This window comes from Margalitia sp. FSL K6-0131, from assembly GCF_038008735.1.
Classification (GTDB): domain Bacteria; phylum Bacillota; class Bacilli; order Bacillales; family Bacillaceae_C; genus Margalitia; species Margalitia shackletonii.
The window spans coordinates 5303776-5361446 of the sequence record NZ_JBBOZS010000001.1 but is presented as its reverse complement, the minus strand read 5'-3'; the positions used below and the strand labels follow the sequence as shown (position 1 = coordinate 5361446).

Genomic DNA, 57671 nt, shown 5'->3' with positions numbered 1-57671 from the left:
GGGAATACTTGGAATCGGCGAACCGTTGTTATATGGTGTAACTTTACCGCTTGGTCGACCTTTCATTACTGCTTGTCTTGGTGCCGCAGTCGGTGGTGCATTCCAAGCAGTGGTGAAAACAGCTGCTGGTGGTATTGGGGTATCGGGTATTTCCCTCACGATGCTAATTGTCGATAATAAATACTTGTTGTATATAATAGGATTATTGATTGCATATGCATTTGGATTCTTATTTACTTACCTATTTGGATTCAAAGAAGAAATGGCAGATGAGATTTAAAAACAATGAATGGGGGGAGTAATCCTCCCTTTTTGTCTATGAAAGGAATGGTATAAAATGTTGGGTCTTTCCGTTTATCTCTCTGAACCTATAGATAGTCAAAGAAAGTATATTCTTAAACTATATGAAAAAGGGTTTCGGTCTATTTTTACTTCCTTACATATCCCGGAAGATAACCCTTCTGTTTATAAAGAGAGATTATTAGAACTGGGGAGTATTGCGAAAAGTAAGGGTATGGAACTTATTGCAGATATTTCTCCTAAGTCCATGGATTATTTAGGTTACACATGGGATTCCGCCCATGAGCTTCTTAATTGGGGATTAACGGGTTTACGAGTTGATTATGGTATTAGCGAAAAGGATATTGTTGATTTATCTAAAAAAATGAAGGTAGCTTTAAATGCAAGCACCTTAACAAAGGAATCTTTAGCACGATTAAAATCATTGGATTTAAATATTGATTCTGTTGAAGCGTGGCATAATTATTACCCTCGCCCCGAAACCGGACTCGATCGTTTAGAATTTAGAGAAAAAAACCAATGGCTGAAATTGGAAGGGATAAAAACAATGGCATTTATACCTGGAGATGGAAAGCTTAGAGGACCGCTTTATAAGGGGCTTCCTACTTTAGAGGAACATAGATATCAAACTCCATTTTCAGCCTTTTTGGATTTAAAAGAAAATGAAAATATGGATAAAATATTAGTAGGTGATTTTGAATTAAGTGAAAAATCACTAGAACAGTTTCAGTCATACTGCAACGATGGATATGTGTTGTTACGCGCTAATGCTAATATATCAGATGAAAAAATTCTACATTCCTTAGAATCAGTGCACACAAATCGCTGGGATTCAGCCAGAGATTGTATCAGGTCAATGGAATCCCGTGAATATGGTTTAATTGGCACAGAATCGCTTGAGCCATTCAATACGATCAAACGTGAATTAGGGTCTATAACAATAGATAACGTAAACTACGGGCGTTATAAAGGAGAAATTCAAATAACAAAACGTAGTTTACATGCTGACGAGAAAGTAAATGTTATCGGGAAAATCATATCGGAGGACTTAGTTTTATTGCCTTTTATGAAAGGTGGTACGAAATTTAAGATTCTATGGCAATAATGTATTAGAAATTATTCTTTCATTTTAATGAGAGGATAATTTTTTTTGTTTTTTAATACAACAAAGGAAATAATAAAAATAAACAATGGAAGAAAAATATTGTCCTCCACATATAAACAAAAATAAACTTTTGTGATAAAGTATATATACAAAGCATTATAAGATAAGTAAATGTCCACCTGAAATGGACAGTTGTGTATAAAACGCTTACATTTTCCAATGGAGGGATAACGAATGTCCAGCAATACATTAGATCATTTTTTAACAGAAAATCTTGAGGATTTAAGGGGCAAGGGTCTTTATAATGAAATCGATGTAGTGGAAAGTGCAAATGGTCCGGTTATAAAAATAAAAGGGAAAGAACTGATTAATCTTTCTTCTAATAACTATCTAGGCTTAGCAACGGACGAACGGTTAAAAGAGGTTGCAATCAACGCCATTAAAGAATATGGGGTTGGCGCGGGAGCTGTACGTACGATCAATGGTACATTGGATCTTCATATTAAGTTAGAAGAAACTTTAGCGAAGTTTAAAGGTACCGAGGCTGCGATTGCGTATCAATCAGGGTTTAATTGTAATATGGCAGCTATTTCTGCTGTAATGGATAAAAATGATGCGATTCTTTCTGATGAATTGAATCATGCATCTATTATTGACGGATGCCGTCTTTCCAAAGCTAAAATCATTCGCTTCAACCACTCTGACATGGAGGATTTACGCAAAAAGGCAAAAGAAGCAAAGGAATCCGGCCAATACAATAAAATCATGGTGATTACAGATGGTGTATTTTCTATGGATGGGGATATTGCGAACCTGCCGGGAATCATAGAAATTGCAGAAGAATTTGATTTAATTACGTATGTGGATGACGCTCATGGTTCTGGTGTAACCGGTAAAGGAGCAGGGACTGTTAAGCAATTCGGACTTGCAGACAAGGTTGATTTCCAAATTGGAACGCTATCAAAAGCCATTGGTGTTGTTGGTGGTTATGTAGCAGGGAAGAAAAACTTAATTGATTGGTTAAAGGTTCGTTCACGTCCATTTTTATTTTCAACTGCTTTAACTCCAGCAGATGTTGTGGCTGCAACAAAGGCGGTTGAGCTATTAATGAGCAGCACAGAGCTTAATGACCGTCTATGGGAAAACGGAAACTATTTGAAAAAAGGCTTGAAAGATCTTGGCTTTAATATCGGTGATAGTGAAACTCCAATCACTCCTTGCATTATCGGGGAGGAAAAAGCAACTCAAGAGTTTAGTAAACGACTTTACGAAGAAGGCGTTTATGCGAAATCCATCGTCTTCCCTACCGTTCCACAAGGCACCGGCCGTGTAAGAAACATGCCAACAGCCGCACATACAAAGGAAATGCTGGATAAAGCAATTTCGATATATGAAAAAGTAGGCAAAGAAATGGGCTTGATTTAAAAAATAATCGTACATTTGATCATACAACTAGATGAGCTATAGGTACAGGGGGATTCCATCGTGAAAAAAATACTTGTGACCGGATCATTAGGTCAAATTGGAACTGAATTAGTAACGAAAATGCGCGGTATTTACGGTGCGGATAATGTTATTGCAACAGATATCCGCGATAACGGCAGCGATGTTGTAAAAGCAGGACCGTTCGAAATTCTAGATGTAACAGATGCAGGTAAAATGCATGAGCTGGCAAGTAAATATAAGGTGGACACCATTGTCCATCTGGCTGCCTTATTATCAGCGACAGCCGAGAAAAATCCATTATTAGCTTGGAATTTGAATATGGGTGGACTAGTTAATGCTTTAGAAACGGCAAGAGAATTAAAATGTCAATTTTTCACTCCAAGTTCCATCGGTGCTTTCGGTCCAACGACTCCAAAAGATCAAACACCTCAAGATACTATTCAACGTCCTACAACTATGTATGGGGTGAACAAGGTATCCGGTGAGTTATTATGTGATTACTATTTTTATAAATTTGGTGTAGACACAAGAGGAGTACGCTTTCCAGGATTGATTTCCTATGTGGCAGAACCAGGCGGCGGAACTACTGACTATGCGGTAGAAATCTACTATGAAGCAATTAGAAATGGCCGATATACATCATACATCGGAGAAGGAACAAAAATGGATATGATGTATATGCCGGATGCATTAAATGCCATTATTAACTTAATGGAAGCAGATTCTGCAAAGCTAAAACATCGTAATGCATTTAATATTACAGCAATGAGCTTTGCTCCAGAGGAAATCGCTGCAGAAATTAAAAAGCATATTCCTCATTTTGAAATGAGCTATGATGTCGATCCAGCAAGACAAACCATTGCAGATAGCTGGCCAAATTCCATCGATCCGACTGCCGCAATGGAAGAATGGGGCTTCAAAGCGGAATATGATTTAGAAAAAATGACAGTAGATATGCTGGATAAACTAAAAACGAAATTAAAATAATGATAAAAATGACGTTCAGACGATAGCGAACGTCATTTTTTTTCGAAATAGAAAACTTATTTTCTACTTATATCTTTATGGTAGAATGAAATTCATAGGGTATATAAAAAAGGGACAGGAACTTTTTATGGGGAATCATAGAATAATTAACTTTAACACTTTTTGGGGAATATATCTGTTTATTTTATTTATTGATTTAGGTTGTCAAATAATCTTTTCTATTTTTTACCGAAATACAAATTGGTTTATAGAAGTTACGATATTTTTATTATGTCTTTTGCTAGGAATGGTATTGTTTTTGATATATCGGTACCTTTTTCTTTATAAAAAATATTGCAATCTTGAAGAGGAAGAAGAAAAGTGGTCTATCTTGATGCAGGCTACTCCTGATTTTATTTGTTTTAAAGATGGGGAGTCCAGATGGAGAAAAGTAAATGAGTTTGGTAGGAAGCTATATCATTTAGAGAATATCGATTATTATGGAAAATCAGATTTGGAGCTGGCAGAATTAGTACCTTTTTTCAAGGAAGGCTTTAAAACCTGCTACCTATCGGATGAAGAAGTATGGAATGCTGGAAAATTAACAAGATTAGAAGAATCCTTTGTTGTGCCTTCCGGAGAGCTTAAAAGCTTTGATGTTATCAAAATTCCGCTTTATTATGAAAATGGATCAAGAAAAGGACTATTAACGATCGGCAGAGATATTACTCAGCAAAAAGTAACCGAATCAATATTAATTAAGAGGGAAAAACTCTCAGTAGTCGGGGAGCTTGCCGCAGGGATTGCCCATGAGATTCGCAATCCGTTAACGAGTATAAAGGGACTTACCCAATTAATGCATGAATCTGGAAATGTAACACAAGAATATGCCAAAGTTATGGTATCTGAAATAGACCGAATTAATCAAATTGCTGGTGGACTGCTAGCACTGTCCAAACCGCAAAGCAGGGAAATGACCACCATTATTTTAAATGAGATCCTGCAGTATGCTATTAATATTATGCGTTCGGAAGCTTTATTAAAGGATGTTCAAATTGTCATGGCAGCAAATGACCAATACAAAATTGAAGGAGATCGTAATAGCCTTATTCAAGTATTTATTAATCTCTTAAAAAATGCAATGGATGCAATGCCAAATGGTGGGTTAATTAATATATCATGTCAAAAGGTAATGGACAAAATTCAGGTGATTGTCTCTGATCAAGGAATGGGAATTCCCCCTGAAAGATTGAAGAAAATCGGTGAGCCATTTTTTACCTTAAAAGAGAAAGGTATGGGGCTCGGCCTTACGATTAGCTGTAAAATTATACAGGACCATAAAGGTTCTTTCGAGTTTCGCAGCCAAGAGGGACTAGGAACAGATGTTGTCATTAAACTTCCTTGTGGAATTCTCTAAAATATAAGGGTGACCATTCCATCACTCTTATATTTTTTTGTAAAGTGAAAAAATCGTTTATTTTTTCTAGCAATTTATAAAACCATTTAATATAATCTAATTAACTTCCTTATCTTCATCGTCCCACCTTATCCTTCTAAAAAATATCCTCGAAAGGAGCCATCATATTGTTATCAAAAGCAAAAGACATTCTTCAATCCTACTATGGTTATACTGAATTTAGGAAAGGCCAAGAGACTATTATTGATCAAGTTCTGCACGGAAAGGATACCGTCGCCATTATGCCAACAGGCGGTGGAAAATCCATTTGCTATCAAATTCCCGCGTTAATATTTCCAGGTGTATCAATTGTTATTTCTCCTCTCATTTCCTTGATGAAGGATCAAGTCGACGCCCTAACAAATGCAGGTATTCCCGCCACGTTTATCAACAGCTCTATAACCGGAAGTGAAATGGATGAACGTTTACAAGGGATGGAAGCAGGGAAATATAAACTAGTCTATATTGCTCCGGAAAGATTAGAAGCACCGGCATTTATTGAACTTCTCAATAGAGTAAATGTGTCTTTGCTGGCTATCGATGAGGCCCACTGTATATCGCAATGGGGACATGATTTCCGCCCAAGCTATTTACTTATTAAAAAACTAATCCAGCAAATCTATCCGAAACCAATTATTTTAGCTCTAACTGCTACGGCTACACCGAACGTGAAGGAGGATATTTGTGATTTATTAAATATTCCTTTATCTAACGTTATTTTAACGGGATTCGGAAGAGAGAATTTAGCATTTCAAGTGATTAAAGGGCAGGATCGGGATCTGTTTTTAAAAGAGTATATTCAAAAAAATGAGGACCAGGCAGGTATTGTGTATGCTGCAACACGAAAAGAAGTGGAGCGGTTATACCATCAATTAAATAATCTTGGCATTCGGGTTGGGAAATATCATGCAGGCATGTCAGAGACAGAGCGAAACCGAAATCAAGAGGAATTTATATATGATGATATTACCGTTATGGTTGCAACAAGTGCATTTGGCATGGGGATCAATAAATCGAATGTTAGATACGTGATCCATTATCATATTCCAAAGAATATGGAATCGTATTATCAGGAGGCTGGCCGTGCAGGCCGAGATGGTTCGGAGAGCGAGTGCATTCTTTTATTTGCTCCTCAGGATGTTCATATTCAAAAGTTTTTTATTGACCAATCTGATATGAATATAGAGAGGAAGGAATATGAATATTCCAAGCTGCGCAAGATGATTTCCTATTGTCATACGGAGACCTGCTTCCAGCAATATATTTTGCAATATTTCGGAGAAGTAAACGCTTGTAATTGCGGGAAATGCGGAAATTGCACAGATGATCGTAAGCAAGTAGATGTGACAGAAGATGCGCAAATGGTTCTATCCTGTATAAAGCGAATGAATGAGCGATTTGGAAAAACCTTTATTACAAAGGTTTTAACAGGCTCCAATGATAAGAAAATTAATAGCTTCGGTTTCCATCAGCTTTCCACATACGGCATCATGAGGGAAAAAACGCAAAAAGATGTTAATGAGTTTATTGATTATTTAACAGCGGAAGGATATTTACGGCCAACAGATGGTGCTTATCCGGTTTTAATGATCACAAATAAAGGGATTAATGTTTTAATCGGCGGGGAGAAGGTGTTTAAGAAGGAAAAGATTCAAGTGAAACGGCTGGCTCAAGATAATCCATTGTTTGAGGATTTAAGGCAGTTAAGAAGAGAGATTGCTTCAATTGAAAAAATTCCTCCGTACATTATCTTCTCTGACCAAACCTTGCAGGAGATGAGTATAAGAATGCCTACTACCGACAATGAATTACTGCAAATAAAAGGGGTAGGGGAAAGAAAGCTTGAGCAATATGGCAGTGCCTTTTTAACGGTTATTTTAGCTTATCGCGAACAAAATGGGATTAAGGATAGTTTTAAATTTAATGCGGAAAGTTCAAGGCCAAGTTCTGTTTCTGAGGAAGGAAAGCAAAAGGAGAAAAGTCACCACGCAACATACGCCCTTTTACAGGAAGGGTTAAATATTGAGGAGATCGCGGAAAGACGTGGGATGTCGACGAGGACGATTGAAAGTCATCTTGTTAAATGTTCTGACGAAGGGTTTGCTATTGATTGGGACCAATTTATCCCATCCGAATTTGTATCTATTATTGCGGAAGCCGTTGCAAAGGCCGATACTGATAGACTTACACCAATCAAAGAGCTTCTGCCTGATGAAGTGAGCTTTTTTATGATACGGGCTTTTTTACAGAAAAACCAGTAGATTGTGGGGAAATGAGACAAAGTGTTACGGCTTGTCCATTTCCTCCTTTTGTTTATTGTGGCGTTGCAAGTATTCTTGCGAAGCCCTCCAATGACATTCCTGGGAATATCCGTATTCGGTGAAGAGAATACATTCCTTGGTCACGGAAAGCATCTCCAGGCTCAGTTGTCACAGCCATTTTATACCCTGCTGATTGGGCAAGTTTTAATGTTTCCTCATTATAGACTCCAGCAGGATAACAAAGAAAGATCGTATTTTGATGGAGCATCTTATCCAATAGTTCCTTGGAGCGTTTCATTTCGCTAGTTTGTTGGTCAGCAGATAATTGATTAAGGTTGAGATGATGAATGGTATGGCTTTCAACGGAAAATCCATTTCTTGAAAGCTCCAGCATTTGTTTAGCAGTTAAGTGATTCTTTTTATTGATGGACCTTCCAATCATAAATATGGTAGCCTTCATACCGAATTGTTTAAGAATAGGATATGCTTTGGTATAGTTATCTTCGTAACCATCATCGAAAGTGATTAAGACACAATTTTCGCGAGGTTTTATATCTTTTGTTAAGACCAAATAAGCCTCCTCTGGGGAAAGGGTATAATATCCATTCTCCTTTAACCATTTCATTTGGGAAAAAAATTCATTTTCCGGAACGCACAAGCCATTACCTATGGATATACTATGATACATAAGAATGGGAATATGAACGGTTCCTTTAACAGGAATCCATTTCGAGGTATTTATACTTGCGTTTGTAGGCTTAATATTAAAATGATTAGTCCTTTCAAAATTTGATGGTTTCATTTTGGGACTTTGAGTATTTATTTTCATTGGTTCTTTATTTTTTTCAGCTTGATCGGAAGTATTGTTTCGGCACCCCGCAAATGCAACTGAAAGTAGAAGAATTAGTATAACTACTTTTTTACCCATTATGCTCCATCCTACTTTCTACTAATCTTTTAATCTATATATCCGAAGTTATTTATTTGAAGCAGAATATTCTTCAAAAGAATACCGGTATGAGCTATATAAGATTAGTTTGAATCGAATAAAAGTTTTTATTCGCTAGTAAATATTTACCAATATTTGTTGTTACGGGATATGTACTGTAAGAAGTTTGTTTTTGTATATAGTTTGTATCCCTATGTTGACAAATGGTACAATATTGAAGTTGATGAGGTTCGTGCAACTAGAAAGGATGGTGCTTAATGATTCGATGTATTGCATCAGATATGGACGGCACTTTGCTGAATTCGCTGCAAGAAATTAGTGAATTAAACCGGAAGGCGCTTCTTTATGCAAAAGAGCAGGGAATCGAGGTTGTGATTGCAACGGGGCGTTCTTATGATGAAGCACATACTCTTCTGAAAGATGCGGGAATTAGATGCCCACTAATAGCGGTAAATGGTGCGGAAATCCGAAATGAATCTGGTGAAATTGTTGGCTCAACCGGTTTAAATGGGGAGCAAGCTGCCGCCATAGCCAAGATTTTAAATGTGATTGGGGTTTATTTTGAAATCTACACGAATAAAGGCAAGTTTACCGAGGATTATGATAAAAGCATAAGTGTCATTGTCGATATATACAAAACTGCCAATCCAGAACGCCCAACTGAAGAAATTCGCAAAATGGTAGAGGATCGTTTTACTAAGGGATTCATTCAAACAATTAATGACTATGAAGTCCTTTTTAATAATCCCGGGTACATTTTTTATAAGTTCATCGTTTTTTCAAGTGACGAGGAACTATTGAAAAAGGCAAGTATAGCGTTGCATGAAGTAGAAGGGCTGAAAGTTACATCCTCTGGTCACAATAATTTGGAAGTAAACCATATTAATGCCCAAAAGGGAATTGCCTTAGAAGCATTTGTAAAAGAAAGAGGCATCGATTTAAAGGACACCATGGCAATTGGAGATAACTTAAATGATCTTTCTATGTTAAAAAAAGTCGGATACCCTTTTGCAATGGGGAACGCAGAAGAAGAGGTTAAACAACTTTGCAAATATCAGGCCGATTTAAACATTAATGATGGTGTAGGTAAGGCGGTTGCGCAATTGTTGAATGTAACATTATAAGATTTTGGACGATGTGGGAAAGGTGTTTTCGCATCGTTTTTTTATGTCTTTGTAAGTCTAAAGTCATGATTTACGCTGATTGATTGCATTTTCGCGCCGTTGAATGGAAAATCGCACTGTTCATAGTTGAAGAAAATAAAAAAGAGCTATCCAAAAAGATAACTCGTAAAAAGATCACTTTGGATCCGGACTCAATCCCTTTACAACGAATCGAATCGTTCGTTCCATTTCTTGTTCATCATCCCATTCAGATTCGGGAACTAATAAGGTTCTAGCTAAAATAAAGCCAATGATGGCGGAAGCAGATAGCCGCATGACCGATGTTGGCGGAATATCAATAATTTGCCCCTTTTTTTGATAGCTTTCCACGATGTATTTAAAGCGACCAATTAGTTTATTAAAAACATGCTCGATAAATTGATTTTTTAATTCCGGATGAAATGGAATTTCTTGCAGACAAATTTTAAGTATTGGCATATGTTTCTTGGCGAATTCCATTCTATTAATAATGACAGCTCTTAAAAAGTCCTCAAAATCACCATAATCATTTAACAACACTTTATTGAAGTCCCGAATAAAAAATGGTGCTAATAGTTTTGCCATTGTTGGTGCTACAATGGAAAGCAGCAAATCTTTTTTTGTTTTATAGTGACGGAAGATGGTTCCTTCTGCAACACCAGCCTTCTTAGCAATTTCGCTTGTGGAAGTTGCGGCATACCCTTTTTCAGAAAAGGTTTCCACCGCTGCTTCAAGTATTTTCTTTTGCTTTTCTGTCATATTCTCATGATTTTCCAAAAGAATATCCAGAAAATCGCTTTGTTCAGACATTGTATTCTCTCCAGTCTACTTCATTCCATTTAGAGTTCTTTTTAAAAGAAAGATAAGTTTAATTACAGTCTAGCTTCAACGCCTATCGGCTAGCGGATTTCTCCGTCTTCTGTAGGCAAGGGCAATCGTCCCTCGCCCGTGAAGATTACGAAATCCATACGCCAGTGCTGCAGCGTCTATGCTTTTCTTATATTTTACGATATTTTTTCAATGCCGCAATGTTTACGATAATAAAGAACGCCGAAAAGACGAGTAACATTAAGATATCGAATAGTGTATCTTGAAAATGTGCTCCACGAATCATAATGTCTCTTAACGCATCCGCCGCGTAATATAATGGTGTAATAGGACCAATCCAGCTTAACCAATCTGGAATGGTATCCAGATTGAATAAACCTGAAAAAAAGATTTGTGGGACAACTACAATGGGAATAAATTGCATCATTTGTAGCTCTGTTCTTGCAAAGGCGGAAAGCAGCATACCTAGTGTAAGTGCGGTAAAAGACAAAAGCAAGATTACCAACAAACTAGTTAAAAAGGATCCGACCATCATTAATTTTAGAATATAAACAGCATAAGAGGTTATTAATGCGGATTGAATAATCGTAAATATTCCAAATCCTATGACATAGCCAAATACCATATGGGAAACTTTGATTGGACTCGCCATTAATCTTTCTAACGTTCCGGATGTACGTTCCCGCAAAAAGGAAACCCCGCTAATAAGAAAAACAAAGAAAAAGACAAAAAAACCGAGTAATACAGGTCCAAAATAGTCAAAGGATTTCATATCCTTATTGCCATGTAAATATTCTATTTCTATAGGAGATTGTTTGCTTTGGAAAAGGGACTGTACTTTCTGAATAACGGCTTTATTTACATTAGGATCGCTTCCTTCCAACACGAGAGAAGGAGATGGAGCAATAGTAAGGTAGCCGTCAATTTTACTTTCCTTTAAGGCCTTTCTTGCTGACGATTCATTTTTATAATGATGAAAAGAGCTTCCTAATTTAATCGGAGCCGTTTGTTGTGCTGTTGGTTCAACATACCCAATCTTCGGCTTATAATCTTTCCCGTTAAAAACAGCCCATAGCATGGTTAGCACTAAAATAGGGGCAAGAATCATCAGTGCAAGTGTTCTTTTATCCCGCATGAACTGACGAAGGATACGGATAATAAACGCTTTAATGGTCATGTGCCGCACCCCCTACCGCCAAAAAGATTTCCTCTAATGTATTTACTCTATACATTTCCTTCATTTTCTCCGGAGTATCATTCACAATCAGTTTCCCGCTTTGGATAAGGCCCAATCTGTCGCATTTTTCGGCTTCATCCATTACATGGGTTGTAAGGAAGATGGTCGTTCCTTGTTTAGTAAGTGTTTGAAATTGACCCCAGATGGATTTTCTTAATACAGGGTCAATGCCCACTGTAGGTTCATCTAAGATTAATAGTTTTGGTTCATGTAAAAGCGAGATGGCAAGCGATAATCTTCGCTTCATGCCTCCAGAATATTGGTGGAGTGTCTTATGCAAGTGGTTTTGTAAATCAACCATTTCCATTACTAATTGAATGCGCTCTTTTAGCTTTTTTCCCTTTAATCCGTATAGAGAACCAAAGAATTCGAGATTTTCCTTTGCTGTTAAATCTAGATATAGTGCATCGGATTGCGCCATATATCCAATTATTTTTTTTGCTTCGAATGAGGGTATCTCCAATCCCGCAATACTTATGTTTCCAGAATTAATGGACTCAATACCCATCATCATTTTTACCAGTGTTGTTTTACCGGAGCCAGATGGACCTAATAAGCCAAAAATTTCACCAGTACCAACTGTTAGAGAAACATCCTCTAAAATTTGTTGGTTACCGAAGCTTTTACTCACATTAGTAATGGATACAATAGCACTGTTCATATTTCCCCCTCCTTGAAATGGAAGTGAGTAATCACTCATTGTTAATAGTGTAAAATGATTTTAATCATTTGTAAAGTGAGTAATCACTCACAATAAAAATATATTATTAAACAGCGGTGTAATAAATTCAAAAAATTCGTTCATTACGTGATATATTTTTATTTAGAAAGCGTGGGAGGAGAGAGTCATTTGGAACCAGTAGAGAATAGAGAAAGAAAGTTGAATACTGTTGCCCCTTACCGAAGAAGATTATACGCTTTTTTAATAGATTATTTGGTGATTATTGGATATGGCTTGATTTTAGTTTTACTGTCCTTTGTTTTACGTTCTTTTTTCCAATCGTTGTTTTTAAAAAATTCATTTGTAGCTGAGCTTGCGGGATTTTGTTTCATTACCTTACCTGTTATGCTGTATTTCATTTTCATGGAGGCATCGAGAAAAGGAGGTACTTTAGGGAAGAGGATGCAAAACATCCGGGTTGTGAAACAAGATGGGAAAAGGATTGGATTGGGAAGAGCTGCTTTCCGTTCCATCATTAAATTTCTACCTTGGGAAATTTCCCATTTCTCTATATGGAATATGGTGAGACCGTCTGACTTTCCTGACAGTTTCATAACTTCTATTTTAATTACCGTAAATATCTTGGCATTTCTTTATATTTTCTTTCCATTAACGAACAAACAGAGAAAAAATGTATATGATTGGATTGCGGGTACAACTGTTGTTTCTTATAAAAAATAAAAAAAATAAGTCCGATATTCGAACTTATTCTACCTTGTCATTGTCCCATGGATAAGACCAAAATCTTTCTGTTTGGAGCCACGCTAATGTTTCTGGGTCTTTTTCTGCTACTTTCTTTTCTCTTTCTTCCATCATCCAACCAGTTTGGGAAATATGTGCTTTCATCGCTCCAATTTTTTGATCAATAACGTCACTCACATCATTTGCGATATCCGGTTTTCCAATTTCCTCTTCATGTCCTTTGGAGAAAGCAACACAATGAACTTTTGGACGTGCTTCAATAGGGATTTTTCTAACCGCCCGAATTACTGCTCTTCCTGTAGCATCGTGGTCCGGATGTACAGAATACCCCGGATAGAAAGTGATGATGAGCGAAGGATTTAATTCCTCTATTAAATCAGTAATCATGTTGGTCATTTTTTCGTCATCTTCAAATTCAACGGTTTTATCACGTAATCCCATCATTCGAAGATCTTGAATTCCCATTACTTCTGCGGCGTTTTGTAATTCCCTTCTTCGAATATTCGGAAGGGATTCTCTTGTCGCGAAAGGAGGATTTCCTAAGTTTCTGCCCATTTGTCCCAGGGTTAAGCAGGCATAAGTAACAGGAGTCCCGTTTTTTACATGAGTAGAAATCGTGCCGGAAACACCAAATGCTTCATCATCCGGATGTGGAAATACGACTAAGACTTGACGTTCTTTTTCCATATAAAAAAACTCCTAACTAAAAAATTATATTTCAAACGGGTTTTTGCTAATTTCTAACGCAACTGCGAGTTTACCATCATAACCATGACCGGCAAGCAATAAACGATTTTGTTCATCTACTTCGAAATGGGTAATGCCTTCTGCATAAATCCAACCGATTTCCATTTTTATCCCAACTCGGAAAGGACCATCACCAGTAATTTTTCCATGCTCATATTTCACTTTTGCATTCCGAATATAAGCGCCCGCAGAAAAAAATGATTCATTAAAATGGGAAGCATAGGCTCCATTTGTTGTTTCAAGATGTATGTAAACCTCTTGATTAGCAAATTCATTTATTTTTTCTTGTACTTTTGACATGTTAATTGGCTCCATGGAAAATTCCCCTCCTTTTCATTAAAAAATTAATGATTGTATAAGTTTTATTATTTAATTTATTTATTAACTCTAGTCTTGTCTAGTACCTACGCCTAACGGCAAGCGGATTTCTACGTCTCCCCCTGCGATAAACGGGCATCAGGTGAAATTTGAAATGCTAATCTCATTCATTCGTACGCAGATGGGCAAGGCACTACCACTTTTCTAAGTATGTGAACATTTTACTAAAAATAGTAACAGAATGCTAAAATTTAGCTTCAATAAAAGGCTCTTTTCTTAAACGATGATCCATAATAAATCAATAACCTTATAAAATTCTCTGTTCAGCATAGAATTAAATTTTTTGAAAAAAGATGCGCCGAAACTTACAGCATCTTCTTACACAAAGAGAGAAAAACAATTTATACGAAAACAAAAAAAGCGGGTGTCATTCCACCCGCGGTATATTTTTTACTTTGTCGAAACAAAGCGAGTATAGGCTCCGTGCATAACTGGACCAACGTATTGGTTAAGCTTAAAGCCGTGTTCGATAGCTGCAGTCACAAATTCTTTTGCAGTAGTTACAGCATCTTTAACAGATGCACCTTTTGCAAGCTCTGCCGTAATGGCAGCCGCAAATGTACAGCCTGCACCATGATTATAAGTTGTTTCTAATTTTTCCTTCTCAAGAAGAGTGAATTCTGTTCCATCATAGAATAAGTCTACAGCTTTATCATGATTTAGTTGTTTGCCGCCTTTAATGACAACATTTTTTGCACCCAACTCATGAATTTTAACAGCTGCTTCTTTCATATCATCAATGGTTTTAATAGGACCTGTTTTGGCTAATTGCCATGCTTCAAAAAGATTAGGAGTTACAACAGTAGCACGTGGTAATAACAGATCGCGCATTGCTTCTGTGTTTTCTGGTTGTAATACCTCATCTTCCCCTTTACAAACCATAACAGGGTCAATGACCACTTTATCCAGTTTATGCTCATCAATTTTTTTTGCTGCAAGTTCGATAATGTCAACAGAACCAAGCATACCGGTTTTCATTGCATCGATGCCAACAGACAAAATGGTTTCTAATTGTGGTTCAACGGTTTTTACATCAATAGGAAAAACATTATGATGCCAATCATTTTTAGGATCCATTGTTACAATCGATGTAATGGCAGTCATACCATAAACGCCTAATTCTTGGAATGTTTTCAAATCAGCTTGGAGCCCTGCACCACCGCTTGAATCAGATCCAGCAAGAGTAAAGGTCTTTTTCAATGTCATATTACGATTCCTCCTCCATTTCCAATGATGAAATACTATTTGAATGAATAATATGTACTATCTACATTAGAATAAACCAAAATTTTTTGAAAAACAATGGAAATAGGAAAGGCGGAAGCGCTGGTGAAATTTGAAGTTCCAATTTCACTTGGAGATGGATCAAAAGAGATAAATAATTGGGCAAAAAAAAGAGGGTGTCCTTTTATAAAGGTCACTCTCCACAAGAGGGGGTTTCATCGTCTATCACCATTATGGACAATGATTTAGCAAACTATACATCTAGTAAAAAATTATTTTTATTTTTCGAAAATGACTTTACTTTCTTAAATGAAACGTTTACAATATGCTTGTAAATCAAACATTTTCCAAAGGAGGTATGTATTATGAACGCAAATGTATATATGACGAATCAATTTAATTTCATAATGCAGTCCATGGAAAATATAATGTGTACGAATAAGCGTTAGGCAACATATTATTCATGTTATTTAACCATGGGCTGTCACTTAAAGGCTCATGGTTTTTATATTATTAGGGTGTAATATACCCTTTTTTCAACAAAACCGTGTTCACACGGTTTATTTTTTTTACCTAAGGCTCTTTTCTTAAACTTTATTGCTTTTGTATACGAAATTCTAAGTAACAGCCTTATTTAAGTTAAAAATCAATAAAATTGGTAAGAAAAGATGCCCCGAAACCAAGCCTACTTAGGATTTATAACTAATGACGAAAGCAACAAATATTGTGAAAACAGCCTTATTATAAAAAACGGAGGAATCACATTTGAATTTAAAAACATTAGGTTGGAATGAATTTTTTGAAGAGGAATTTTTGCAGTTTAAGGAACAAGGATATGAGGTTGGCAGAATCGCGCTTGAACATAAAAAAATTTACAGGGTATTAACGGAATATGGAGAGCTTTTAGGTGAAGTTTCTGGAAAAATGCGTTTTAATGCGCTGGATCGTGGAGATTATCCTGCTGTAGGGGATTGGGTTGTAATTTCAGCACGTCCGGATGAACAGAAGGCTACGATTCATGCTGTCCTGCCTCGCAAAAGTAAATTCTCGAGAAAGGTTGCCGGTCAGACAACAGAAGAACAAATTGTAGCATCAAATGTTGATACAATCTTTTTAGTAAATGCTTTAAATGCAGATTTCAATGTGCGACGAATTGAACGCTATATTTTGTCTGCCTGGGAAAGTGGTGCAAATCCCGTTATTATTTTGAGTAAAGCTGATTTATGTGAGGATATAGATGAAAAGATTGCTGAAGTAGAAACCGTGGCATTCGGAATTCCAATTCTTCCGATCAGCGCGGAAAAAAATATTGGGATAGACCAGCTTTCTCCGTATCTTCATGAGGGGCAAACGATTGCTTTACTTGGATCCTCGGGTGTTGGAAAATCGACGTTGACCAATACATTGATCGGTCACCATAAACAACAGGTAAAAGAGGTTCGGGAAGGTGATGATCGTGGGCGTCATACGACAACTCATCGGGAATTAATCGTTCTTGAACATGGTGGTATATTAATCGATACTCCAGGGATGCGAGAATTGCAGCTTTGGGAAGCGGATGAGGGTCTAAGCCAAAGCTTCTCGGATGTAGAATCTTTAGCGGAGCATTGTAAATTTAGAGATTGTAAACATAAAAAGGAACCTGGGTGTGCTATCCAACAAGCGATTTCTGACGGAACTTTGGATATTGACCGATATAATAGCTATGTAAAACTGCAAAAAGAGCTTGCTTATATAGAAAGAAAAGAAAATCAGCGGGCGGCATTAGCGGAAAAAGCAAAATGGAAACAAATCTCTAATGGTCAGAAGAAGATAAAGTATTAATGGATGTATAAAAAAGCTTAGTATGCAGCTAAGCTTTTTTCTCTTTAGGATAACCATTATTAATGGATGACTTTGTGCACAAATACAAGTCTATAACAGAGAAGCGTGAACAATAGAAGAAGTATCGTTCCTAAAACAAAGACCGACACAGGAACACGGGAGCAAAAACGTGTGGCACTAAATTCAGAACTCGGGAAAAGTTAAATGAAAGGAAGGTACTATTCCTCTCACTATAGAAATAAATAATAGTTAATATTGTAAAGGGGAAAATATGATGCTTCACCATATCGAAATATATGTATCGGATCTCAATAAAACAATAAAATTTTGGGATTGGCTTTTAACGAAATTAGATTACCAGGTCTATCAAAAGTGGGACAAGGGGATTAGTTGGAAGGATACGTCCACATATATCGTATTTGTTCAGGCCGATGAAAAGTATCTGGATATCCCATATCATCGCTCGAGGGTTGGGCTAAATCATCTTGCTTTTTGTGCAAAATCAAGGCAACATGTCGATGATATTACATTGGAGCTACAGGAAAGAGGGATAAACATTCTGTATTCGGATCGCCATCCGTTTGCAGGAGGGCCATCCCATTATGCCTTGTATTTTGAGGATCCGGACCGTATTAAGGTGGAATTAGTGGCACCTGTGGAAGGGGAGTAATTTAGATGAAAACCATTATTTTAGCCGGTGGAAAATCCAGCAGAATGGGGAAAAATAAAGCGTTACTTCCTATAGGGGGAAAAAGTATTATTAAGAGAATAGCAGAGGAATTTACTCCTATTTCAGAAGAAATCATTATTATTGCGAATATACCTGAAATATATAATGAACTGGATCTTTCTATATTTCCGGATGTGCCGGAATTTAGGGGTGAGGGTCCTTTGGCAGGTATTTATACAGGTATAGATGTAGCTGATGAAGACTTTTGTTTATTTATAGCCTGTGATATGCCGTTCGTATCTCGAAAAATAGGAGAATATTTAATAAGAGAATTAAAGAATAGCGGAGTGGACGCTGTTATTCCTTCACATCAAGGAAGAGTTCATCCTCTATTTGGAGCCTACCATAAAAGAATTCAGCCCTTCATTAAAGAAAATCTTTTAAATGGAAAGCGAAAAATGTCACATCTTTTAAATGAAGTGAATGCTAAAATTATAGAAAAACAAGATATTCCGGAAGAATTGCAGGTTGAGTGGGAATATTGCTTATGGAATTTGAATACATTGGAAGATTATCAAAAAGCTTTAGAATTTTATCAGAATATCAACAAGCTCTAGAGGTGATAGAATGAATTTTCAAATCACGAAGGATCCAATTGAGATAGAAAAAATAGTGCAAAAAGTGGTACGAAGGGAAGCTGGGGCTATCACTACTTTTATAGGGACTGTCCGGGAACTTACTCACGGCAGACGTACTTTGTATCTTGAATATGAAGCATATGAATCGATGGCACTCAAAAAACTTGAGGAAATTGGAAACGAAATAGCTGAAAAATGGCCAGGGACGAAAACAGCAATCACACATCGTATCGGCAGATTAAAGATTACCGATATTGCTGTGGTCATTGCCGTTTCTACTCCTCATCGAGCAGAAAGCTATGAGGCAAATAGATACGCGATTGAACGAATAAAGGAAATCGTTCCTATTTGGAAAAAAGAACATTGGGATGATGGGGAAGAGTGGGTAGGCAACCAATTAGGAACAAAAAAATATACAGATGGAAAGCCAGGAGAGGATGAACTCCATGATTAAACTGCTACTTTTTGCAAAGCTTCGTGATCAAGCGGGGAAGCAAGAAATAAATGTTGATATAGAAGGTAAATCGGTAAAAGAATTAAAAAGAGTTTTAAAGGAATCTTATTCTTTCGATGAATTAGATAGCATTATGGTCGCAATTAATGAAGAATTCGTAAATGATGAAGAGATTATCCGTAAAGGTGATGTTGTCGCTCTGATCCCGCCAGTCAGCGGGGGTTGAAAGGAAGTACGCTTATGAATCGATATTCACGGCAAACTTTGTTTTCTCCTATTGGAATTGATGGACAGGAAAAGATAAGAAAGAAGCATGTATTAATTGTAGGGATGGGCGCGCTAGGATCTGCTATTGCTGAAACTTTGACCAGAGCGGGTGTTGGAAAATTAACCATCATTGACCGGGATTATGTGGAGGAAAGCAATTTACAACGTCAGCTTTTGTACTCGGAAAGAGATGCACAGGAACGAGTACCGAAGGCAGAAGCGGCAAAAAAAAGACTTAATGAAATTAACCAAGATGTGGATGTCGGGTCCATTGTAGGGGAAGCGGACGCACAGCTATTAGAAAGTGTAGCTCCTGATATGGATTTAATCATGGATGGTACAGACAACTTTGAGACACGTTTTATCATGAATGATATCGCCCATAAGTTTCGCATTCCTTGGATATTTGGTTCATGTGTGGGAAGCTTTGGCTCTGCTTTTACCATCATTCCGGGAGAGACTCCATGTTTGCAATGTTTAATGAAGAAATTGCCGATGAATGGACAAACATGTGATACAGTTGGCATTATAGCGCCTACCGTACAAATGGTTACGGCATATCAAACTGCTGAAGCGTTAAAAATTTTATCGGAAAATAATAATGCGTTGAGAAATACCTATGTAACTTTTGACTTGTGGCAAAATCAGACTCTTTCTATTAAAGCAGATGCAACCAAAAATCCCGATTGTTATACATGTGGACATCATCCAACCTATCCAAACCTTCATTATGAGGTAGCCACAAAAACAGCCGTTTTATGCGGAAGAAATACGGTTCAAATTAGGCCATCTGGCTGTTCGAATATTTCTATAGAGGGTCTTACGATTCAATGGAGAAAAGCTGGATATGAGGTTAGTGGGAATCCTTATCTTGTATCGGTGTTGAAGGGAGATTACAGAATGGTTTTGTTTAAGGATGGAAGGGCCTTAATTCATGGAACAAATGATGTGGCAATGGCGAAGAAAGTGTACCACTCTTTAATAGGATAAGTGTATAGCGGTCCTGCTGAAAGGACCGCTAATTTTTAATACTAACCAGAAAGTATAAGCCTATTATCAAATAAATAATTTTACAAGTTTTTGTCTAGCTCCAGCATCGGATTTCCCTGTCTTCTCCCTGCGGGTAAGGGATATTAGGTTTTAAGAGATAATTTCACAATCTAGTGAACTACCTCAGCTCTATGACTATAAAATTCGTACGTAAAGCTGCGACGCCCCGCGCTTTTCTAATTAAATTATAGTATAAGGAGGTTCATCTAAACGCTCTTCAGAAGCAATGACAACTAATTTCCCTTCGTCGAGCACTTCCTCATATTTTTCCGCCTCCATTTTACTTAATCCAAGTGAATGCATTTTGGAACGGAGCTCATCCCCACGTTTTTTAAACACATTTCCAAAGGAATCTAGAACGCCTTGTTCCTCGATACCGACGCTTCCTGTATGCGTAGCATCTGTTAAATCCTTCGAGCGCCCTTTTTCATGAGCAAAAATATAAACATCTTCTTTTTGGTATCCTTGGTTTTGCAATTCACTCACTAGGTTGGATGCGGCAAGTCCATTTTCTGCAACTTTTACTGTATACATAAAATCTCCTCCTTTGTGAGGTGCTTGTCACCTCGAATTATTATGTATATAACCTGTTTACCATATGGATAAACATATATTTTTTAAAACGACAATTATTAACATGTTTCACGTGAAACATGTCGAATTTAGAGAGAGAAGAGGAAATATGGTAAGATGAGAGTAATATACAGGTAAGGAGATAATGAAAGTGACAATCTCAAATCATTCTCTTTTGAAAAAAATAGAAGAAGAAGTTCTGAAAGCAAAACAACTGCATGATTCCAGCAAGCAAAAACAGCATGTATATACGATCAAGACATTATGTGAATTAATTCTGGAACAGGGAGCCGAAACTGCAGCGGATATTTCTCACCATGTAAATCCTGCACCAACAACTACTCTAACGTATGAAAAATCGCAGCCTTTAAAGACTGATGACGGTTCAAATGGGGATTCTATTTTTGATTTTTAATACGGCTTCTCTTACAATAAATGAAGAATAAATAGAGAGATAAGGAGTGTTAACATGAAAGCCTTTGTTATTATAGGAGCTATTAATGCCTTTTTAGCGGTTGCATTAGGTGCGTTCGGAGCACATGGATTGGAAGGGAAAATTCCGGAGAAATATTTAGAGGTTTGGAAAACAGGTGTTACCTACCAAATGTTCCATGCTCTCGGATTGATTGCAATTGGACTCATTGCGAAACATATTCAATCATCTTCTCTTTTGTCATGGTCTGGATGGTTAATGTTTGTCGGAATCATCCTGTTCTCAGGAAGTCTATACATATTAAGTGTAACGAGAATAAGTATTCTAGGCGCCATAACTCCTTTCGGCGGTGTAGCATTCCTTGTTTCGTGGGTATTGCTGATCATTGCTGCAGCAAAATATTATTAATAAAGGCTCTTTTCTTTGACTATGTTGCTCTAGAAGATGGCAACCTTATAAATGCTCTTAAATGGCTTAGGAATGAGAAAGCACTTAAAGGAAATGGTGACCCGAAACTAAGTCTACATTAGCAACTATTTACGATAAGTAAAAATCTATAACAATCTTAATAAAAACAGCTCTTTCATTAGAAAGGGCTGTTTTTAGTCTAAAAAGCTAACTGCTTACCTTGATAACAAATTCTATACTGTTAGTCCTTTTCTAGCTCCACGCCTCTTGGCAAGCGGATTTCTAATTATCTTGTTGGATAAGTTGCCATCTGCTGAGCCGATCCAAAAGGATATTCGTACTCTACTTCTTCTGTAAATGTAATATAATCTACATACACCATTGGAATAAGATTACGTTCACCTGTTTGCGGATCACTGATAATGACATGGTCCCGGCCTGCTGCCTCTATAATTCCGGTAAATTGCTTCTCTCTTTTATTTTCGAATGTTGCATAAAGATGAATTAATTTTCCTTTGTTCAAACGTAAAATATTTTCGATGTAGGACTGTTCTGCAGGCAGCATTCCTGGTATATTAGGTCCCTGCGTTGTAGGTCCGCTAGCAGTTAAAGGCGGTGTCCCGAATTGCTGTGGCATATTTCCTCCATAATATGGTGGTTGCGATGCTTGCCTATAAGGATAGCCGTATGCATTTGGATTGACATAGGAATTTGACAATATTCTCCCTCCTTGATACACCCTAGTTAGAAATGGATAAGTTATTAATCAATACATAAAGGATTTTAATCCGCAAAGCGAAAAAATAATCATGAATTTTTACAGCACTTTTACTTAGATTATTTTTTTCTGTAAGCTTTACACCTCTCTTCAAGGAAGCCAGACTTGTACGGATGGTGAAAGGATTTATTTGATATTTTCACTATTTCATATGTATGTAAGTGAAGAAGGGGATATGCATGGAAATTTTTTTGTGGATTTTTAAGGAATAAAAGAGCCCCTAAAATGTAGGGGCTAATAATATATTTTTATCTAACTACAGCGCCTATTGGCTAGTGGATTTCTACGTCTTCTTCCAACGATAAATGGTTTCCTTTATCTCGCCTGTGACTACGAAATCCATATGCTAGAGCTGCGGCGCTTCCGCTTTTGTTTTAAACATGTAAAAACTTCGCAATTTTCTCTTCTTCTAATAGATTCCCAACAAAGAAGGAACCGAATTCGCCGTAACGTGCACTTACTTCATCAAAGCGCATCTCATAGACAAGCTTCTTAAATTGCAGAACATCATCTGAAAATAGGGTGACGCCCCATTCATAATCATCGAAGCCGACGGAACCGGTAATAATTTGCTTTACTTTGCCAGCATATTTACGCCCAATCATTCCATGACTACGCATCATTTCACGACGTTCTTCCATGGATAGCATGTACCAATTGTCATTGCCTTCACGTCGCTTGTCCATAGGATAGAAGCAAATATATTTGGATTTTGGTAGTTCAGGATACAGACGTGATTTCACATACGGGTTTTGGTATGGATCTTCGTCAGAATTACCGCCGCCAACATAATTACTTAATTCTACAACAGATACATAAGAGTATGTAGGAATCGTATATTCAGCTATTGTAAGCTTATTAAATTCATTTTCAAGCTCATTTAGCTCCTCCATAGTAGGACGAAGCATCCAAAGGATAAAATCTGCCTTTTGGCCAACGATTGTGTATAATGCATGACTGCCTTGTTTTTCACTTTGTGTTTTATTTAATTTATTGATAAATTGTTGAAATTCGTAAATAGCTGTTTGGCGTTCATCGCTTGAAAGAGCTTTCCAAGCTGGCCAATTCATTGCTCTTAAATCATGCAAAGAATACCAGCCATCTAATGTTTGAGCTGCCTCACTCATTTTGATCACCTCGAGTTTGTTTTGTCTATCCATACTATAGCATAGTTTTTCCAATCATAAAAAATCCAACACACAATTGTAAAAAAACGATCAAGAAAAGGAAACACTATATTCACAAAATATAAACATTTGGCCAAAAAGCCTAAACGATTCATTCTTCTTAAAAAAGTTTGCTATAGTTTGGGTAGGATAAAATATAAAGGAGGAAAATATATGACTGATTTATTCTCAGCAATTAAAGATAAGGTTTCCAATAAAAATTTGAAAATTGTTTTTCCTGAAGGATTGGATGAGCGAATTTTATCTGCGGCGAGCCGTCTTGCAACAGAACGAATTTTAACTCCAATTTTAATAGGTAATAAGGAAGAAATTGAAGCGAAGGCTAAAGAGCATCAATTGGAGTTAGAAGGGGCGGTCATTTATGAACCTGCTCAATATGAAGGGTTTTCTGAAATGGTGGATTCTTTTGTAGCGAGAAGAAATGGGAAGGCAACAAAAGAAGAAGCAGAGAAGATTCTATTAGACGAAAACTACTTTGGAACAATGCTTGTTTACATGAATCATGCCGATGGGTTAGTAAGCGGTGCGGCACATTCAACGGCAGATACTGTTCGACCTGCCTTGCAAATCATTAAAACAAAGCAAGGTGTTAAAAAAACATCCGGAGTTTTTATTATGGTACGGGAAGAAGAAAAATACGTGTTTGCTGATTGTGCCATTAATATTACGCCAGACAGTCAGGATTTAGCAGAAATAGCTATTGAAAGTGCGAAAACGGCAGAGATGTTTGATCTTGAGCCAAGAATAGCTATGCTAAGCTTTTCGACAAAGGGGTCTGCCGTGTCACCGGAAACAGAAAAAGTAATGGAAGCAGTTCGGATTGCGAAGGAACGAGCACAAGACCTTGTATTAGACGGAGAATTTCAATTTGATGCTGCTTTTGTTCCTTCCGTTGCAAAGAAAAAAGCTCCGGATTCTGTATTGAAGGGCGATGCAAATGTATTTATTTTTCCGAGCCTTGAAGCAGGAAATATTGGATATAAAATCGCACAAAGGCTGGGGAATTTTGAAGCAGTCGGACCAATATTACAAGGCTTAAATGCTCCAGTAAATGATCTATCTCGTGGCTGTAATGAAGAAGATGTATATAAGTTAGCTCTTATCACGGCTGCGCAAGCGTTGTAATATAGTTATAGTTGATTAGAAAGGCTGTTTTCGTATCAATTGTTGCTTTAAATCCCTACTTCGACTAGCCTCGGGGGATCTTTTCTTAAAAAAGATCCCTATTCTTAAGACGAATGGAGAAGGCTATAAGATTTCCTTTTACAAGCAACAAAGTTGAAGAAAAGAGCCATTGAAAAGCGAGATGAGGAACGGTGGAAACAAATCTATCATTATTACAGCAAGATAAATGGAGAATTATTGATCAATCAAGCTTAGGACCGATGTTCGAGGCACTGCAGTCCTTTGCTATGGATGATACATTATGTACTTCAGTGGGAGCAGGGGTTTCACCTGCCACGGCCAGGTCTTGGGTACATCATCAAACTATTGTGTTGGGAATACAAGATACAAAGCTGCCTTTCTTAGAAGATGGATTGGCCTATTTAAAAAAACAAGGATTCCGGTTCATTGTCAGAAATTCCGGGGGATTAGCAGTTGTTCTGGATAGTGGAGTGTTAAATTTGTCCCTCATTTTCGCGGATACGGAAAAGGGAATCGATATTAATCGCGGTTACGATGCGATGTGGGCGTTAATTAAGGAAATGTTCTCAGATTTTAATGCTGAGATTGAGGCGAGAGAAATTGAGGGATCTTATTGTCCCGGCAGCTATGATTTAAGTATTAACGGGAAAAAGTTTGCAGGGATTTCCCAACGAAGAATCCGAAAAGGGGTCGCAGTCCAAATTTATTTATGTGTATCTGGCAGCGGACAAAATCGGGCGAAACTCATTCAGGAATTTTATCAAGTAGCTAAAAAGGACCAGGAAACCAAATTCACCTATCCTACTATTCATCCGGAAGTAATGGCATCCTTATCCGAGTTGCTTCATACAGAATTAACGATACAAGATGTTATGCTGCGATTTTTAAATGTACTAAAAGATAGGAGCGGCAAACTATATGGAGAACCATTATCTGGACAAGAATTAGAATGGTATGAGGTTAATTACCAAAGAATAGTGGAACGAAACGAAAAAATAAAGGTGGATTTTTAAATCAAGGTGAAATCCTTGATTTTTTTTTAGATGAATAAAGCCTTGTGGAGCTAGTGGTTTACGGGTAAAACCCAAGAACGGAAGGGAGAGCCCTAATTCACAGGATACAACATACCTAGTGAAGTTTTTGTAAATTTGTTAAATTAGGAATTGACATATAATTTTGAGGATGATATTCTAACTAAGAATCTAAAATTACCAATTAAAAACAAAGGAGGTTAACGTGATGAAATTAAATGTACTCTTAAACAAAAACAATGATACAAACAAAAATAATTTCATATATCGCGTAACCTGTCCTTATGCATTATTGATCGTGTAAAAAGAATTAAAAAATACGAATCAAGCACAGGATACGTATCGGTGAAATTTGAAGTGCTAATTTCACTCGTTTCCTGTGCTTTTTTGTGGGCAGCTGCCACTTGCGCAGTCTGTCCTTTTTTGTGCCTTGAGAAAAATATAAGTTAAGACACATAGGCTTGTTTAGCTGTCCAGCTTCAGTGCCTATCGGCTAGTGGATTTCTCCGTTTCCTCCCTAAGATAATTCAACATCAGCTCGTGAACCTCGCTGTGTTTCCTTTATCTCGAGGTGAGCGACTACGAAATCCATTCGCCGATGGGCAAGGCACTTACGCATTTAGAATAGGGGGGTGGGATCACCTATGCTTTGGAAATTAAGGTGGTTTTTTAAGGAAAATTGGAAACGTTATTTGGTTGCTGTTCTATTTTTAATTATTGTCGGGGTATTGGATGTCATACCGCCTAGATTAGTAGGAATGGCAATCGATGATATTCAGCTCGGTAGCCTAACATGGTCAGGTGTATACCAATATCTTTTATATTTAATCGGAATCGGAGTAATTTCATACGGTATTACGTATGTTTGGATGTACCAATTATTTGGCGGTGCCTTTGTCCTTGAGAGAAAGCTGCGTTCACGATTAATGGGGCATTTTTTCAAAATGACACCGGCGTTTTATGAACGTAACCGTACGGGTGACCTTATGGCGAGGGCAACGAATGACCTGAAAGCAATATCTGTAACGGCTGGGTTTGGTATTTTAACTCTGACAGATTCGACTATTTTCATGTCTACCATCCTGTTAACGATGGGGATTCTTGTCAGTTGGAAATTAACGTTTGCGGCTATTTTGCCTTTCCCAATAATGGCCGTTTTAATCACAATCTACGGAAAGAAAATTCATGAACGTTTTATTAAGGCCCAGGATTCATTTGGGGATTTAAATGATCGTGTTTTGGAATCTGTAGCTGGTGTACGTGTTATTCGTGCCTACGTGCAGGAGAGAGCGGATGAAAAGCTCTTCAGTGATATGACAGAAGACGTATTTAAAAAGAACATGGATGTTGTCAAAATTGACTCTTTGTTTGACCCGACCATCAAAATTTTAACAGGTGTTAGTTATCTTATTGGATTGGGTTATGGTGCATATCTTGTATTTCACCAACAAATTACCTTGGGTGATTTAGTTTCTTTTAATGTGTACCTGGGAATGATGATTTGGCCAATGTTTGCCATTGGGGAATTAATGAACTTAATGAAACGCGGAAGTGCTTCCCTTGACCGGGTAGAGGAAACATTAAACCAGAAGGAAGATGTCTTAAATCCGGAAATGCCTTCTTTAGTGGATACACCAGAAAACATCCAGTTCGAGCAATATACATTCCAATATCCATCGTCTAATACTCCAAACCTGAGTAATTTACGATTGTCATTTGAAAGGGGTCAGACATTAGGGATTGTTGGAAAAACAGGCAGTGGAAAAACAACGTTTGTGAAGCAACTTTTACGTGAGTATAAAGAAGGTACTGGTGACTTTTCGATTTCCAATGTTGAGATTGCCAAGCAAACGAAAGAACAGGTTCGTAATTGGATTGGCTATGTGCCGCAAGACCATGTTCTATTTTCCAGATCAATAAAAGAAAATATTTTGTTTGGACATCCGGACGCAAAGGATGAGGATATTGAAAAAGCCATAGAGTTAGCTTCCTTCCGCAAAGATTTAGAGCTGTTGCCGGAAGGATTGCAAACTCTTGTGGGGGAAAAAGGTGTGTCGTTATCCGGGGGTCAAAAGCAGCGGATATCCATCGCTCGTGCCTTAATCAAAAATCCGGAGATTCTTATCTTAGATGATTCTTTATCCGCTGTTGATGCAAAGACAGAAACAAGAATTATTGAAAATATCCAAAGAGAGCGAAACGGGAAAACAACGATTATTACGACGCATCGGTTATCAGCCGTCGAGCATGCTGATTGGATTATTGTCCTCAACGATGGTGCCATTGCGGAAGAAGGAACCCACGAGCAATTAATCGGGCAAGAAGGCTGGTACCGTGAGCAATTTTTAAGACAACAAATGGAAGAATCGAAGGAAGAGGAGGTGGTATCATGAAGGCAGGAAAGCAGCTATTTCAATATGCATTAGCATTTAAAAAGATTATTATTGTTGCTTTAATTATGCTGGGTTTATCAGTCGGAGCAGAATTAACAGGCCCTTTCATCGCCAAAAAGATGATCGACGCTCATATCCTCGGCATTGAATCATCCTGGTTTGAAGCTGCAAAGGGGAAGGATGCCGTTAAATTTGATGGCCATTATTATAAACGCGGCGCTTATTTTGGGAAGGGAGAAGCAAAAGGAAAGGAAGTAAGGATTATTCAAATAGGCAAAGACTTTTATTTCATTCCTGAAGCTATTCCTTTCGATGGAAAAAGAACGTATCATAATGGGCAGGTAACGATTAAAAAAGGCGATCAGTCGAAAATCTTTCAAGCTAAAAAAATCAAAGCGAATCAGCTTCTCCAATTTTATCAGCCGGAGATTCCTAGAATGATCAAGCTTATACTCTTTTATTTTAGCTTATTGTTAGGGGCTTCCGTCTTTCAATATGGACAGCACTATTATTTACAAAAGGCATCTAACCGGATTATTCAAAAAATGCGCAATGATATTTTTCAGCATATTCAAAGATTGCCGATTCGCTATTTTGATAATTTGCCTGCCGGTAAGGTCGTTTCACGAATTACGAATGATACAGAAGCAATACGGGATCTATATGTTGCCGTATTAGCAAATTTTTTTACAAGTACGATTTATATCACGGGAATTTTTATTTCTTTGTTTATTTTAAATGCAAAGCTTGCAGCTATTTGTTTACTGCTAATACCAATCTTGTATGCGTGGATGATTATTTACCGGAAATATGCTTCGAAATATAATCAGGTCATTCGAACAAAAATTAGTGAGATCAATGCTTCTATAAATGAATCCATACAGGGAATGAATATTATTCAAGCGTTCCGGCGCGAGGATCAGATGAAGGAAGAGTTCGAGCAATTGAACGAAACTCATTTTAAATATCAAAATAAACAGCTCAATTTAAATGCCTTAACTTCTCATAATTTAGTAGGGATTTTAAGAACGATTACTTTTGTAGCGTTTATTTGGTACTTCGGCGGCGGCTCTGTTGGTGTAGGTTCCTTTGTTTCTTTAGGTGTCTTATATGCCTTTGTTGATTATATTAACCGGCTTTTCCAACCAGTCACCGGAATCGTGAATCAGTTTGCAAATCTGGAGCAAGCACGTGTAGCGGGGGAAAGAGTGTTTGAATTATTAGCGGAAACAGGTACCCCGGTTAATGATACTAAAATGGAGCGTTATCAAGGAAATGTTACCTTCGATAAAGTTACCTTTGGATACAAGGAAAATCATGATGTACTAAAAGACATTTCCTTTGATGCAAAAATGGGTGAAACCATTGCACTGGTTGGTCATACCGGTTCTGGGAAAAGCTCGATTATGAATCTTTTATTCCGTTTCTATGATTGTCTGAATGGATCCATTAAAATTGATGGGAAAAATATTAATGAGATTCCCGTACAGGCATTACGTGAGCATATGGCGATTGTGCTTCAGGATCCTTATTTATTTACTGGAACCATCGCTTCGAATGTCAGTTTAAATGATCCAAGGATTACTCGAGAAATGGTAGAAAAGGCATTAAAGGATGTTGGGGCAGATAAAGTGCTGAAAAACTTGGAAAAAGGTATTGATGAGCCTGTGATTGAAAAGGGAAGCACCCTTTCGTCCGGCCAACGGCAATTGATTTCTTTTGCCAGAGCACTGGCTTTCAATCCGGCTATCCTAATATTGGATGAAGCTACATCCAATATCGATACCGAAACAGAATCTATTATTCAAGATGCCATGGAAGTATTGAAAAAAGGAAGAACGACCTTTATCATTGCGCATCGGCTATCTACCATCCGTAATGCTGACCAAATTTTGGTTTTAGATAAAGGCAGAATCGTTGAAAAGGGAAATCATGAAGAACTGCTCGCGCTTAGGGGCAAATATTATCAGATGCATCAACTGCAGCATATTAAGAGTGCTGGGTAGTAGATAAGTGGTACGAACGGCCCGAAATTAGAACCGAAACTACCAATAGACCGAGTTGGGTCAATAGGCCAACCTAATTAAAAAGAACCCTGTTCCACATTATTGGAACAGGGTTCTTCTTATTCAGCCAACTTCTCTAAATTACCATTCCGGTCCATTTTAAAAGTCGAAGTGGATGGCTCATCTTCATCAAATAAGACAAGCTTTCTTGCACGATTCATGATCTTCATCAATGTTTCGTAATCTTCCTGCATGGTAACAGAATTTTGCTCTAACTCATTAATTCGTTTTTGCAGTTCTTCATTTTTGCGTTTCACATCGGATAATTCGTGCTTTAATCTTGCATTCTCACTTTTTAAAATGGTTGACTGAAATTGCGTATTATTTAAGTATTGTAAATATCCAATGACTTTTGATAAACTCATTTCTTCATTGTTTTTATTTAGTACAGGTAAAGAAGGTGTATTGGTTGTTGTAATTGGTGTTAATTCCTCTGCAAGTTCTTCCTGCTCCAATACAACCGCTTGTAACGGAATTTCTATGTCCTCCACATCCTCAAGCGTAGGGGTAGGCGGTTGATAGAGTAGTTTTTTCTTGCCACCTTGATCTTTTCCTAAAAGTCGCTGTCTTTGCTTTCTTTGTTTTTTTGCTAGTTGAAGAGCTTGTTCATAATTATGGCGAACGACCGCATTCCAACGAAAACCGCAAGCAGCGGATGTTCTATTTAACCTATCTCCAACCTCTTCAAAGGCATTTAATTGAGTACTGCCTTCCCGAACGTGGCGCAATACCGTTTCAGCTAAAATTAAATCATTTTCATCTGTCCAAGCATCTTGGCGAGACTTCATTATTCTCAACTCCCAATTGAAAAAATTTGATTTTCCTTGTTAATCAAAGCATGGACATATTTACTGACTTTTATACCAATATTGTAAAAAAGATGATAGTTTCGCAATTTTCGGGCCTGCTTATTCCAAATCTTTCAATATGAAAGCAAACTCGTTATAATAAAATTATGATAGACATGGAGGGTTATTAAGTGGAATATTCCAAACGAAAATTAAGCGAGGAAAAAGTATTTAAAGACCCTGTTCATCGATATGTTCATGTAAGTGATCAAGTTATTTGGGATTTAATTGGAACGAAGGAATTCCAAAGATTACGGAGAATTCGTCAATTGGGTACTACCTATTTTACTTTTCACGGTGCAGAACATAGCCGCTTTAATCATTCCTTAGGTGTTTATGAAATTGTACGGAGAATTATTGATGATGTATTCGAGGGACACCCGGAGTGGAATGATGATGAACGTCTGCTTTCTTTATGTGCTGCGCTATTACATGACTTGGGCCATGGTCCGTTCTCCCATTCATTTGAAAAGGTGTTTACACTGGACCATGAAGAATTTACACAGCAAATCATTGTTGGGAATACCGAAGTAAATGCTGTTTTAAGTAAAGTAGGACCTGATTTTCCCAAGAAAGTCGCGGAAGTCATTGCAAAAACATATGAAAATAAACTGGTTATTAGTTTAATTTCCAGTCAGCTCGATGCCGATCGCATGGATTACTTACTTCGTGATGCTTATTTCACTGGTGTAAGCTATGGGAATTTTGATATGGAGAGGCTTTTGCGGGTAATGAGGCCACGCGAAGATCAAGTAGTATTTAAATACAGCGGGATGCATGCGGTAGAGGACTATATTATGAGCCGTTATCAAATGTATTGGCAGGTATATTTCCATCCGGTAACAAGAAGCTCTGAGGTAATCTTGACGAAAATTTTACACCGGGCAAAATCTCTGCATGAAGAATTCTACTCATTTAAACATCATCCCATCCATTTCTATTCCCTTTTTGAGGATGAAATGACATTAGAAGACTATTTAAAATTAGATGAATCTGTCATATTATATTATTTTCAGATGTGGCAAGAAGAGGACGACCCCATTTTAAAAGATTTATGTACAAGGTTTATGAACCGGAATTTATTTAAATATGTCGAGTTCGACCCGGCTAAGCAGTTTAAGGTACATAGTCAATTAGAGAAATTATTTGCTAGTGCCGGTATTGACCCCAATTATTATTTAGTGGTGGATTCATCCTCCGATCTCCCTTACGATTTTTACCGCCCGGGTGAAGAGGAAGAACGGCTGCCGATTTATTTATTGATGCGTAACGGGGAACTTCGAGAGCTATCGAGGGAATCAGACATTGTGGATGCCATCTCAGGAAAGCGACGTACAGACCATAAATTGTACTATCCAAAAGATTTTATTTATGATGAGTCGAACCAGAGTGATGTTATACAACAAATTCGTTCTATACTTGAGGGATTGAAATAGTTATTTGAAGCAGGAGATGAAGTTCTTTGTTAAAGGATCATGTAAGAATAATAAGTGCACTTTCAGCTTCGGGCGAGGTTGTTGGCCGCAAAAAGCTGCAAAAAATGATTTATATTGCAAAAAAATTATCCTTTCCATTTCAAGAAAAGTTCCAGTTTCATTTCTATGGGCCATACTCAGAGGAATTAACATTAAGAGTGGAAGAGCTCTATAACTTAGGTTTTATTGAAGAAATAAAAGAAAAAAAAGGCGGGTATTATCAATACCGATATTCGGTTACAGAAAATGGGAAGGAGTTTCTGCATTTATATGAAACCGAGATGCCACATTTGAAAGAATGCTTAGCTAGTATGAATGAACAGAATGCCCGTTATCTCGAGCTCGTCTCTACTGTTTTATATTTTGACAATTTACCAAAGACAGAGGTAGTCGAGAAAATTAATAAAGTAAAAGCAAAGCAGCGGTATACAGAGGAAGAAATAGACCAAGCATATGAATATATCGAAGAACTGAAAAAAATAGCCAAGCCGAATTAAGGGAGACTTGGCTATTTTTATAGAAATTGAGTTTAGCGAACTGAGTTTAACAAAAAAATAAATGATGTAAACAGTTCGTAGTTCTCAGATATGTACAAAATTATTGGTCGCTATAACGTTTTCCGCCAACAGCATAATGGTTTTTGGACATTTCTTCAATAAATACAACGATATTTTCCTTAGGGGCATTTGCTGTTTCACTTACTGCTTGTGTTACCTTTTCAACTAATGCCTTTTTTTGCTCTTCTGTGCGTCCTTCTAACATTTTTACAGTTACATATGGCATAATGGACAGCTCCTTTCTTTAGAGATTGTCTAGCTACAGCGCCTAACGGCTAGCGGATGAGCAAGGTGCTTCCGCTTTTCTATATAAGAAAAGTGTATGTTTTTTGCAAAACGAAAGCAAGCAGATTATAGTTATATAAAGGTATTTGAGACTAATGCATTGTATAATAATGAAGAAGAAGGAAATGAACGATAAAAAACTAAAGGGGTTAGAGTGTGGGTTTTCTAAGATATTCCATTCAAGAGATTCCGTTTGTTATAATTACATTACTTATTGCATTTACGGTCCATGAATTTGCTCATGCATATACAGCGTATAAATTTGGTGATCCAACTGCAAAAAAGCAGGGGAGATTATCATTAAACCCGATCCATCATCTTGATCCGCTGGGGACCATCCTTATTCTTGTTGCAGGATTCGGTTGGGCACGTCCTGTTCCGGTGAATCGGAATTACTTTAAAAATCCGAGAGCTGCCGGTGTATTAGTGTCCATTATGGGACCGTTAAGCAACCTGGTCATGGCATTTATCGGGTATGGGTTTTGGTATTTTCTTGCAACAAGAAATGGTGGACTAGGTGGCGGACCTGCTTTTTTCATGGATTTTTTTAATTACTTTACAGGTATAAATTTAGTACTAATGATATTTAATTTAATTCCTTTGCCGCCATTGGATGGCTACCGTATCATTGAGGATCTTGTCAGCCCATCCATTAGGGCAAAATTAACGCAGTATGAACAATATAGTATTATCATTTTTCTTATCATCTTAGTAACGCCGCTAGATCGATATACTATTACACCATTAATCCAAAATGTTTCGCATTTTTTTCTTGAACGTTTTAATGCGATATTTTCAATGTTTTTATAGTGTATCAATTCAAAAGCGGACACAGAATCCGTTATCTGTGACAAAAAGGGTATTTTCAAGTATTAAGCGGACACACATTCCGTTATTTGGCCCAACGGCGCTTATTTTTCCATGATTTTTATGAAATAGCGGAATCTCTGTCCGGAAACATAAGAAATTAGCCCGTTTTTTCACAGATAACGGAACCAGTGTCCGCAAAAGTACTACATAGAAGGAGGCTATTTACAATGGAACCGGGAAAAAAGAAACTTGAATTTAACATCGTAAAAAAAGATCCAAGAGATGACCATAAAGGCTTTGGTATGGGCTCTCTCAGCCTAGACAATGTTTCTCCCGTTATTATTGATATAGAAGAAGGGGACGCTGTTGTTGATATTGGTGCGATGCACGGGAAAAGTGCAGTGGAGAAAAGAGTTAAATTCCTTCCAAACAAGGATGAGGTTCCTGCTGGAGCAAAACCGTATTGGTTGGTTTGGGTAACAATGGAACGTAAAGAGGATGGTTTATATTACGCCGGTGTAACGGCATGCGAAATGACGGTTAATAAGGAAGCAAGACGCGGTTATAAATCCTTGCCTGAACATGTGAATCGATTAGATAAATCCTTGAAACGGCAAATTATTGTAGATCATATGGATGCTAAATCGAAAAAGGTATTAGCCGATTTTCTCAAAAATCATGATGAAAACATGTGGAATCGTTCCAGTGATAAACTGAAAAATGATTTAGAAACAGAGTAAATCTTATTTTAAGAAAGAAGAAAGTATAAGTTTTTTATCTTAAAAATAATAGTATAAGTCTAGCACCAGCGCCGAAGTACAAGGCACTGGTGCTTTCTTAAAATAATTTACGAAATTGTGAACAAATTGTGACAGTTAAACAAACCTAAATAAGTCGACTTGCTGATTTCCATAAATATCAGTAAACTTAAAACTATGGTTGCACTTACCAATCTAGGACATAAAAAACCCGGGCCGCACACCCGGGTTTTTTAATTTCTATCTAGTTTTGACGCCTGCGCTTATTTTTGCAGGAAAATAGTCTTGAAACGCGAGATTAAAAGCCAATTTCTCGAGAATAGCACCGAATTTCTGATTACTTATAGCCATTTAAATAACTTATGCAGCCATCCATCCTGTTTTTGTTTGTCTTTATGCTTTCGTATAGTTTTTCCTTCTTTACCATGTAAATCACAGTAAGCTGATGGCTCCGACCCCTTAACAAAATACATTTCGCGGGAGACCGGACAATCCTTAGTAGCAATTTTTCCGCTTTGAGGATCAATTGGTACGGAAACAACGCCTTTTGGTGCCTTGAAAGTTTTAATTGGCTCTCCTTTAAGAGCTCTTTCCATAAAACGGGCCCAAATTGTTTTGGCATATCGTTTATCTGCTGAAAGGGTAATTTCATTTCCTTTGTCATACCCAGTCCAAACACCAGCCGTTAGCTGAGGAGAGAAGCCAATCATCCAGCTATCTGTATTTGTTGAACCTGACTTTCCTGCATATTGGCGAGTTAATTGATTGATAATGGTAGACCCTGTAACAGGTGCATAACCATTTAGCTTTTTATCGAACATTCCTGTCATCATTTGTGTCATGACATAAGCAAGATCAGGCTGTAAGACTTGTTCTTTTTGAGGCATGTAATCATATAATACCTTCCCCTGATAATCTTCCACTCTGGTTATAAAAACAGGCTCCACCTTATTTCCACCGTTTGCAAGCATGCTGTAGGCACGGACCATATCAATCACATGAACGCCGGATGTTCCAAGAGCAAGAGAGGGGACCTTTGCCATTTTGGTTGTGATTCCAAAGTCTTTTGCCGTTTTGACAAGTGTATTTTCCCCTAAAAATAAATGTGTTTTGACCGCATACACATTATCAGACAAAGCCAACGCTTGAGCCATTGTTATTTCTCCATCTGCATACTCGTTGTTAAAATTATGCGGCGTATATTCCGCTCTCCCATTATCAAACTTAAAGGTTGTTGGTTCACTTCGCATCATCGTTGTTGGTGTAAATCCTTTTTCCAAAGCAGCATAGTATAGCAACGGCTTGATAGTGGAACCTGGTTGCCTGGTTGCCTGCACAGCTCGGTCATACGGACTGTCACTATAATTCCTTCCCCCAACTAGGGCTGTCACAAATCCTGTTTTTGGATTCATTGCCGTAAAGCCCACTTGTATATCTGAGTCTTCCGAAATACTTTCTTTAATAACCTCATCAGCTATTTTTTGTTGTTTCGTGTCCAATGTTGTATATACTCGAAGACCCCCTAAGTTGATGGTTCGGTCACTTAAGCCTAACGCTGTTTTTAGTTGATGCTTTACGATATCTTGAAAGTAAGGAGCTAAATCGGAACGGTGGTAGGCGTGTTTGCCGATAATCGTCAATTTTTCTAATGCAGCTGATTTTGCCTCGCCATCGGTAATATATCCATTTTCCCGCATTGATTTTAAAACGAGAAGCTGTCTTTTTTTCGCCTTCTCAAAGGAATTAATAGGTGAATAAATGCTAGGGCCCTTTGGAATTCCAATCAGCATAGATGCCTCTGCAAGATCTAACTTATTTGCATTTTTCCCGAAATAATATTGACTTGCCGCCTGAATGCCATATGCACCATGCCCATAATTAATCGTATTGATATATCCTTCTAAAATTTGCTTTTTGCTATAGTTCATTTCTAATCGAATGGTATACAAGGCTTCCGAAATTTTGCGTGTCCATGTTTTATCCATTGTAAGAAATAGGTTTTTAGCATATTGTTGAGTGATGGTGCTGGCACCTTGAACCTTATGCATAGCAATGGCATCAGCCAAAAGAGCACCGCCAATACGCTTTATATCAAAGCCATGGTGATGGTAGAAATTTCTATCCTCAATGGAAATGGTAGCATCTACAACATCCTGGGAAACACTGTTTAAAGGTACCCAGTAGCGTTTCTGGCCACTATTGCTTTCTCCGATAATGGCTCCATCGTTCGAATAGTAAAGGGTAGACTGTGGAACTGCCAATGGTGGTGGTCCAAGAATTTTGGCATACATATAAACTGCTAAGGCAAATAGAGACAAACCAGCAGCAATAAAGAGAATAGCAAATAGTAGGAAGCGAAAGTATTTCTTGCTCTTTTGGATTCTAGGGTTTGTTATTGTCTCCATGACCATCACCTCACCTGTTAAAATCTATTAATCAGTATGAAGTAACGAATCATGTTTTAAACATGCAAAAATGGATAAAATTTTTCTTGCTTTTTTAGAAGAATTCTCTATACTTTTTCTCATGTTTGTATTTATATTGATTAAGGGAATAGTATAAGAAAAGCGGAAGCGCCTTGTACAAAAGAAATCCAAATACAGAAAGGAAGAATACAATGGCAGGACTTTGGTTTACTGAGAATCAAACAGAAAATTACGGAATTACAATGAAAATTAATAAAACTTTACATACGGAACAAACGGAATTTCAAAAACTAGATATGGTAGAAACAGCTGAATGGGGAAATATGCTTCTTTTAGATGGAATGGTCATGACTACCGAAAAAGATGAGTTTGTTTATCACGAAATGGTTGCACATGTGCCTTTATTCACTCATCCAAATCCTGAATATGTTCTTGTTGTCGGTGGCGGAGACGGTGGAGTTATCCGCGAGATTTTAAAGCACCCAAGCGTAAAAAAAGCAACATTAGTAGATATTGACGGAAAAGTAATCGAGTACTCTAAAAAGTTTTTGCCTAGCATTGCAGGTGAATTGGAAAATCCTCGTGTAGATGTTCGTGTGGATGACGGATTTATGCATATTGCTAAAAGTGAAAATGAATATGATGTTATCATGGTAGACTCTACAGAACCAGTGGGTCCTGCCGTAAATCTATTTACAAAAGGCTTTTATGCTGGAATTGCAAAAGCGTTAAAAGAAGATGGAATCTTTGTTGCCCAAACAGATAATCCATGGTTCAAAGCTGATTTAATTCGCGAGGTTCAAAAAGATGTGAAGGAAATCTTCCCAATCACTCGTTTATATACAGCAAACGTTCCAACTTATCCAAGCGGTATGTGGACATTTACGTTAGGTTCCAAAAAATACGATCCATTAGAAGTAAGTGAAGACAGATTCCATGAAATCGAAACAAAATACTATACGAAAGAGCTCCACAAAGCTGCTTTTGTTCTGCCAAAGTTTGTTCAAGATTTAACTCGCTAAGGAGGGGATAACATTGCGCTTTGATGAAGCTTATTCCGGAAATGTGTTTATTCGCAGTCATCAAAATTATGAAGAAAGCCAAGCGGTAATCTATGGAATGCCGATGGATTGGACGGTAAGCTATCGCCCGGGCTCCCGTTTTGGCCCTGCACGTATTCGTGAGGTGTCTATTGGCTTAGAAGAATACAGTCCGTATTTAGATAGAGAATTAGAAGAAGTTAAATACTTCGATGCGGGAGATATTCCGTTGCCATTCGGAAATCCACAAAGAAGTATTGATATGATTGAAGATTATATTGACTCTCTTTTAAAAGATAATAAATTCCCAATCGGAATGGGTGGGGAGCATCTAGTATCTTGGCCGGTTATTAAAGCAATGTATAAAAAATATCCGGATTTAGCAGTGATTCATATGGATGCTCATACTGACCTTCGTTCTGAATATGAAGGTGAACCTCTTTCTCATTCAACGCCAATTCGCAAAGCTGCCGAGTTAATGGGTGGAGAAAATGTGTTTTCGTTTGGTATTCGTTCCGGAATGAAGGAAGAATTCCAATGGGCAAAGGATAATGGAATGTTCATTGCAAAATTCGAGGTATTAGAACCATTGAAAGAAATTTTGCCGAAGCTGGCAGGTCGCCCAGTATATGTGACGATTGATATTGATGTCCTTGATCCTGCACATGCTCCTGGGACAGGTACTGTGGATTGTGGAGGTATTACTTCTAAAGAATTACTTGCATCCATTCATGAGATTGCCCGTTCAAATGTGAATGTTGTTGGATGCGACTTAGTGGAGGTTGCTCCAATCTATGATCCGTCTGAGCAAACGGCTAACACTGCTAGTAAGTTAATCCGTGAGATGATTCTTGGTTGGGTGAAATAAATGATAATGAACAAGTCGGTATTTGGATATCGGCTTGTTTTTTTATTTTCTTCCCCATTTTATGAATTGTAAATGTTTGGATTTCCATTGGTGACGTAATTTTAACAATTTGGTATATTTCAATTAAGGAATTGCTGGTTGGAGGAAAAATACATTGGAACAATTTAAATTGCTACTGCTGTCGAAATGGAGTAAGTAAAATGAATTGGGATAAAGAAATAATACAGGAAAGAAATGTATTAATATTAGAGCGTTTATCGGCGTTTTTGGCTCTTTTATCCCTTTTTATAGGTTCCAATACAATAATGTTTTTATTTATTTTTGGATTCTTTGCTATTATGGTAAATTCGTTGTATTTAAAATTAGTAGGCAATAAATTAACCATACAAAACAGTAGGTCGCTTGTACGTTTAAATGTTAAAGATATAGATGAATGGAAATTTACATTTACAAATAAGGGCCTTCCGATCTTGAATGGGAATATTCGAGTGAGTTTCACCAATAAAGTGGAACCGATTCATCATTCCTTTATAGACGTTCGTTCCATTATAGATGTAAATATCCCCTTTAAAGCATGGCATAACGAGCAAGTAGATGTTGTTATCCCTGTAAAAGCAATGAAAAGGGGAGTTTCTAAAATAGATAGCATTGAAATTAAAATTCCTCACTTATTTGGGACAGGGTGTGTTATTCTCCATAGTAAAAAGGTAGTACAAGCTAAAAAGCTGGTACTCCCGGAGAGGAAAACGGTTAAAACCTCTAACAAAGAATATAAGTTTTTGCAGGGGAGTCAATCCCTGCGAACATCAATTTTTTTTGACCCATTAACACCGATAGGAACAAGGGATTATCAAAATGGGGATCCTTTTCAATATATTCATTGGAAAGCAAGTGCTAAAACACAGCAATTACAAACAAAGGTCTTTTCCGCTATTGGAGCCAAAACATGGTTGTTCCTCTTAAATGTGAATGGAAATAAAGAGAATTTTGAAACACGTATCAGTCACTGTGCATATCTTATTGATTATGCAACCAAGGAAAACATCCCTTTTGCCTTAGCAATAAATGTAACAACCTTTGGGGAATCCTCGTATTATTTCTTAATGGAAGGAGAAGGTAGGCAGCAGCGACTACGGGCATTTGATCTGTTAGCCCATTTATCCGTTGCTTCCTATGCGGTTCCATATCATTTAATGATTAAGGATATTTTGCAAAAGGGAATATTTTATCCATATGTCATTTATTTTGGTGAAATTGACCTTTCCACGCATGCATCACTTATAAGCTTTGAAGAAAAAGGATCTATGGTATTTTCAGTGAAATCATTAGCAGATCAAGGGGCAATGGAGCTATGCAAGTAAATTCTCCTCCAAAGTTTCAGGTGAATGTTCTAAAAGTCTTTGAAATACAAAGAATGTTTTTTAGTGAATCCATTATTTTTGCTTTTGTTCAATATGCAATGCCATTAACAAATGGTAAAGGATCTGCGAGCTGGGGAATTTTAATCACATTATTTTTGGTATCATTAACAACATTATTTTTTTCAAATGGTGAAAAAGAGAGATTCTCGCGTACGTTCTATTGTAGCGCAATACCGATTATTATTGTTGGTACTTGGACATTCCGATTGCCCATGTTTGAAATTATTTTGTTATTTATTTTCTCCTTTTGGAGATTGAAGTTATTGTACGGTGAAGAATGTATTGAGGATTCGGATAACTTTTTTAGCAGTCGTTTATTATTAACAATTCTTGTCTTTGTGTTCATGTATCTTGTAGAGTTTGTTTCTGGGATGAAATCAGTAAATTTATTGGTGGTTTTCTTATTTCTTCAATTTCTGTTATTTGCTTACGGGACTTTTTTTAAAAGATTTATTCAAAACAAGAATATAGACAAGAAAGCATTTTTTAGATTTGGTTTTTACCTTTTTCTCTTTCCTATCTTTTTCGCGCTCATTATCGCATTTTTCATAGGTTCTATTAAGCATGAATTATCATTTGTTTTTGATAACGTCTTTTGGTACTTTGTAAAACTTATTAACCCAATTCTTGAATTTATTATTAATATACTGCATATGTTTTCTTCCAAACTTGGTGGTAGTCAAAGGCAGGATATGATCCATAGAGCAAGAATAGAGGAGATACCTGAAAAGTTTAATAGTTTCTTTGGGCATCAGGAAGGAAGTATCTATATTATGATTGGGATTGTTGTCATTGTCATCATAGCAATTTGGATCGTATTACACCTAATGAAAGGAAAAGTTAAGATGGAGGATACGAGGGATAATGAGCTTCAACAAACTGTTTTTTACAATATAATAGACTCACAAAATAGAAAGGGAAACCATACAAGCTACTACACAAAATCAACTCAACGAATCCGTAAATCTGTTCAAGAGTTGGAACATTTCGCTGCAAAGCATTCATTGGAAAGACGGGGTTCGGAATCTGTAAGAGACTGGCTTGATCGCTTTAATATTCAAACCACTGAAAAATGGTTATCTATTTATGAAAATGTACGATATGGTTTTGCTCACGTTTCACAGGAAGATGTAATTGATTTTGAAAAAGAAATGAAGGAAATAAAAAACTGTATAAAAAAGTTAAATGAAAATGAATGACAATATATTAAAGACCCTAGAACTTGCGAAGGTCTTTAATATATTGTCCTTAGAGTGATGGCAATTTATTAAATATTAAAATGCAAACAAAAGAATTCCTCTGAATCAATGTGGAGTATTGATAGTTAGTAGAATTAATCTTCTTTTTTTGCCTTTCTCCAAAAAATAATTAAAGTTGTCCAAGCGAAAATAGCTAGAATGATCCACCAGAATGTAAACATAATTCCTACAGATTGAAAAATCCCCACGTTATCTCCTCCCATACCACCTTTATAATTTAATTTTACACTAACCAAATTAAGGAAACAACATAGTTCCTTTTTGCTAAATGTGACCATTTTCTACAAAAGTTAATATTCCTTATAGGTATTAGGAGTTTTGCTACTAAGTGGATAACAGTTAACATCACTCCAAAAAATTGCTAATTTCGTTTATACTAAAATAACAATAAACAATTTGGAGTGACACCATTGGCTATTATGATAACAATGCTTGCTTTGGGAGCTATTTTAGGTTTCATCGGAGCAGGCGGGGCCGGATTTATCATTGCAATATTAACATTGGTTTTTAAAGTACCTATTCATACTGCACTGGGAACATCACTTACGGCGATGGCTTTTACCAGCCCTTCTGGTGCATTTAGTCATTATCGGGAAGGAAATATGGCAGTGAAAGCGGGCATCATCGTAGGATTATTTGGGGCTGCGGGATCTTATGTGGGCTCAAAAATCGCAGCCCTCATCCCAACGGATTACATGCACTTTTTTACTGCAGGCATGCTATTTCTATCAGCACTGTTACTTGTTGTAAGGTTATTTTTACTTAAGGAAAAAACAGCAAGAGATGAAAATCAACAAATTAATGCAGTGTTTGTACTAAAGGCTGCAATATTAGGAATCATCGTTGGAATTCTTTCCGGAACCTTTGGAATTGGTTCAACACCATTTATTCAATTAGGACTGCTAACATTTTTAGGACTTACTCTTCGTCAATCTGTAGGTACGACTATGCTCGTCATTGTCCCTATTGCAATCGGCGGCGGGATTGGCTTTACTTCAGAGGGTTATTTAGATTTTGTTTTATTACTGCAGGTTCTTATTGGAACAATGTTAGGGGCGTATATCGGAGCAAAATTCACAAATCTTGTACCAAAAGTGATTTTAAAAACGGCGATGATTTTAACGCCGGCTGTTTCCGCGCTAATACTTACACTATAAGGATGCTTATGAAAATAAGTATCTTTTTTTAGAGAGAATTAACTTTATATGCGGCGGGAAATTGCCGCATATTCCAATTTATATCAGAGATGAAGGACAGTTGGTATTTTTTTTAATCCTGAAATGTCTTTCATACCTAAGATGAAGGACGGTTAGCATCTTTTTTATCTCGGAATGTCCTTCATCACCTCTTTGAAGGACAATTACCAACTTATCGCACCCTGTAATGTCCTTCAAAGTTTTAAATTGATTTTCCATCTATTTATTTTTATACTAAAAAGGTTATACTGATGAAATGTAAAGGATGTGAATGGTTTGACAGTTGAAACTAGGACAAGTATACCTGTCAAAATTCACTTGAAAACCACCATTGATCATGGTGAGGAAGCAGAAACGTACGAGCTTACTTTATTCGGAGAATATTATCAAAAAGAGCAAGCTGCTTTTTTAAAATATGAAGAGCTTTTACAAGAAGGCTCCATTCAAACGGTAGTAAAAGTGAAGGAACAGGAAGCATTAATTTTGCGGAGCGGTTCCATAAAAATGCGCTTAGCATTTGATCTGGAGAACGAAAAAGCCGGTTCCTATGAAGGGGAATATGGTACATTATTATTAACAACCAAAACAAAAAGTTTAGAGAACAGAAAAAATGACTCGGGCCGATTATCCGGGAAGTTCATTCTAAAGTATGACTTAAAAATGCAAGGTTCCATTGTTGGTACATATGAGATGGTTTTAGAGTATAAGGAGGTAAGCGAATGAATATAGCAGAACAAATTCAAGCAAATTTGAAAAATGAAATTAAAGCCGCTGTTATAAAAGCCGGATTAGCGACAGAGGAACAGATTCCGGATATTATTCTTGAGACACCGAAGGATAAAGCCCACGGAGACTATGCAACGAACGCGGCTATGCAGTTAGCTCGTGTGGCAAAAAAGGCACCAAAAATGATTGCTGAAGAGATTATCCATCATTTTGACAGATCCAAAGCTTCTATTGAAAAAATAGAGCTTGCAGGACCGGGATTTATTAACTTTTATATGGATAACAGCTATTTAACGGACTTGATTCCTACCATTTTATCGGAAGGAAGCGAATATGGCCGTTCGAATGCAGGGAAGGGACAAAAGATACAAGTTGAGTTTGTATCGGCTAATCCAACAGGAGATTTGCATCTTGGACATGCGCGCGGTGCAGCTGTAGGGGATTCGCTTTGTAATGTATTAGACAAAGCCGGTTATGAAGTAAGCCGTGAGTATTATATTAATGATGCCGGAAATCAAATCCATAATCTTGCTTTGTCTGTGGAGGCTCGTTATTTCCAAGCGCTTGGGCTGGATAAAGAAATGCCAGAAGACGGTTACCATGGTCAGGATATTGTTGGGATTGGTAAAAAGTTAGCGGAACAATACGGTGATAAGTATGCACAAGCAGATGAGCAGGAACGCTATGAATTTTTCCGCCAGTACGGTCTTGATTATGAAATGGCAAAATTAAAAACAGACCTAGAAAACTTCCGTGTACCATTTGATGTTTGGTATTCTGAGACATCTCTTTATAAAAATGGAAAAATTGATGAAACATTAAATGAGCTTCGTGAAAGAGGTCAAGTTTACGAAGAAGACGGTGCAACATGGTTTAGATCGACAACCTTTGGAGATGATAAGAACCGTGTCTTAATTAAAAATGATGGATCTTATACTTACTTAACTCCGGACATCGCGTATCATAAAGATAAATTTGACCGCGGCTTTGAAAAGCTGATCAATATTTGGGGTGCGGACCATCATGGCTATATTCCACGTATGAAAGCAGCGATGGAAGCATTGGGATTTGATCCGAATAATTTAGAAGTAGAAGTTATTCAGCTTGTTCATTTATATAAAAATGGCGAGAAAATGAAGATGAGTAAACGTACGGGTAAAGCTGTTACAATGCGTGATTTAATTGAAGAGGTAGGATTGGATGCTGTTCGCTATTTCTTTGCAATGAGAAGTGCCGATACACATATGGATTTTGACCTTGATTTAGCTGTTTCCCAATCGAACGAAAACCCTGTATATTATGCGCAATATGCACATGCACGTATTTGCAGTATTTTACGACAAGGGGAAGAGCTAGGCTTCTCCGTAAATGAAAAAGCCGATGTGAAGTTAATTCAAGCTGAGAAGGAAATTGATTTGTTAAAGAAAATGGGTGACTTCCCATCTGCGATTGCAGAAGCAGCAGAAAAACGGATTCCACATCGTATTACAAATTATATTAATGATTTAGCCCAAGCATTCCATAGCTTTTACAATGCGGAAAAGGTATTGGATAAAGAAAATGAAGAGCTTACAAATGCTCGATTAGCATTAATTAAATCTGTTCAAATTACGATGAAAAATGCATTAGCTCTTATCGGGGTTTCCGCTCCGGAGAGAATGTAATTTTGAAGACAGGTATCAATTTGGTACCTGTTTTTTTTTGCCGATTATAAAATTTTCCCTGCGAAAAGGGGCAATAGCTCACATTTGTCCTTTATAAGAGTTCAAAAGACCAATGGAAGGAAGAAACCGAGTGCCAATGGTCTTTATAAATGTTCAAAGATCAACTTTCAATAATTAACCGCATAACATGCCCATTAAAAGGTAATTGTAAAAAATCAATATTATTAATCATTGGCCTATATTTTGATGCTGTCGAAATTTAGAGTTTGAAATATATTCTTAAAATATTTAATATATTTGTAACATTTGGTAAAATACTATTGTCAATACATTTGGAAAGGGGCTTGGATAATGAAATTATTCATCAGTGAAGAAAAATGAAAGTGAAAATATGGATGATTGTAGCAATTTTTCTTATGAGCTGGGTCATCAGCGGGTGCAAGCAAGGCACTAATGAAAATACTACTTTAAAAAGTACGGAACAAAAAGTTGTTCAACCGGCCAAAAAGCAAAAGACATCTTCAGAAACCGCAAATTCCAAAATAACCTCCAATGTTTCTACAACGACTCCAAAGAATCAATTTTCTCAACTTTTTATGGCTAATAATACAACTGGTTTTGCATCAACTGGACAAAAAATATTTTCTAGGAACCAGGATAAATGGGTAGAAGTTACCCCTCACAAAGCTTCCGAGGGACAAAATGAATTTTTAACTCTATATGCATTTAATGAGAAATTAGTTTGGACAGCAGATAGAGCAAATTTATATAAATCAACGGATGGCGGAAAGACATGGAATTCATCCTTAGTCCCAAAATTAAGAAAGGATGGTAAAGCGGATATCTCTAGTTTTTCCTTCATAAGTTCAACAACAGGATGGATGTTGGTACATCGTGGATATGGTTTGGGTCACAGCCCCTTTGATATTTATCAAACAAGGAATCAAGGAACCTCATGGGATTTAGTCTATCATGTAGGTGATGATACGACGAAAGGTATTCCGGATTCAAAAGATCCAAAATCTATCACATTCATTGATGAAAACCATGGATTTTTAACAGGATACGGAAATGACCCGCAGGAAGTCATTTTTTATAAAACGAATGATGGTGGCCGGACATGGAATCAATTAAATATCCCTCTGCCGAAATTGGCTGGAGACGATTTAATAAGTTATAGTGAGCCTCAGTTCTTTGACCAATCTAATGCGCTGCTTACCGTTACGATAGAGGGGATGAAAAAGTACACAACCCTCATTTACTATAGCCGAGACCAAGGTAACCATTGGAAGCTGTTAACTAAGCTAGATGGAATGGGGGAAGTAACGTTTTTAAATAACAAAATCGGCTGGGCAAATGTTAAGCATTCGATTAATAATGATGCCTCCGTTCTTTACCAAACGAAAGATGGCGGGAAAACGTGGAAAAAAATAGCCTTGTTAACCTATACCTTGCAGAACCTGAGATTTACATCTACACAAGTTGGCTGGGGAATAAATGTGAAATCCGCACAGATCATGAAATCAAATGATGGTGGGAAAACTTGGAGTCTATTCAGTGAAACATCAAAGACTCAAAAAAAAGAATCAGCAATACTTCAGCTTACCGATGCAAAAGGCGATAAATTTCCCGTTACTATTAGCTCGGTTCCGATATATGAAAAATATTTAAATGATCAGCCTGATAAAAAGCTCGAAATCGATAGGAGCTCAGCTAGTTACCTAAATCTCAAGAGTTTAGATGGAAGTTTTTATAACATTTTAAAGTTTAACTGCGGAAATACGTTATGCTCCAGCCTCCTTATAAAGATATCAGCAGATAAAAAAATCATATCAAGTATAGAACTTGGATATGGAATCTTAATAGATATGAAGCAGTCTCCGAATCAAGAAAATGTTGTTTTTCACTTTGGAGTTAACGAAGGTAATGTTGTAATGAGAAATAATATTATACCTATTGATTTGAAGGACATGAATCTAATGCAGCCGAAAAGTGAAAAACATTCCAAAGAGTTCATAGAAAAAGCAACATGGCCCATAACGGAATATAAGTGGATAAGTAATAATAACGTTTTAATCCAAACCGCGGATATTCAAAATGCAGATTATGATTCACTTTTGAACTGGTATAAAAGTTCAAAACGTACAAAGAAAATTACCGTGATTTTTAAAGAAGATTAATTAGGGAGCATTTATTCAATGAAAAAAGGCTTATTTTCTCTACCCTTACAGCATCTTGTTTATCTTTTACTGCCTGTAATACAAACCACAGCCTACTATTAATAATGGATAGTACATTGTTACGGTATAGAGGTTACTCAAAAATAACCTCTATTTTTTCCTACTTTTTTAAATAAGGGATCGACGGCAACTCAGAATATTTCCGCTGTTATGGACAATAATCCCGCGAAAATTTGAGTTAATCCCGCCAAATCCAGTAATAATCCGGCGAAATCTTCCAATAATCCCGCCAAACCAAAAATGTCCCTACTGCATCACTGCATTTGGGACATTTCTATAAAAAATCTTCGACTGCTTTAGCTCCAACTTCCTTCAACTTTGTAGCGAATGTAGTATTTTTCAATTCCTCCATCGAAAGACAATGAGAGTCACAAATATCCTTTTCGACGACTGTAAGTATTTTTTGAATAAAATCCTGATCATAAATATAACAATTAATTTCAAGGTTTAAATATATACTTCTCCGATCAAAATTCGCCGTTCCGATTTGGCATATTTCTTCATCCACAATAATTATTTTCGCATGGTAAAATCCATTTAAATATTGATATACTTCTGCCCCCAACCCAATTAAGGCCCTAAGATAAAAAAAGGAAGCCTCTTTTACTAAGAAGTGGTCTGCTTTTTTGGGGACAATAATTCGAACTTTTACTCCTCTTTTCAAAGCATCCATTAATTTCCCTAAAATAGTCTTAGAGGGAATAAAATAGGGGGTGCCAATACATATTGATTCCTTTGCAGCTTCAATTAATTCACATACTGTATGTTCTAAGCGCAAGCCTTCTGTCGGTAAAAATTGATGTTGCATTTCCCCTGTTGGAAGTGCTGAGAAATATTTATCGTCTTTTTCAATAGGATTTTTTGTTGAGCGATTCCAATCTATTAGAAACTCATTTTGTAAATCATGAACGCTCTCACCGAAAATACGTAGGTGATAATCCCTCCATGGAGATAAAACAGGATCCTCATCGGTGTATTCCTTCCCAACATTATACCCGCCAACATATCCAATTTTACCGTCAATGACGGAAATTTTCCGATGGTTCCGTTGTTGCAGGGAGAAGAAGGGATATGGGAATTTCAACCGATTACTATAGGCAACATGTCCGCCTGCGTTTCTTATTTCCTTTATCAAAGATTTAGGGGTATTGTGGCTCCCCAGCCAATCTATCAACAGGCGAACTTCAACACCTTGCTTTGCTTTTTGTATCAGCAGCTGTAAAAAATTCTTACTGAACTGATCATCTTTTACAATATAAAATAAAATATGAATGCTTGATTGTGCATCATTTATATCAGCAAACAATAATGAGAAAAGATCTTTCCCATGTGTAATAAGATGTATATCACCTTTTCGTTTGGAATAGTCTCTAGAAGGGCTATTCTGGTGAAAATTTCTTCGGCCCATTTTATAATCCAGAATGCAGTACGCAACGATTAGAATAATGAATAAAATCAAAATAGAAACCCATATCATCATACTCTCTCCTCGGGGAGTCATAAAGTCTTACTATTATAGCCTAAAAGCGTGAGAATCATGAGGTAGATAGTATTTTCAAAAAGGGGAAAAAACATAATAGTATTTGCTATTATAAATTTTTAAAAAATATCGTAGAAACCTGTTGACTGAATGCTCATTCATTATATAATGTAAGTAAGCAACATTCAGAAAATTTTGGTGTTTCGAAGGGGTATTTCACCTTAGAGGGGAGTGTTTTCACAAAGATGAGTTGGTTATTGTGGGTGAATTGGATTGCATTTCTTTTTGTAACCGTTTACGCGATATCCTTGTTTGTGTATGTGGTCAAAACGAGGGTTCAATATATCAAACTAGGAAAAAAAGTAGAGTTTGATAAACGCATGAAGGAACGGATGCAAAAGATTTGGATCAACGTATTTGGTCAGAAAAAGCTTTTAAAGGATAAAAAAAGCGGGGCCATCCATGTAATGTTCTTCTACGGCTTTATTTTGGTGCAATTTGGAGCCATCGACTTTATTTGGAGAGGGTTAGCACCCGATTCTCATCTACCGCTTGGACCAATATATCCTGGCTTTACGTTTTTCCAAGAAATTGTTACGTTAGTTATTTTAGTAGCAACCTTCTGGGCATTTTATCGCCGTTATATCGAAAAATTAGTGCGATTGAAACGCGGGTTTAAATCAGGACTTGTCTTATTATTTATCGGTGGATTAATGATATCTGTTTTAGTTGGAAGCGGAATGGGCATCATTTGGCATGGTGAAGAATTGTCATGGACGGAGCCAATTGCATCCTGTATCGCTGCAGCGTTTGGATGGATCGGTGAAACAGCATCCATCATTATCTTCTATATTGCATGGTGGATTCATTTGATTTTCTTATTATCATTCCTAGTCTATGTTCCACAATCAAAACATGCACACTTAATTGCAGGACCGGCAAATGTATTCTTAAACCGTTTGGATGGTGTTGGAAAACTCAGTCCTATTAACTTTGAAGATGAATCCCAGGAATCGTTTGGGGTTGGAAAGATTGAGGATTTCAAACAACATCAACTAGTGGATTTATATGCTTGTGTGGAATGCGGTCGTTGTACTAATATGTGTCCTGCAACAGGGACAGGAAAAATGTTGTCTCCGATGGATTTAATCGTAAAGCTGAGAGACCATTTAACAAACTATGGAGCTGCAGTTACATCCAAGCAGCCGTGGGTACCGACTTTTGCTTTTTCTCATACAAAAGGAAATCAAATTGCATTAGCTAGTGGAGGCCAAGGAGCGGAGGAGTCTGCAGCAGCATTAAGCTACAGTCCAAGCCTAATTGGCGATATTATTACAGAAGAAGAAATCTGGGCTTGTACAACATGCCGTAACTGTGAAGATCAATGTCCAGTAATGAACGAGCATGTGGACAAAATCATCGACCTGCGTCGTTATCTTGTTTTAACAGAAGGAAAGATGAATCCGGATGCACAAAGAGCCATGCAAAACATTGAACGCCAAGGAAATCCATGGGGATTAAATCGCAAGGAACGTGAGAATTGGCGAGAAGCAAGAGAAGATGTACATGTTCCTACAGTGAAAGAAATGAAAAAAGCAGGCGAGGAATTTGAATATTTATTCTGGGTTGGCTCTATGGGATCCTTTGATAACAGAAGTCAAAAGATTGCTTTATCATTTGCAAAGCTGATGAACGAAGCGGGCGTGAAGTTCGCCATTTTAGGAAATAAAGAGAAAAACTCAGGAGATACGGCGCGCCGCTTAGGAAATGAGTTTTTATTCCAAGAACTTGCTGGGCAAAATATTGATGAGTTCCAGAAAAATGATGTGAAGAAAATTGTTACGATTGACCCTCATGCATATAACATTTTCAAGAAGGAATATCCTGATTTTGGTTTGGAAGCAGAGGTATATCATCATACAGAGCTTCTTCATCAATTATTGCAGGATGGCCGCCTTGTACCAAAATATGAGGTAAAGGAAACCATCACCTTCCACGATTCTTGTTATTTAGGTCGCTATAATGATGTGTATGATCCGCCTCGTGAAATTCTAAAATCATTGCCGGGAGTTAAGCTTGTGGAAATGGAACGCAATCGCGAAACAGGAATGTGCTGCGGCGCAGGCGGGGGATTAATGTGGATGGAAGAGGACACAGGTCATCGTATTAATGTTGCAAGGACAGAGCAAGCATTGGCGGTGAATCCATCTGTCATCAGCTCTGGATGTCCGTACTGTTTGACAATGCTATCAGATGGTACAAAAGCAAAAGAAGTCGAAGATACCGTCAAAACATATGACGTGGCAGAGCTTCTTGAAAAGGCCGTTTGCGGTGAACCTGAACAAACAACCGTAGCCTCATAAATAATTTCGCAAAATTTTATTAAAATATTTCAACTTTTACTATTAATCATATATTATAGAATTATAAAAATTGTTAAAGGGACTTTCGATGTCCCTTTTCTATTCATTCTTAGCCGAGCGAGCGTTCAGTCAATATGACGAAAGCGATTTTAAGCAAATCAATGCTTCGTATTTCACAGGATGAAAGCGGTTACTATCGTGAATCTCAAAGTAATATAAAATTCGAAGTGAAGTTAGGAGCTGTCTAGCTCCAGCACCTACGCTTTTCTATTAGGAGGAGATTAAAGTGACAAGAACAGTGATTCTAAGTGGCGCGAGAACACCTTTTGGCAAGTTTGGCGGCGGTTTAAGTTCCTTAACAGCTACGCAATTAGGTGGTATAGCAGTTAAGGAAGCATTACAACGGGCTAATGTTCAACCGGAAGAAGTGCAAGAAGTCATTTTAGGTACTGTTTTACAAGGCGGTCAAGGGCAAATCCCTTCAAGACAGGCTGCAAGAGAAGCCGGAATACCTTGGGAAGTAAAGACGGAAACCATTAATAAGGTTTGTGCATCAGGAATGAGAAGTGTCACTCTAGCGGATCAAATTATCCGTGCCGGGGATGAGGAGTTAATAGTTGCCGGTGGAATGGAATCGATGTCGAATGCGCCATATATTCTTCCAAAAGCACGATGGGGAATGAGAATGGGGGATGCAGCACTTCAGGATTTAATGCTTCATGATGGTTTAACATGTAGTTTCAGCGGGGTTCATATGGGGACCTACGGAAACAATACAGCGGAAGAATTCGAGATTACGAGAGAAGAACAGGATAAGTGGGCGTATAGGAGTCATCAACGGGCCGTTACAGCGATTGAAAAAGGGGTATTTGCTGAAGAAATCATACCTGTAACCATCCACGGGCGCAAAGGGGACCCGATTGTTGTTAAGGATGATGAGGCACCTAGAAAAGATACCTCGGTTGAGAAACTGGCCAAATTATCTCCAGCTTTTGATAAGAATGGAACGATAACTGCGGGAAATGCACCTGGTGTCAATGATGGAGCTGCAGCACTGGTGTTAATGAGTGAGGAAAGAGCACAGAAAGAGGGACGGGAACCACTTGCTTATATCTTAGGTCACACTGCTATTGCGACGGAAGCGAAGGATTTTCCGCAAACACCTGGATTAGTCATTAACGCGCTTTTAAAGAAAACAGGTAAAACAGTGGATGATATTGATTTGTTTGAAATTAATGAAGCATTTGCCGCGGTTTCATTGGCAAGCAGTAAAATTGCGAATATCGATTCGGAAAAGGTAAATGTTAATGGCGGAGCCGTTGCACTTGGGCATCCGATTGGTGCAAGCGGTGCAAGAATTATTTTAACACTCGCGTACGAGTTAAAAAGACGCGGCGGTGGAATTGGAATAGCTGCCATTTGCTCCGGAGGCGGTCAAGGCGACGCTATTATGATAGAGGTTAAGTAGAGGGAGGTCCTACAATGAATATTAAAACAGTAATGGTAATTGGTGCCGGACAAATGGGATCAGGAATTGCCCAGGTTTGTGCGCAGGCCGGATATAAAGTCATTTTAAATGATTTAAAGGATGAATTTGTGGAAAAAGGTTTAGGTGTTATTTCTAAAAATCTCTCCCGTCAGGTGCAGAAAGAAAGAATCACGGAGGACGAAAAAAATAACATTCTATCTAATCTGGTAAAATCTACGAATCTAGGAGATGCGAAAGAAGCAGATATTGTGATTGAAGCAGCAGTCGAAAACATGAATATCAAAGCAAAAATTTTCGCCGACTTGGATCAAATTGCACCAGAGCATACGATTTTGGCTTCTAACACTTCATCACTGCCAATTACCGAAATTGCTGCCGCGACAAAGCGTCCGGAAAAAGTAATTGGTATGCATTTCATGAATCCAGTGCCTGTCATGAAGCTGGTGGAAATCATCCGTGGGCTTGCAACAGCAGATGAAGTATATCAAGTTATTGAAGATATGACAAAGACACTGAACAAGGTACCGGTCGAGGTTAATGATTTTCCGGGCTTCGTTTCCAATCGTGTCCTCATGCCAATGATCAATGAAGCAATTTATACATTATACGAAGGAGTAGCTACCAAGGAAGCAATCGACGAGGTCATGAAGCTTGGGATGAACCATCCGATGGGACCACTTACTCTTGCTGACTTCATTGGGCTGGATACATGTCTTTATATTATGGAGACCCTGCATGAAGGGTTTGGGGATGATAAATACAGACCTTGTCCACTTTTAAGAAAATACGTTAAAGCAGGTTGGTTAGGCAAGAAAACAGGACGCGGATTTTATATTTATGACTAATGAAGAGATTGATAGGTGTAATACCGAACAAAGGGGTGACAGGGATGGATTTGCATTTTACAGAAGAGCAAATCATGATGAGAAACATGGTTCGTGATTTTGCCGAAGACGAAATTGTCCCTTTTATTGAAAGAATGGAAAGTGGTGATTTCCCGAGAGAAATCCTCCGTAAAATGGGGGAACTTGGTTTGATGGGGATTATCGTGCCAGAAGAGTATGGCGGATCAGGCATGGATTATATGTCATATATTATTGCGTTACATGAGATTTCCAAAGTTAGTGCAACAATAGGGGTTATTCTTTCCGTACACACATCTGTGGGCACAAGCCCAATCCTTTATTTTGGTACGGAGGAGCAGAAGCAAAAATATGTTCCGAAGCTTGCATCGGGGGAATATCTTGGGGCATTTTGCTTAACAGAGGCAAATGCAGGTTCGGATGCTAGAAGCCTTCGAACAAAAGCGGTCAAACAAGGGGATTATTATATATTAAATGGCTCGAAAATGTTTATTACTAATGGCGGTGAGGCAGATATCTACATTGTGTTTGCTAAAACCGGTCAGACGGAAGTCACTGCTTTTATTGTGGAAAAGGATACTCCAGGGCTAATTATCGGAAAAGATGAGCATAAAATGGGGCTATCTGGATCAAGAACGGTACAACTCACTTTTGAGGACATGAAAGTTCCTGTAGAGAATCGATTAGGCGAAGAGGGGCAAGGCTATAAAATTGCCATGTACAACCTGGATAGCGGCCGTATTGGAATCGCTACCCAAGCTCTTGGGATAGCTGATGCAGCATTTGAAAAGGCAGTTGAATATGCCAAGGAGCGCAAACAATTTGGTAAGCCAATTGCTGCTCAACAAGGAGTTGGCTTTAAGCTGGCGGATATGGCAACAAGTGTAGAGGCAGCGAAATTACTCGTATATCGGGCTGCAAATCTTCGGACAGAAGGACTTCCTTGTGGAAAGGAAGCATCCATCGCAAAGTTATTTGCCTCGCGTACCGCTGTAGAAGTAACAACAGAAGCAATCCAAGTGTTTGGAGGCTACGGATATACAAAGGATTATCCTGTAGAAAGGCTTTTCCGGGATGCAAAAATCACCGAGATATATGAAGGTACAAGTGAAATTCAACGCATTGTTATTAGCAAATATTTAGTCTAGGAGGAATACAAGGTGAATTTTAAACTATCTGAAGAACATGAAATGATTCGAAAAATGGTCCGTGATTTTGCAGAAAACGAAGTAGCTCCAACAGCTGCAGAACGTGATGAAGAGGAACGCTTTGATCGTGAAATCTTCGATAAAATGGCGGAATTAGGACTAACAGGTATTCCTTGGCCGGAGGAGTATGGCGGTATTGGCAGTGATTATTTGGCTTATTGTATTGCGGTAGAAGAGTTATCAAGAGTCTGTGCATCAACTGGTGTAACACTTTCCGCTCATACCTCCTTGGCAGGCTGGCCAATTTTCAAATTTGGATCGGAAGAACAAAAGCAAAAATATTTGCGTCCAATGGCAGAAGGCAAGAAAATCGGCGGTTATGGCTTAACGGAACCGGGATCAGGATCTGATGCTGGCGGCATGAGAACGACAGCACGTCTGGAAGGAGATCATTATGTACTGAACGGTTCAAAAATCTTCATTACCAATGGCGGGGTTGCAGATATCTATGTTGTATTTGCGTTAACAGATCCATCCTCTAAGCATAAAGGTACCAGTGCCTTTATTATCGAATCCGATTTCAAAGGTTTCTCCGTGGGAAAGAAAGAGAAGAAACTAGGAATTCGTTCATCGCCAACAACAGAAATTATTTTTGAAGATTGTATTGTACCAAAGGAAAACCTTCTAGGAGAAGAGGGAGATGGGTTTAAGATAGCGATGATGACCTTAGATGGCGGACGGAATGGTATTGCTGCTCAAGCAGTAGGTATTGCACAAGGGGCACTAGATGCAGCAGTTGCTTATGCAAAGGAACGCCATCAATTTGGCAAACCAATTGTTGCGAATCAAGGGGTATCTTTTAAACTAGCAGATATGGCAACAAATGTGGAAGCATCTCGTTTATTAACCTATCAAGCTGCATGGTTAGAATCGAATGGATTACCATATGGAAAAGAATCGGCAATGTCGAAGCTTTTTGCGGGGGATACAGCAATGAAAGTGACAACAGAAGCCGTTCAGGTATTTGGCGGATATGGTTATACAAAAGACTATCCAGTAGAAAGATTTATGCGTGATGCGAAAATTACTCAAATCTATGAAGGTACACAAGAGATTCAAAGATTAGTTATTTCACGAATGCTAACAAAGTAATGGGGAGATTTACTTTTTCACGGTCAAAAAGGGGATTTTAATATATTACGAAGATTATCTTAAGTATGGATTTTGTCTAGTTCCAGGTGAAATTTGCACTTCAAATTTTACTCGGTGAAAATGGTAGTTCAATTTTCAATAGCTCGTGAACTACCTCAGCACTGTTTCCTTTATCTCAGTCGAAGACTACGAAATCCATACGCCGATGGTCAAGGCGCTTACATTTTTCTAAAAAGGAGGCGGGTTAATGGTAGTGAATAAAAAACGAACGGTCCATGCCTCTGTGAAAGACGAACGTTTAGTAAAAATGCGTAGAAATCAAATGATTCGAGGGGCAGTAGCTCTTTTTAAACAAAAGGGCTTCCACCGAACCACAACACGGGAAATTGCCCAAGCTGCGGGATTCAGCATTGGAACATTATATGAATATATTCGAACAAAAGAGGATGTTTTATATTTAGTTTGTGATAGCATCTATGACCAGGTACGGGAGCGTTTGCAGGGAATGGATGTAGACAAGGGGACATTGGAAAGTCTGAAACTGGGGATTGCTCATTATTTTAAAATCATGGATGAAATGCAGGATGAAGTTCTCGTTATGTATCAGGAAGCAAAGTCATTATCCAAGGATGCACTTCCATATGTTTTAAAAAAGGAATTGGAAATGGTCGGGATGTTTGAAACGATTATTAGACGCTGCATTGACAATGGCGAGCTTGTAATGGATGACGAACATATCGATTTATTGTCCCATAATATCTTTGTGCAAGGGCAAATGTGGGGCTTCAGAAGATGGGCATTAGCAAAAAATTATACCATTGATGATTATATTAAAGTGCAAACAGATTTGCTTTTTACAGGTATTGAACAATATCAAACACAACTGTGAACAGGGGGATGAAAATGAGCACAGTTCAAATTTATCGGCCAAAACATGCGGTTCGTTTTGTTACAGCATCAAGCCTTTTCGATGGTCATGATGCCTCCATCAATATCATGCGGAGAATTTTGCAGTCAAGCGGAGCAGAGGTTATCCATCTTGGCCATAACCGATCTGTAGAAGAGGTCGTAAATGCCGCAATCCAAGAGGATGTTCAAGGAATTGCGATTTCTTCGTATCAAGGGGGACATGTCGAATATTTTAAATACATGTATGATTTATTGAAAGAAAGAGGAGCTTCCCATATCCGTATTTATGGCGGCGGAGGCGGGGTTATTATTCC

General features: G+C 37.6%; 53 protein-coding genes (2 of these 53 only partly in view). 39 read left to right on the top strand and 14 right to left on the bottom strand.

Annotated features, from left to right (window positions below):
- From NSQ59_RS26220 to recQ, 6 genes are all read left to right on the top strand, one after another.
- Positions 1-280, top strand: partial view of a PTS transporter subunit EIIC gene (locus NSQ59_RS26220; protein WP_126647192.1) — the 3' end only. 1094 nt of this gene lie to the left of the window's left edge; 280 of the gene's 1374 nt are visible here — the last part of the coding sequence; its start codon lies off the left edge, out of view; its stop codon occupies positions 278-280.
- Positions 281-337: 57 nt separating this feature from the next.
- Positions 338-1405, top strand: coding sequence for a DUF871 domain-containing protein (locus NSQ59_RS26215; protein ID WP_340833052.1), 1068 nt, complete (start codon positions 338-340; stop codon positions 1403-1405).
- Positions 1406-1639: 234 nt separating this feature from the next.
- Positions 1640-2830: a glycine C-acetyltransferase gene (locus NSQ59_RS26210; protein WP_055741480.1), complete on the top strand. Its 1191-nt coding sequence runs from the start codon at positions 1640-1642 to the stop codon at positions 2828-2830.
- Positions 2831-2890: 60 nt separating this feature from the next.
- Positions 2891-3838, top strand: a complete 948-nt coding sequence (locus NSQ59_RS26205) for an L-threonine 3-dehydrogenase (protein WP_055741479.1) — start codon at positions 2891-2893, stop codon at positions 3836-3838.
- 298 nt (positions 3839-4136) lie between these two features.
- Positions 4137-5234: an ATP-binding protein gene (locus NSQ59_RS26200; protein WP_321198433.1), complete on the top strand. Its 1098-nt coding sequence runs from the start codon at positions 4137-4139 to the stop codon at positions 5232-5234.
- Positions 5235-5395: 161 nt separating this feature from the next.
- Complete coding sequence (recQ, locus tag NSQ59_RS26195; RefSeq protein ID WP_152982434.1) at positions 5396-7534, top strand: DNA helicase RecQ; 2139 nt, start codon at positions 5396-5398, stop codon at positions 7532-7534.
- 52 nt (positions 7535-7586) lie between these two features.
- Here the strand turns inward: recQ and NSQ59_RS26190 are convergent, their stop codons facing one another.
- On the bottom strand, positions 7587-8462 hold the full coding sequence (locus tag NSQ59_RS26190; protein ID WP_083489474.1) for a polysaccharide deacetylase family protein: 876 nt from the start codon (positions 8460-8462) through the stop codon (positions 7587-7589).
- 278 nt (positions 8463-8740) lie between these two features.
- Between NSQ59_RS26190 and NSQ59_RS26185 the strand changes: the two genes are divergently transcribed.
- Positions 8741-9607: a Cof-type HAD-IIB family hydrolase gene (locus tag NSQ59_RS26185; RefSeq protein WP_340833050.1), complete on the top strand. Its 867-nt coding sequence runs from the start codon at positions 8741-8743 to the stop codon at positions 9605-9607.
- Positions 9608-9781: 174 nt separating this feature from the next.
- Here NSQ59_RS26185 and NSQ59_RS26180 read toward each other — a convergent pair whose 3' ends face one another.
- The 3 genes from NSQ59_RS26180 to NSQ59_RS26170 form a co-directional block, all read right to left on the bottom strand.
- Complete coding sequence (locus NSQ59_RS26180; RefSeq protein ID WP_055741475.1) at positions 9782-10435, bottom strand: TetR/AcrR family transcriptional regulator; 654 nt, start codon at positions 10433-10435, stop codon at positions 9782-9784.
- 187 nt (positions 10436-10622) lie between these two features.
- Entirely contained in the window at positions 10623-11630 is a 1008-nt protein-coding gene (locus tag NSQ59_RS26175) for an ABC transporter permease (protein WP_055741474.1), read from the bottom strand.
- Positions 11620-12351: an ABC transporter ATP-binding protein gene (locus NSQ59_RS26170; protein WP_055741473.1), complete on the bottom strand. Its 732-nt coding sequence runs from the start codon at positions 12349-12351 to the stop codon at positions 11620-11622. Before NSQ59_RS26170 ends, NSQ59_RS26175 begins: the two co-directional genes overlap by 11 nt.
- A gap of 189 nt (positions 12352-12540) precedes the next feature.
- On the opposite strand from NSQ59_RS26170, the gene NSQ59_RS26165 reads away from it, so the two are divergent.
- Positions 12541-13092 carry an RDD family protein gene (locus tag NSQ59_RS26165; RefSeq protein WP_340833049.1) on the top strand — a complete coding sequence of 184 codons (552 nt, stop codon included), beginning with the start codon at positions 12541-12543 and terminating at the stop codon, positions 13090-13092.
- A gap of 24 nt (positions 13093-13116) precedes the next feature.
- Here the strand turns inward: NSQ59_RS26165 and bshB2 are convergent, their stop codons facing one another.
- The 3 genes from bshB2 to pdxK all read right to left on the bottom strand — a co-directional run bounded on the left by bshB2 (position 13117) and on the right by pdxK (position 15444).
- Entirely contained in the window at positions 13117-13800 is a 684-nt protein-coding gene (gene bshB2, locus NSQ59_RS26160) for a bacillithiol biosynthesis deacetylase BshB2 (RefSeq protein ID WP_055741471.1), read from the bottom strand.
- Positions 13801-13824: 24 nt separating this feature from the next.
- Positions 13825-14175: a YojF family protein gene (locus NSQ59_RS26155; RefSeq protein ID WP_055741470.1), complete on the bottom strand. Its 351-nt coding sequence runs from the start codon at positions 14173-14175 to the stop codon at positions 13825-13827.
- A gap of 453 nt (positions 14176-14628) precedes the next feature.
- Entirely contained in the window at positions 14629-15444 is an 816-nt protein-coding gene (gene pdxK, locus NSQ59_RS26150; protein ID WP_055741469.1) for a pyridoxine/pyridoxal/pyridoxamine kinase, read from the bottom strand.
- Between the two features lie 783 nt (positions 15445-16227).
- Between pdxK and rsgA the strand changes: the two genes are divergently transcribed.
- The 6 genes from rsgA (at position 16228) to NSQ59_RS26120 (ending at position 20305) form a co-directional block, all read left to right on the top strand.
- The gene (gene rsgA / locus NSQ59_RS26145) at positions 16228-17286 is read left to right on the top strand and encodes a ribosome small subunit-dependent GTPase A (RefSeq protein ID WP_340833046.1); all 1059 of its coding nucleotides are present in this window, start codon (positions 16228-16230) and stop codon (positions 17284-17286) included.
- Positions 17287-17560: 274 nt separating this feature from the next.
- Entirely contained in the window at positions 17561-17956 is a 396-nt protein-coding gene (locus NSQ59_RS26140) for a VOC family protein (RefSeq protein ID WP_340833045.1), read from the top strand.
- Between the two features lie 5 nt (positions 17957-17961).
- The gene (gene mobA, locus NSQ59_RS26135; protein ID WP_055741466.1) at positions 17962-18573 is read left to right on the top strand and encodes a molybdenum cofactor guanylyltransferase; all 612 of its coding nucleotides are present in this window, start codon (positions 17962-17964) and stop codon (positions 18571-18573) included.
- Between the two features lie 10 nt (positions 18574-18583).
- Positions 18584-19048 (top strand): molybdenum cofactor biosynthesis protein MoaE, encoded by a 465-nt coding sequence (locus NSQ59_RS26130; RefSeq protein WP_055741465.1) that lies wholly within the window; start codon positions 18584-18586, stop codon positions 19046-19048.
- Positions 19041-19274 (top strand): molybdopterin converting factor subunit 1, encoded by a 234-nt coding sequence (gene moaD / locus NSQ59_RS26125; RefSeq protein WP_055741464.1) that lies wholly within the window; start codon positions 19041-19043, stop codon positions 19272-19274. Before NSQ59_RS26130 ends, moaD begins: the two co-directional genes overlap by 8 nt.
- A 14-nt stretch (positions 19275-19288) precedes the next feature.
- Positions 19289-20305: a ThiF family adenylyltransferase gene (locus NSQ59_RS26120; RefSeq protein ID WP_055741463.1), complete on the top strand. Its 1017-nt coding sequence runs from the start codon at positions 19289-19291 to the stop codon at positions 20303-20305.
- A gap of 240 nt (positions 20306-20545) precedes the next feature.
- Here NSQ59_RS26120 and NSQ59_RS26115 read toward each other — a convergent pair whose 3' ends face one another.
- Entirely contained in the window at positions 20546-20899 is a 354-nt protein-coding gene (locus NSQ59_RS26115; RefSeq protein WP_055741462.1) for a general stress protein, read from the bottom strand.
- 190 nt (positions 20900-21089) lie between these two features.
- Here NSQ59_RS26115 and NSQ59_RS26110 point away from each other — a divergent pair, with 190 nt between their 5' ends.
- Both NSQ59_RS26110 and NSQ59_RS26105 read left to right on the top strand, forming a co-directional pair.
- A complete protein-coding gene (locus NSQ59_RS26110) occupies positions 21090-21353 on the top strand; it encodes a YwdI family protein (RefSeq protein WP_055741461.1) in 264 nt (87 codons plus the stop codon).
- Positions 21354-21407: 54 nt separating this feature from the next.
- Positions 21408-21779 (top strand): DUF423 domain-containing protein, encoded by a 372-nt coding sequence (locus NSQ59_RS26105; protein WP_055741460.1) that lies wholly within the window; start codon positions 21408-21410, stop codon positions 21777-21779.
- A 286-nt stretch (positions 21780-22065) separates the two neighbouring features.
- Here NSQ59_RS26105 and gerQ read toward each other — a convergent pair whose 3' ends face one another.
- The gene (gene gerQ / locus NSQ59_RS26100; protein WP_055741459.1) at positions 22066-22497 is read right to left on the bottom strand and encodes a spore coat protein GerQ; all 432 of its coding nucleotides are present in this window, start codon (positions 22495-22497) and stop codon (positions 22066-22068) included.
- 434 nt (positions 22498-22931) lie between these two features.
- Positions 22932-23684: a hydrogen peroxide-dependent heme synthase gene (gene hemQ, locus NSQ59_RS26095; protein ID WP_055741458.1), complete on the bottom strand. Its 753-nt coding sequence runs from the start codon at positions 23682-23684 to the stop codon at positions 22932-22934.
- Between the two features lie 213 nt (positions 23685-23897).
- On the opposite strand from hemQ, the gene pta reads away from it, so the two are divergent.
- The 4 genes from pta to NSQ59_RS26075 all read left to right on the top strand — a co-directional run bounded on the left by pta (position 23898) and on the right by NSQ59_RS26075 (position 30320).
- Complete coding sequence (pta, locus tag NSQ59_RS26090; RefSeq protein ID WP_340833043.1) at positions 23898-24869, top strand: phosphate acetyltransferase; 972 nt, start codon at positions 23898-23900, stop codon at positions 24867-24869.
- A gap of 191 nt (positions 24870-25060) precedes the next feature.
- A complete protein-coding gene (locus NSQ59_RS26085) occupies positions 25061-25903 on the top strand; it encodes a lipoate--protein ligase family protein (protein ID WP_340833042.1) in 843 nt (280 codons plus the stop codon).
- A 662-nt stretch (positions 25904-26565) separates the two neighbouring features.
- Positions 26566-28314, top strand: coding sequence for an ABC transporter ATP-binding protein (locus NSQ59_RS26080; RefSeq protein ID WP_340833041.1), 1749 nt, complete (start codon positions 26566-26568; stop codon positions 28312-28314).
- Positions 28311-30320, top strand: coding sequence for an ABC transporter ATP-binding protein (locus NSQ59_RS26075; RefSeq protein ID WP_340833039.1), 2010 nt, complete (start codon positions 28311-28313; stop codon positions 30318-30320). The genes NSQ59_RS26080 and NSQ59_RS26075 overlap by 4 nt, the downstream gene beginning before the upstream one ends.
- Before the next feature lie 119 nt (positions 30321-30439).
- Here NSQ59_RS26075 and NSQ59_RS26070 read toward each other — a convergent pair whose 3' ends face one another.
- A complete protein-coding gene (locus NSQ59_RS26070; RefSeq protein ID WP_055741453.1) occupies positions 30440-31168 on the bottom strand; it encodes an RsfA family transcriptional regulator in 729 nt (242 codons plus the stop codon).
- A gap of 191 nt (positions 31169-31359) precedes the next feature.
- On the opposite strand from NSQ59_RS26070, the gene NSQ59_RS26065 reads away from it, so the two are divergent.
- Together NSQ59_RS26065 and NSQ59_RS26060 are read left to right on the top strand one after the other, a co-directional pair.
- Complete coding sequence (locus NSQ59_RS26065) at positions 31360-32664, top strand: HD domain-containing protein (protein WP_055741452.1); 1305 nt, start codon at positions 31360-31362, stop codon at positions 32662-32664.
- Between the two features lie 26 nt (positions 32665-32690).
- Entirely contained in the window at positions 32691-33200 is a 510-nt protein-coding gene (locus tag NSQ59_RS26060) for a YwgA family protein (RefSeq protein WP_055741451.1), read from the top strand.
- A gap of 100 nt (positions 33201-33300) precedes the next feature.
- Here the strand turns inward: NSQ59_RS26060 and NSQ59_RS26055 are convergent, their stop codons facing one another.
- Positions 33301-33486 (bottom strand): 2-hydroxymuconate tautomerase, encoded by a 186-nt coding sequence (locus NSQ59_RS26055; RefSeq protein WP_126647177.1) that lies wholly within the window; start codon positions 33484-33486, stop codon positions 33301-33303.
- A 215-nt stretch (positions 33487-33701) separates the two neighbouring features.
- Between NSQ59_RS26055 and NSQ59_RS26050 the strand changes: the two genes are divergently transcribed.
- On the top strand, positions 33702-34355 hold the full coding sequence (locus NSQ59_RS26050; RefSeq protein ID WP_055741449.1) for a site-2 protease family protein: 654 nt from the start codon (positions 33702-33704) through the stop codon (positions 34353-34355).
- 227 nt (positions 34356-34582) lie between these two features.
- Positions 34583-35095 (top strand): YwhD family protein, encoded by a 513-nt coding sequence (locus NSQ59_RS26045; RefSeq protein WP_055741448.1) that lies wholly within the window; start codon positions 34583-34585, stop codon positions 35093-35095.
- A gap of 359 nt (positions 35096-35454) precedes the next feature.
- Here the strand turns inward: NSQ59_RS26045 and NSQ59_RS26040 are convergent, their stop codons facing one another.
- Complete coding sequence (locus NSQ59_RS26040) at positions 35455-37518, bottom strand: transglycosylase domain-containing protein (protein WP_340833036.1); 2064 nt, start codon at positions 37516-37518, stop codon at positions 35455-35457.
- Between the two features lie 212 nt (positions 37519-37730).
- Here NSQ59_RS26040 and speE point away from each other — a divergent pair, with 212 nt between their 5' ends.
- The 8 genes from speE to NSQ59_RS26000 all read left to right on the top strand — a co-directional run bounded on the left by speE (position 37731) and on the right by NSQ59_RS26000 (position 47893).
- Positions 37731-38561, top strand: coding sequence for a spermidine synthase (speE, locus tag NSQ59_RS26035; protein ID WP_126647175.1), 831 nt, complete (start codon positions 37731-37733; stop codon positions 38559-38561).
- 13 nt (positions 38562-38574) lie between these two features.
- A complete protein-coding gene (gene speB / locus NSQ59_RS26030; protein ID WP_055741445.1) occupies positions 38575-39447 on the top strand; it encodes an agmatinase in 873 nt (290 codons plus the stop codon).
- Between the two features lie 200 nt (positions 39448-39647).
- Positions 39648-40808 carry a DUF58 domain-containing protein gene (locus NSQ59_RS26025; protein ID WP_340833035.1) on the top strand — a complete coding sequence of 387 codons (1161 nt, stop codon included), beginning with the start codon at positions 39648-39650 and terminating at the stop codon, positions 40806-40808.
- Positions 40799-42067: a hypothetical protein gene (locus NSQ59_RS26020; RefSeq protein ID WP_126647173.1), complete on the top strand. Its 1269-nt coding sequence runs from the start codon at positions 40799-40801 to the stop codon at positions 42065-42067. Before NSQ59_RS26025 ends, NSQ59_RS26020 begins: the two co-directional genes overlap by 10 nt.
- Positions 42068-42537: 470 nt before the next feature.
- The gene (locus NSQ59_RS26015) at positions 42538-43284 is read left to right on the top strand and encodes a sulfite exporter TauE/SafE family protein (protein WP_340833034.1); all 747 of its coding nucleotides are present in this window, start codon (positions 42538-42540) and stop codon (positions 43282-43284) included.
- A 315-nt stretch (positions 43285-43599) separates the two neighbouring features.
- Entirely contained in the window at positions 43600-44046 is a 447-nt protein-coding gene (locus tag NSQ59_RS26010; RefSeq protein WP_187356632.1) for a DUF1934 domain-containing protein, read from the top strand.
- The gene (gene argS, locus NSQ59_RS26005) at positions 44043-45713 is read left to right on the top strand and encodes an arginine--tRNA ligase (protein WP_055741442.1); all 1671 of its coding nucleotides are present in this window, start codon (positions 44043-44045) and stop codon (positions 45711-45713) included. Before NSQ59_RS26010 ends, argS begins: the two co-directional genes overlap by 4 nt.
- Before the next feature lie 377 nt (positions 45714-46090).
- Positions 46091-47893, top strand: a complete 1803-nt coding sequence (locus NSQ59_RS26000) for a WD40/YVTN/BNR-like repeat-containing protein (protein WP_340833032.1) — start codon at positions 46091-46093, stop codon at positions 47891-47893.
- Positions 47894-48227: 334 nt separating this feature from the next.
- Here the strand turns inward: NSQ59_RS26000 and cls are convergent, their stop codons facing one another.
- Entirely contained in the window at positions 48228-49430 is a 1203-nt protein-coding gene (gene cls / locus NSQ59_RS25995; protein ID WP_340833031.1) for a cardiolipin synthase, read from the bottom strand.
- A gap of 248 nt (positions 49431-49678) precedes the next feature.
- Here cls and NSQ59_RS25990 point away from each other — a divergent pair, with 248 nt between their 5' ends.
- From NSQ59_RS25990 to icmF, 7 genes are all read left to right on the top strand, one after another.
- Complete coding sequence (locus NSQ59_RS25990; RefSeq protein ID WP_340833030.1) at positions 49679-51796, top strand: 4Fe-4S dicluster domain-containing protein; 2118 nt, start codon at positions 49679-49681, stop codon at positions 51794-51796.
- A 286-nt stretch (positions 51797-52082) separates the two neighbouring features.
- The gene (locus NSQ59_RS25985) at positions 52083-53264 is read left to right on the top strand and encodes an acetyl-CoA C-acetyltransferase (protein WP_340833028.1); all 1182 of its coding nucleotides are present in this window, start codon (positions 52083-52085) and stop codon (positions 53262-53264) included.
- A gap of 14 nt (positions 53265-53278) precedes the next feature.
- Positions 53279-54130, top strand: a complete 852-nt coding sequence (locus NSQ59_RS25980; RefSeq protein WP_340833027.1) for a 3-hydroxybutyryl-CoA dehydrogenase — start codon at positions 53279-53281, stop codon at positions 54128-54130.
- Positions 54131-54174: 44 nt separating this feature from the next.
- Positions 54175-55296 carry an acyl-CoA dehydrogenase gene (locus tag NSQ59_RS25975; RefSeq protein WP_055741436.1) on the top strand — a complete coding sequence of 374 codons (1122 nt, stop codon included), beginning with the start codon at positions 54175-54177 and terminating at the stop codon, positions 55294-55296.
- 12 nt (positions 55297-55308) lie between these two features.
- Positions 55309-56448, top strand: coding sequence for an acyl-CoA dehydrogenase (locus NSQ59_RS25970; protein ID WP_055741435.1), 1140 nt, complete (start codon positions 55309-55311; stop codon positions 56446-56448).
- 247 nt (positions 56449-56695) lie between these two features.
- On the top strand, positions 56696-57337 hold the full coding sequence (locus NSQ59_RS25965; RefSeq protein ID WP_055741434.1) for a TetR/AcrR family transcriptional regulator: 642 nt from the start codon (positions 56696-56698) through the stop codon (positions 57335-57337).
- Positions 57338-57351: 14 nt separating this feature from the next.
- Positions 57352-57671, top strand: partial view of a fused isobutyryl-CoA mutase/GTPase IcmF gene (icmF, locus tag NSQ59_RS25960; RefSeq protein ID WP_055741433.1) — the 5' end (the start) only. 2947 nt of this gene lie beyond the right edge of the window; only the first 320 of its 3267 coding nucleotides appear in the window; it begins with the start codon at positions 57352-57354; its stop codon lies off the right edge, out of view.

Excerpts from the sequence above, each read along its gene's own strand:
- NSQ59_RS26215 (WP_340833052.1), top strand. The coding sequence starts at position 338 with ATGTTGGGTCTTTCCGTTTATCTCTCTGAACCTATAGATAGTCAAAGA.
- NSQ59_RS26210 (WP_055741480.1), top strand. The coding sequence starts at position 1,640 with ATGTCCAGCAATACATTAGATCATTTTTTAACAGAAAATCTTGAGGAT.
- NSQ59_RS26190 (WP_083489474.1), bottom strand. The coding sequence starts at position 8,462 with ATGGGTAAAAAAGTAGTTATACTAATTCTTCTACTTTCAGTTGCATTT.
- NSQ59_RS26185 (WP_340833050.1), top strand. The coding sequence starts at position 8,741 with ATGATTCGATGTATTGCATCAGATATGGACGGCACTTTGCTGAATTCG.
- NSQ59_RS26180 (WP_055741475.1), bottom strand. The coding sequence starts at position 10,435 with ATGTCTGAACAAAGCGATTTTCTGGATATTCTTTTGGAAAATCATGAG.
- NSQ59_RS26175 (WP_055741474.1), bottom strand. The coding sequence starts at position 11,630 with ATGACCATTAAAGCGTTTATTATCCGTATCCTTCGTCAGTTCATGCGG.
- NSQ59_RS26170 (WP_055741473.1), bottom strand. The coding sequence starts at position 12,351 with ATGAACAGTGCTATTGTATCCATTACTAATGTGAGTAAAAGCTTCGGT.
- bshB2 (WP_055741471.1), bottom strand. The coding sequence starts at position 13,800 with ATGGAAAAAGAACGTCAAGTCTTAGTCGTATTTCCACATCCGGATGAT.
- NSQ59_RS26155 (WP_055741470.1), bottom strand. The coding sequence starts at position 14,175 with ATGGAGCCAATTAACATGTCAAAAGTACAAGAAAAAATAAATGAATTT.
- pdxK (WP_055741469.1), bottom strand. The coding sequence starts at position 15,444 with ATGACATTGAAAAAGACCTTTACTCTTGCTGGATCTGATTCAAGCGGT.
- NSQ59_RS26140 (WP_340833045.1), top strand. The coding sequence starts at position 17,561 with ATGCTTCACCATATCGAAATATATGTATCGGATCTCAATAAAACAATA.
- mobA (WP_055741466.1), top strand. The coding sequence starts at position 17,962 with ATGAAAACCATTATTTTAGCCGGTGGAAAATCCAGCAGAATGGGGAAA.
- NSQ59_RS26130 (WP_055741465.1), top strand. The coding sequence starts at position 18,584 with ATGAATTTTCAAATCACGAAGGATCCAATTGAGATAGAAAAAATAGTG.
- moaD (WP_055741464.1), top strand. The coding sequence starts at position 19,041 with ATGATTAAACTGCTACTTTTTGCAAAGCTTCGTGATCAAGCGGGGAAG.
- NSQ59_RS26120 (WP_055741463.1), top strand. The coding sequence starts at position 19,289 with ATGAATCGATATTCACGGCAAACTTTGTTTTCTCCTATTGGAATTGAT.
- NSQ59_RS26115 (WP_055741462.1), bottom strand. The coding sequence starts at position 20,899 with ATGTATACAGTAAAAGTTGCAGAAAATGGACTTGCCGCATCCAACCTA.
- NSQ59_RS26105 (WP_055741460.1), top strand. The coding sequence starts at position 21,408 with ATGAAAGCCTTTGTTATTATAGGAGCTATTAATGCCTTTTTAGCGGTT.
- hemQ (WP_055741458.1), bottom strand. The coding sequence starts at position 23,684 with ATGAGTGAGGCAGCTCAAACATTAGATGGCTGGTATTCTTTGCATGAT.
- pta (WP_340833043.1), top strand. The coding sequence starts at position 23,898 with ATGACTGATTTATTCTCAGCAATTAAAGATAAGGTTTCCAATAAAAAT.
- NSQ59_RS26080 (WP_340833041.1), top strand. The coding sequence starts at position 26,566 with ATGCTTTGGAAATTAAGGTGGTTTTTTAAGGAAAATTGGAAACGTTAT.
- NSQ59_RS26075 (WP_340833039.1), top strand. The coding sequence starts at position 28,311 with ATGAAGGCAGGAAAGCAGCTATTTCAATATGCATTAGCATTTAAAAAG.
- NSQ59_RS26070 (WP_055741453.1), bottom strand. The coding sequence starts at position 31,168 with ATGAAGTCTCGCCAAGATGCTTGGACAGATGAAAATGATTTAATTTTA.
- NSQ59_RS26055 (WP_126647177.1), bottom strand. The coding sequence starts at position 33,486 with ATGCCATATGTAACTGTAAAAATGTTAGAAGGACGCACAGAAGAGCAA.
- NSQ59_RS26045 (WP_055741448.1), top strand. The coding sequence starts at position 34,583 with ATGGAACCGGGAAAAAAGAAACTTGAATTTAACATCGTAAAAAAAGAT.
- NSQ59_RS26040 (WP_340833036.1), bottom strand. The coding sequence starts at position 37,518 with ATGGAGACAATAACAAACCCTAGAATCCAAAAGAGCAAGAAATACTTT.
- speE (WP_126647175.1), top strand. The coding sequence starts at position 37,731 with ATGGCAGGACTTTGGTTTACTGAGAATCAAACAGAAAATTACGGAATT.
- NSQ59_RS26025 (WP_340833035.1), top strand. The coding sequence starts at position 39,648 with ATGAATTGGGATAAAGAAATAATACAGGAAAGAAATGTATTAATATTA.
- NSQ59_RS26020 (WP_126647173.1), top strand. The coding sequence starts at position 40,799 with ATGCAAGTAAATTCTCCTCCAAAGTTTCAGGTGAATGTTCTAAAAGTC.
- argS (WP_055741442.1), top strand. The coding sequence starts at position 44,043 with ATGAATATAGCAGAACAAATTCAAGCAAATTTGAAAAATGAAATTAAA.
- NSQ59_RS26000 (WP_340833032.1), top strand. The coding sequence starts at position 46,091 with ATGAAAGTGAAAATATGGATGATTGTAGCAATTTTTCTTATGAGCTGG.
- cls (WP_340833031.1), bottom strand. The coding sequence starts at position 49,430 with ATGATATGGGTTTCTATTTTGATTTTATTCATTATTCTAATCGTTGCG.
- NSQ59_RS25990 (WP_340833030.1), top strand. The coding sequence starts at position 49,679 with ATGAGTTGGTTATTGTGGGTGAATTGGATTGCATTTCTTTTTGTAACC.
- NSQ59_RS25980 (WP_340833027.1), top strand. The coding sequence starts at position 53,279 with ATGAATATTAAAACAGTAATGGTAATTGGTGCCGGACAAATGGGATCA.
- NSQ59_RS25975 (WP_055741436.1), top strand. The coding sequence starts at position 54,175 with ATGGATTTGCATTTTACAGAAGAGCAAATCATGATGAGAAACATGGTT.
- NSQ59_RS25965 (WP_055741434.1), top strand. The coding sequence starts at position 56,696 with ATGGTAGTGAATAAAAAACGAACGGTCCATGCCTCTGTGAAAGACGAA.